Origin of the sequence: Salinibacter pepae, assembly GCF_947077775.1 — a bacterium.
Classification (GTDB): domain Bacteria; phylum Bacteroidota; class Rhodothermia; order Rhodothermales; family Salinibacteraceae; genus Salinibacter; species Salinibacter pepae.
Genome location: NZ_CAMTTE010000001.1, coordinates 2,333,152 through 2,390,822 on the forward strand (window position 1 = coordinate 2,333,152; position 57,671 = coordinate 2,390,822).

At 66.4% G+C, this 57,671-nt stretch carries 39 protein-coding genes (1 of these 39 running past the window's edge); 22 read left to right on the forward strand and 17 right to left on the reverse strand.

All coding sequences use genetic code 11. The features are described 5' to 3' along the window. Window positions 1–30: 30 nt before the first annotated feature. The gene (locus OJA40_RS09760) at window positions 31–2,403 is read right to left on the reverse strand and encodes a heavy metal translocating P-type ATPase (RefSeq protein WP_263810509.1); all 2,373 of its coding nucleotides are present in this window, start codon (window positions 2,401–2,403) and stop codon (window positions 31–33) included. A 204-nt stretch (window positions 2,404–2,607) separates the two neighbouring features. Here OJA40_RS09760 and OJA40_RS09765 point away from each other — a divergent pair, with 204 nt between their 5' ends. From OJA40_RS09765 to OJA40_RS09800, 8 genes are all read left to right on the forward strand, one after another. Beyond that, on the forward strand, window positions 2,608–3,420 hold the full coding sequence (locus tag OJA40_RS09765) for an undecaprenyl-diphosphate phosphatase (RefSeq protein WP_263810510.1): 813 nt from the start codon (window positions 2,608–2,610) through the stop codon (window positions 3,418–3,420). A 79-nt stretch (window positions 3,421–3,499) separates the two neighbouring features. After that, window positions 3,500–4,684 carry an MFS transporter gene (locus OJA40_RS09770; RefSeq protein ID WP_263810512.1) on the forward strand — a complete coding sequence of 395 codons (1,185 nt, stop codon included), beginning with the start codon at window positions 3,500–3,502 and terminating at the stop codon, window positions 4,682–4,684. Between the two features lie 207 nt (window positions 4,685–4,891). Next, complete coding sequence (locus OJA40_RS09775) at window positions 4,892–5,188, forward strand: nucleotidyltransferase family protein (protein WP_263810513.1); 297 nt, start codon at window positions 4,892–4,894, stop codon at window positions 5,186–5,188. Further along, on the forward strand, window positions 5,185–5,529 hold the full coding sequence (locus OJA40_RS09780; protein WP_208427705.1) for a HepT-like ribonuclease domain-containing protein: 345 nt from the start codon (window positions 5,185–5,187) through the stop codon (window positions 5,527–5,529). Before OJA40_RS09775 ends, OJA40_RS09780 begins: the two co-directional genes overlap by 4 nt. 123 nt (window positions 5,530–5,652) lie before the next feature. Next, window positions 5,653–6,492 (forward strand): EcsC family protein, encoded by an 840-nt coding sequence (locus OJA40_RS09785; RefSeq protein WP_263810515.1) that lies wholly within the window; start codon window positions 5,653–5,655, stop codon window positions 6,490–6,492. 68 nt (window positions 6,493–6,560) lie between these two features. Further along, on the forward strand, window positions 6,561–6,932 hold the full coding sequence (locus OJA40_RS09790) for a four helix bundle protein (RefSeq protein WP_208427706.1): 372 nt from the start codon (window positions 6,561–6,563) through the stop codon (window positions 6,930–6,932). A 46-nt stretch (window positions 6,933–6,978) separates the two neighbouring features. Further along, window positions 6,979–8,277 carry a ribosome biogenesis GTPase Der gene (der, locus tag OJA40_RS09795; RefSeq protein ID WP_208426972.1) on the forward strand — a complete coding sequence of 433 codons (1,299 nt, stop codon included), beginning with the start codon at window positions 6,979–6,981 and terminating at the stop codon, window positions 8,275–8,277. A gap of 163 nt (window positions 8,278–8,440) precedes the next feature. Next, the gene (locus tag OJA40_RS09800; protein ID WP_208426960.1) at window positions 8,441–9,211 is read left to right on the forward strand and encodes a CDP-alcohol phosphatidyltransferase family protein; all 771 of its coding nucleotides are present in this window, start codon (window positions 8,441–8,443) and stop codon (window positions 9,209–9,211) included. 60 nt (window positions 9,212–9,271) lie between these two features. Here OJA40_RS09800 and OJA40_RS09805 read toward each other — a convergent pair whose 3' ends face one another. The 9 genes from OJA40_RS09805 to OJA40_RS09845 form a co-directional block, all read right to left on the reverse strand. After that, the gene (locus tag OJA40_RS09805) at window positions 9,272–9,775 is read right to left on the reverse strand and encodes a CoA-binding protein (RefSeq protein WP_263808749.1); all 504 of its coding nucleotides are present in this window, start codon (window positions 9,773–9,775) and stop codon (window positions 9,272–9,274) included. Then, on the reverse strand, window positions 9,772–11,031 hold the full coding sequence (locus tag OJA40_RS09810) for an O-acetylhomoserine aminocarboxypropyltransferase/cysteine synthase family protein (RefSeq protein ID WP_272506765.1): 1,260 nt from the start codon (window positions 11,029–11,031) through the stop codon (window positions 9,772–9,774). Before OJA40_RS09810 ends, OJA40_RS09805 begins: the two co-directional genes overlap by 4 nt. Window positions 11,032–11,236: 205 nt before the next feature. Continuing rightward, window positions 11,237–11,758: a flavin reductase family protein gene (locus tag OJA40_RS09815; RefSeq protein ID WP_208426963.1), complete on the reverse strand. Its 522-nt coding sequence runs from the start codon at window positions 11,756–11,758 to the stop codon at window positions 11,237–11,239. Between the two features lie 315 nt (window positions 11,759–12,073). Then, the gene (locus OJA40_RS09820; protein WP_208426964.1) at window positions 12,074–12,679 is read right to left on the reverse strand and encodes an NADPH-dependent FMN reductase; all 606 of its coding nucleotides are present in this window, start codon (window positions 12,677–12,679) and stop codon (window positions 12,074–12,076) included. Between the two features lie 126 nt (window positions 12,680–12,805). Next, complete coding sequence (gene sfnG, locus OJA40_RS09825; RefSeq protein ID WP_263792764.1) at window positions 12,806–13,891, reverse strand: dimethylsulfone monooxygenase SfnG; 1,086 nt, start codon at window positions 13,889–13,891, stop codon at window positions 12,806–12,808. Between the two features lie 478 nt (window positions 13,892–14,369). Further along, the gene (locus tag OJA40_RS09830) at window positions 14,370–15,074 is read right to left on the reverse strand and encodes a PqiC family protein (RefSeq protein WP_263810518.1); all 705 of its coding nucleotides are present in this window, start codon (window positions 15,072–15,074) and stop codon (window positions 14,370–14,372) included. A 4-nt stretch (window positions 15,075–15,078) separates the two neighbouring features. After that, the gene (locus OJA40_RS09835; protein WP_208426967.1) at window positions 15,079–16,113 is read right to left on the reverse strand and encodes an MlaD family protein; all 1,035 of its coding nucleotides are present in this window, start codon (window positions 16,111–16,113) and stop codon (window positions 15,079–15,081) included. A 32-nt stretch (window positions 16,114–16,145) separates the two neighbouring features. Then, on the reverse strand, window positions 16,146–16,913 hold the full coding sequence (locus OJA40_RS09840; protein ID WP_208426968.1) for an ABC transporter ATP-binding protein: 768 nt from the start codon (window positions 16,911–16,913) through the stop codon (window positions 16,146–16,148). A gap of 272 nt (window positions 16,914–17,185) precedes the next feature. Then, on the reverse strand, window positions 17,186–18,301 hold the full coding sequence (locus OJA40_RS09845) for an ABC transporter permease (RefSeq protein ID WP_263810520.1): 1,116 nt from the start codon (window positions 18,299–18,301) through the stop codon (window positions 17,186–17,188). A gap of 566 nt (window positions 18,302–18,867) precedes the next feature. Here OJA40_RS09845 and OJA40_RS09850 point away from each other — a divergent pair. After that, entirely contained in the window at window positions 18,868–19,194 is a 327-nt protein-coding gene (locus OJA40_RS09850; protein ID WP_263810521.1) for a hypothetical protein, read from the forward strand. 290 nt (window positions 19,195–19,484) lie between these two features. On the opposite strand, the gene OJA40_RS09855 is transcribed toward OJA40_RS09850, so the two are convergent. From OJA40_RS09855 to OJA40_RS09875, 5 genes are all read right to left on the reverse strand, one after another. After that, the gene (locus tag OJA40_RS09855) at window positions 19,485–20,177 is read right to left on the reverse strand and encodes a YiaD family glycine zipper/OmpA-like lipoprotein (RefSeq protein ID WP_263831621.1); all 693 of its coding nucleotides are present in this window, start codon (window positions 20,175–20,177) and stop codon (window positions 19,485–19,487) included. Between the two features lie 547 nt (window positions 20,178–20,724). Then, entirely contained in the window at window positions 20,725–22,113 is a 1,389-nt protein-coding gene (locus tag OJA40_RS09860) for a nicotinate phosphoribosyltransferase (protein WP_208426971.1), read from the reverse strand. 184 nt (window positions 22,114–22,297) lie between these two features. Beyond that, complete coding sequence (locus OJA40_RS09865; RefSeq protein WP_263810525.1) at window positions 22,298–25,108, reverse strand: zinc-dependent metalloprotease; 2,811 nt, start codon at window positions 25,106–25,108, stop codon at window positions 22,298–22,300. Between the two features lie 285 nt (window positions 25,109–25,393). Further along, a complete protein-coding gene (locus OJA40_RS09870) occupies window positions 25,394–25,918 on the reverse strand; it encodes a GbsR/MarR family transcriptional regulator (RefSeq protein ID WP_263810527.1) in 525 nt (174 codons plus the stop codon). Between the two features lie 457 nt (window positions 25,919–26,375). Then, window positions 26,376–28,712 (reverse strand): IGHMBP2 family helicase, encoded by a 2,337-nt coding sequence (locus tag OJA40_RS09875; protein WP_263810529.1) that lies wholly within the window; start codon window positions 28,710–28,712, stop codon window positions 26,376–26,378. Between the two features lie 366 nt (window positions 28,713–29,078). On the opposite strand from OJA40_RS09875, the gene OJA40_RS09880 reads away from it, so the two are divergent. From OJA40_RS09880 to OJA40_RS09890, 3 genes are all read left to right on the forward strand, one after another. Beyond that, window positions 29,079–32,012, forward strand: coding sequence for a TonB-dependent receptor (locus tag OJA40_RS09880; protein ID WP_263810531.1), 2,934 nt, complete (start codon window positions 29,079–29,081; stop codon window positions 32,010–32,012). A 679-nt stretch (window positions 32,013–32,691) separates the two neighbouring features. Beyond that, window positions 32,692–36,120, forward strand: coding sequence for a sensor histidine kinase (locus OJA40_RS09885; protein ID WP_263810533.1), 3,429 nt, complete (start codon window positions 32,692–32,694; stop codon window positions 36,118–36,120). Window positions 36,121–36,505: 385 nt separating this feature from the next. Continuing rightward, window positions 36,506–36,697 (forward strand): hypothetical protein, encoded by a 192-nt coding sequence (locus tag OJA40_RS09890; protein WP_208426431.1) that lies wholly within the window; start codon window positions 36,506–36,508, stop codon window positions 36,695–36,697. Window positions 36,698–36,758: 61 nt separating this feature from the next. On the opposite strand, the gene OJA40_RS09895 is transcribed toward OJA40_RS09890, so the two are convergent. Then, complete coding sequence (locus tag OJA40_RS09895; RefSeq protein WP_263810534.1) at window positions 36,759–38,378, reverse strand: sodium:solute symporter; 1,620 nt, start codon at window positions 38,376–38,378, stop codon at window positions 36,759–36,761. Between the two features lie 434 nt (window positions 38,379–38,812). Between OJA40_RS09895 and OJA40_RS09900 the strand changes: the two genes are divergently transcribed. The 3 genes from OJA40_RS09900 (at window position 38,813) to OJA40_RS09910 (ending at window position 44,746) form a co-directional block, all read left to right on the forward strand. Then, entirely contained in the window at window positions 38,813–39,895 is a 1,083-nt protein-coding gene (locus OJA40_RS09900; RefSeq protein ID WP_263810536.1) for a LacI family DNA-binding transcriptional regulator, read from the forward strand. Between the two features lie 187 nt (window positions 39,896–40,082). Further along, the gene (locus OJA40_RS09905; RefSeq protein WP_263810539.1) at window positions 40,083–43,103 is read left to right on the forward strand and encodes a SusC/RagA family TonB-linked outer membrane protein; all 3,021 of its coding nucleotides are present in this window, start codon (window positions 40,083–40,085) and stop codon (window positions 43,101–43,103) included. Between the two features lie 413 nt (window positions 43,104–43,516). After that, window positions 43,517–44,746 carry a RagB/SusD family nutrient uptake outer membrane protein gene (locus tag OJA40_RS09910; RefSeq protein ID WP_480918972.1) on the forward strand — a complete coding sequence of 410 codons (1,230 nt, stop codon included), beginning with the start codon at window positions 43,517–43,519 and terminating at the stop codon, window positions 44,744–44,746. 385 nt (window positions 44,747–45,131) lie between these two features. Here the strand turns inward: OJA40_RS09910 and OJA40_RS09915 are convergent, their stop codons facing one another. Then, the gene (locus tag OJA40_RS09915) at window positions 45,132–45,587 is read right to left on the reverse strand and encodes a hypothetical protein (protein WP_208426435.1); all 456 of its coding nucleotides are present in this window, start codon (window positions 45,585–45,587) and stop codon (window positions 45,132–45,134) included. A 185-nt stretch (window positions 45,588–45,772) separates the two neighbouring features. Between OJA40_RS09915 and OJA40_RS09920 the strand changes: the two genes are divergently transcribed. The 7 genes from OJA40_RS09920 to OJA40_RS09950 all read left to right on the forward strand — a co-directional run. Continuing rightward, entirely contained in the window at window positions 45,773–46,480 is a 708-nt protein-coding gene (locus OJA40_RS09920; protein WP_208426436.1) for a 5-formyltetrahydrofolate cyclo-ligase, read from the forward strand. 136 nt (window positions 46,481–46,616) lie between these two features. Beyond that, window positions 46,617–47,879, forward strand: a complete 1,263-nt coding sequence (locus OJA40_RS09925; RefSeq protein WP_263810541.1) for an MFS transporter — start codon at window positions 46,617–46,619, stop codon at window positions 47,877–47,879. 295 nt (window positions 47,880–48,174) lie between these two features. Further along, window positions 48,175–51,360, forward strand: coding sequence for a SusC/RagA family TonB-linked outer membrane protein (locus OJA40_RS09930; protein ID WP_263810543.1), 3,186 nt, complete (start codon window positions 48,175–48,177; stop codon window positions 51,358–51,360). A 55-nt stretch (window positions 51,361–51,415) separates the two neighbouring features. Beyond that, the gene (locus tag OJA40_RS09935; RefSeq protein ID WP_263810544.1) at window positions 51,416–53,041 is read left to right on the forward strand and encodes a SusD/RagB family nutrient-binding outer membrane lipoprotein; all 1,626 of its coding nucleotides are present in this window, start codon (window positions 51,416–51,418) and stop codon (window positions 53,039–53,041) included. 100 nt (window positions 53,042–53,141) lie between these two features. Beyond that, window positions 53,142–55,766 (forward strand): family 20 glycosylhydrolase, encoded by a 2,625-nt coding sequence (locus OJA40_RS09940; protein ID WP_263810545.1) that lies wholly within the window; start codon window positions 53,142–53,144, stop codon window positions 55,764–55,766. A 275-nt stretch (window positions 55,767–56,041) separates the two neighbouring features. After that, entirely contained in the window at window positions 56,042–57,067 is a 1,026-nt protein-coding gene (locus OJA40_RS09945; RefSeq protein WP_240328363.1) for a LacI family DNA-binding transcriptional regulator, read from the forward strand. A 223-nt stretch (window positions 57,068–57,290) separates the two neighbouring features. Then, window positions 57,291–57,671: the start of a carbohydrate-binding family 9-like protein gene (locus OJA40_RS09950; RefSeq protein ID WP_259081615.1), read on the forward strand. Its footprint extends 750 nt past the window's final position; the window shows 381 of its 1,131 coding nt (coding positions 1–381); it begins with the start codon at window positions 57,291–57,293; its stop codon lies off the right edge, out of view.

A 57,671-nucleotide genomic window follows, 5' to 3' on the forward strand; every position in this document is an offset into this window, starting at 1 on the left:
CGCCCCCGGCGTCGAGCCGTGGAGGAATTGTCATTTCTCGTTTCCGTCGGTGGGTCGAGAATCCGCAACGGGCAGGGGACGGGCGGAGTTGCCGACGACGCCGAGGCTGCTGGCGGCCATGGCGAGGGCGGCGAAGAGGGGGTTGATGAGGCCGGCCAGGGCGAGCGGGATGGCCACGGCGTTGTAGAGGAAGGCCCACGCCAGGTTTTGCCGGATGCGCCGGCGGGCGGCCCGGGCGAGGGAGAACACCGTGGGGATGTGGGTCAGGTCGCCGCGCAGGATCACCACGTCGGCGGAGTCGGCGGCCAGGGCGGTGGGGCCGAAGGCGATGCCCACGTCGGCCTCGGCGAGGGCGGGGGCGTCGTTGCTGCCGTCCCCGATCATGGCGACGGCCCCGGCGTCGCGCAGGCCGCGGACGAGGTCGGACTTCTCGGCGGGTTGCACCTCGGCGATCACGCGGTCGATGGCGTCGTGCTCGCGGAGCGGGCGGGCCGCCGCGCTGCTGTCGCCGGTGATCACCACGACCTCACGCGCGTCGCCCCGGAGCGCGTCCATCACGGCCAGCCCCTCGTCCCGCAGCGTGTCGCCCACCACGATGAGGCCCTGCACCGCGCCGTTCCACCCCACGGCGACGGGCACCTGCGCGTTCTGCTGGGCGGCCTCGGCCCGCTCGGCCAGGGTGTCGTTGAGGCGCAGGCCCTCCGTGCGGAGCCACTCGGGGTGCCCCACCCGGACGCGGTCGCCGTCGACGCGGCCCTCCACGCCCCGGGGGTGGCTGCGCACGTTGGTGGCCGTGATGGGGGCGCCGTCGCCGGCCGGAACCGCGTCCCTGTTCTCCACGATGGCGTGGGCGACCGGGTGGGCGGCGTGCTGCTCCACCGCGCGGGCCCGCCGCCACGTTGTTGCGTCGGCCATGGCGTCGACCACCTGCATCGCGCCGGTGGTGAGGGTCCCGGTCTTGTCCACCGCCAGCGTGTCGACGTCCGGCGCCGTCTCGAAGAGCGACACGTCGCGGATGACGATGCCGCGCTCCAGGGCCGTGCGCAGCCCCGAGGCCACGGCGAGGGGTGTGGCGAGGCCGAGCGCGCAGGGGCACGAGACGATGAGGACGGACAGCCCCGTGAGCAGGGCCGCCGTGGCGGAGGCCCCACTGATCCACTGCCAGCCGAACGCGACGGCCGCCAGCACCAGCACGAGCGGCACGAACACCGCCGCGATGCGGTCCGCCACGCGCTGGGCCCCGGGCTGGCGCGACTGAATATTCCACATGAGGTGGACGAGGCGGTCGAGCGTGCTCTCGGCGGCCGCGCCCACCTCGACGGTGAGGGCGTTGTTGGTCACCACGGCGCCGCCGATCACGTCGTCGCCCGCCGTGCGGGTGACGGGAAGGGACTCGCCGGTCACCAGCGACTCGTCCACCGCGGCGCGGCCCTCCACCACGGTGCCGTCCACCGGAATGCGCTCCCCGGCGCGCACCAGCACACGGTCGCCGGGGGCCAGGTTGTCGACGGCAACCGTCTCCGTTCCGTCCTCCGTCTTCCGGCGCGCCTCGTCCACCTGCTCGCGGGTGAGGGTGCTCAGCAGGTCGGTGGCGCGGCGCTTCACCTGGTCCTCGTAGTAGTGGCCGAGCGACACCGCCAGGATAATGACGACCGTGACGTCGAAATAGACGTCCGTCTGCCCCATGAGCGCGGCGCCGGCGCTGTAGAGGTAGGCGCTCACGGCGGCCAGGCCCACGAGCAGGTCCATGTTGGGCTGGAGCACGCGCAGGCTCACCGCCGCCCCCCGCAGCGTCGGCCAGCCGGTGACAAGCAGGACGAAGGTGGTAAAGGCCCACACGTTTGCCAGCACGTAGGTGCCGCCCTCCGCCCCGAGGTCGACGAGCCCCTCCCCGCCCAGGTGGACGGGATAGAGAAGAACGATGTACACGGCCATCACCATCATCCCGAAGAAGCCGCCGAAGACGAGGCGGGCGACGGTGTTCTGGTCGGCGGTCTCGTCCGCCGGCGCCGTCAGGTGCGCCTCGTAGCCGGCCTGGCTGAGGAGGGCGGGCAGGTCCGACTCGCGGTGCCGGGACGGGTCGTAGGCCACCTTTGCCATGTCGGAGGCGTAGCTCGCCTCCGCCTCGTGGATGCCGTCCGTCGACGCGGCGACCGTTTCGATGAAGTCCTCGCAGCTGGTGCAGTGCATGCCCCGGACGTGGAGGAAGGTGGTCTCCGTCTCGGCCCCGTGTGCCTCGTGCCCGTGGTCGTGCCCGTGGTCGTGGTGGCAGCAGGACTCGTGCTCTGCCCCGTCGGCGACGCGGTGCGCCTCCAGGCAGCCCGAGCAGCAGAACACGCCGTCCACGTCCTCGGCCGTGACGGGGGCGTCGGTGGGGGCGTCGCAGTACGTGCAGGCGGGCATGGTACGTTGGGGGGCTTTTCCAAAACCAAGTCTGAAACCGCTCCGTTTCTCCTTCGATCCCCGGAGGTGCGCGTGATCGCGTGCGGGAGTGGCCCCCACAACCTCATCCTGGCTTCAAGCCGTGGGCTTGGGCGGGGCCGGTGTGCTTTGTAGGTTGGCGAAGCGTTTGCCCGGTTCTTCTCCGCTCAGCCCCCGTTCTCCACGATGACCTGGTGGGAAGCCTTGCTCCTCGGCCTCATTCAGGGCCTCACCGAGTTTATTCCGGTGTCTTCCTCCGGCCACCTCGTTCTGGGCCAGTACCTGCTGGGGCTCGACAAGGAGACCGCCGACGTCACGTTCGAGGTGTTCGTCCACTTCGGCACCGTGCTCAGCATCCTCACCGTCTACTGGGACGAGGTCGCCGAGCTGCTGGGGGAGGCCTGGGCGGGCCTGCGGGCGCCGGGCGAGGTGCCGGCCCGCTACGCCGACAACGAGACGTTTCGCCTCGGGGTCTTCATCCTCGTCACGCTCGTCCCCACCGGCGTGGCGTACGTGCTCTTTCGAGAATCGCTGGAGCAGGCGTTTCGTAGTCCGCGGCTCACGAGCGCCATGCTCCTGGTGACGGGCCTTCTTCTGCTCCTGACGATGATTCGGCCGCAGCCGGAGGGGGAGCTGAACGGCATCAAGGCCGTCGTCGTGGGGGTAGCGCAGTCGTTTGCGATGATTCCGGGCATCTCGCGGTCGGGCGCCACGATCTGCACGGCCCTCTACCAGAATGTGAAGCCGGAGCGGGCGGCCAACTTCTCGTTTCTGATGCTGCTCCCCGTGGTGATCGGGGCCACGATTCTCAAGGGCCTGGAGCTCGTGGAGCAGGGCCTCGGGACGGCGGGCATGCCGCTCCTGCTGGGCACGGTGGCGGCGTACGGGTCCGGCATCGGGGCCATCTACGTGGTGCTCGACGTGGTGCGGCGGGGGAATCTGCAGTATTTTGCGTACTACTGCTTCCTGATCGGGGGGCTGGGGCTGTGGCTCCTTTAGAGTACGGGGAAGAGGGAAGGGGTGAGAGGGAAGGGGGTGGGCGAGGGCGTTTCGCTGTTGTGTCGGTAGGGTTTGAGGTATGGCGTCTTCGAACGTGTCGTCCGTGCTCGTGGAGCGGAGCCCGGTGTACTACGGGTGGGTGGTGCTCACCGTTGCGACGCTGGGGATGGCGGCGACCCTGCCCGGGCAGACGGCAGGCATCTCACTGTTTATCGACGCGTTCATCGAGGACCTCGGGCTGTCCCGGTCGGTCGTTTCGTGGCTCTACACCGTGGCGACGGTGCTCGGCTCGCTCGGCCTGCCGCTTGCGGGGCGGCTGGTGGACCGCTACGGGCCGCGGCGGGTGGCCGTCGTCCTGATCGCCCTGTTGGCGGCAAGCTGTGCCGGGATGCGTTGGGTCAGCGGCTGGGTTGGCGTCTTCGTGGGCTTCGTGTGCCTGCGCGGCTTCGGGCAGGGGGCGCTCGGTCTCGTCAACAACCACGCGGTGAACCTGTGGTTTGAGCGGCGGCGTGGGCTGGCGGTGGGCGTGCTGGGGCTGGGCATGGCCGGGGCGACGGCGCTCTTCCCGCCCCTCATGGAGAGGGGGCTCCAGGCGTATGGGTGGCAGGCGACCTACCTGATCATGGGCGGCCTCCTGGCGGTAATCATGCTGCCGCTCGGGGCGCTGCTGTACCGCGACGCCCCGGAGCGCTACGGCCTTTCGCCCGATCCGGGGACGGCCCCCAACGGGAACGAGGCGCCATCGACGGGCGAGGGGGCAGAGACGGCGACGATGTCGGGGGTGCGGCCCGAGGCGGCGTACCGGACGTGGACCTTCTGGCTCTTTACGGTGGCCGGGGTGTGTACGGCAGGGTTCGGAACCGGCCTCCTCTTCCACCACTTCTCAATTCTGGAGGAGGTGGGGGTGGCGCGGGGGGTGGCCGCCCAGTTCTTTGTCCCGCTCGGCGTGGGGACGGCGATGTTCAACGTGGGGACAGGCTGGCTCGTGGACCGCTACCCGCCGCGCCTCCTGCTCGCGCTGCAGCTGGGCCTGTTTGGGGCCATGATGGGCGTGCTTCCCGCCGCAAACACGACCGCGGAGGTCTGGGTGTACGGCGGGGTCTTCGGGGGGCACAGGGGATGCAGCAGGCGCTCCTCGGCAGCGCGTACGCCTACTACTTCGGCCGGGCGCACCACGGCACCATCCGCGGCCTGGCGAACACCGTCTTTATCGGCGGGACGGCCCTCGGGCCGGCGGTGCTGGCGCTGGGGCCCGATTTCCTGAGCGGCTTCGCCCCGATCCTGTGGATCTGCACGCCGATTCCGCTCGTGCTGGCGCTCGCGGCGCTCGCGGGGTGGGCGATGGACTGGGACGCAGCCGTGGTGACTGGGAGTGCGGGAGATCGGTGGAATGGGGGAGAGAACTGAACCTGTCTCTCGGGCGTCGAGTTATTCCAAATAAAGCCGGGTCTCTTCCTCTACGCAGAGTGCCATGCCCACGCTTGACGACATTCGGGCGCAGCTCCGTGCGGAGCTTCCCACGCTCCGCGAGTGCTACAATGTGGACCGCCTCGGCATCTGCGGGTCGTACGTGCGGGGCGAGCAGACGGAGGACAGCGATCTCGATCTGCTTGTGACCTTCACTGAGACGCCGGGGCTTATCGAGTTTGTTGAACTCGAACACTACTTGGAAGACACGTTGGGACTGTCTGTCGATCTGGGAATGCCGGACGGGTTGAAGGATGGGCCAGCAGCGGAGAATATTCGCCGAGAGGTAGAGTATTTATGAGTCGAAATCAGCAGCAGCACCTCCAGGACATTTTGGACGCGATGGACGCTGCCGAGTCGTTCGTCGAGGAGATGTCTTTCGAAGAGTTGGAGGGGGACAGACGGACCCAGTTTGCCCTCCAGCGGGCCTTTGAGATCATCGGGGAAGCGACGAAACAGCTTGATGATGGTCTTCGAGATCGATACCCAGGTGTGCCATGGCGAGACATTGCGGGCATGCGCAACAAGCTCATCCACGAGTATTTTTCGGTGAACCTGGAGATTGTCTGGAAGACAGTGCACAAGGACTTTCCGAGGGTCAAACCAAAGATCCAGCAGATCCTGGTAGAGTTGTCCGAATAGGGGAGTGAGGAATCCGAGCGGCAGTAACAATCCTCTCATTGTCTCCGTCTCCCGCAGAGCGACGGGCCGAGCAGCCGCCTGCATCTTTCCCCCGCGCCCCGCGTTGGACCCGCAGATACGTCCGTGTCCCGTGCTTCCCCCAACACCATGCGACTGACCGACGACGAAAAAGCCGTTCGCCGCGAGATTGAGGAGTGGCAGCACGCCGACGCCTCCGTGGCGTCGCAGGCCATGGACTGGGCCATGCGGCCCGTCGACTGGGCCGTGGAGCAGGTCGTGTCGCCCGACCAGATGGACCAGGTGACCGACCGCATCGAACAGTTCCTCTCCACCCTCAGCGACGCCTCGGAGTGGACGCACGCGTCCGACGACATCCTGGCCGCCGCCGAGGACCGTGGCCTCCCCGCCGAATCGGTCCAAGACCTCCGCAACCGCCCGATCGTCGATCTCGACGAGCTGGCCCGCAGCCGCTTTCGGCAGAACACGATCCTCGCGGCGCTGGGCGGGGGCGGGACCGGGCTCGCCGGCACGGCCTTCGTCGCCGCCGACATCCCGCTCCTCTTCACCATCAACCTGCGCCTGATCCAGCAGATCGCCGCTAGCTACGGCTTTTCGCTGGAGGGGCCGATGTTTCGGCCGCTCGTGCTGTCGGTCTTCAACGTCGCCGCGTCGGGCGGGCGCGAGGCGCGCAACGAGGCGCTGCGTGAGGTGAGCGTGGCCGCCGCGGCCTTCGCCGACGACCTCGACTACGCGGGGCGGGTGTCCGGCACCTTCCGCGACCAGAACCGCCACCTGCCGCGCGAGATCGCGAAGACGCTCCTGGAGCGCAAGCTGGGGCAGACCGTGCCGCTGGCCGGGGCCGCCGTGGGGGCGGGCGTCAACTACTGGTTTACGACCCAGACCGCCGAGTCGGCGTTCATGTGCGCCCGGGCGCTGTACCTGGACTGGAAGGAACGACGATAGTTTTTGGGAAGAGGTTGGGGAAGGGGGAAGAGGGGACTGGCTGCACGTCCCAATGGAGAGAGCCAATCATGTCTGACCAGAGCTCCGTTGAAAGCTATCGGGATCTGGAGGTGTGGCAGCGGGGGATTGTGCTCGTGGAGCGGGTGTACGAAGCGACGGATGGATTTCCAGATCGGGAGCAGTACGAGTTGACCTCACAGCTGCGTCGGGCGGTGGTGGCAATTCCATCGAATATTGCCGAGGGCTGGGGATACAGTTCGCGCGACCAGTACGTGTACTACCTGGAGCAGGGCCGGAGTTCGCTGCTGGAGGTGGAAACGCAACTCATCATTGCGGAGCGCTTGTCGTATATCACGGAGGACACGCGGGATGATCTGCTCCGTGGGACAACAGTAGAAAGCAAAATGCTCCTCTCCCTCATGCGCTCCCTTCAGTCGTGAGCCTGCCCCCATCCCCCTTCCCTCTTTCCCATCCCCCTTCCCCGCCGTGCTCGTAGCCATCGTCGGCCGGCCGAATGTCGGCAAGTCCACCCTTTTTAACCGCCTCACCGGCGCGCGCCAGGCCATCGTCGAGGACACGCCCGGTGTCACGCGCGACCGCGTCTACGGTGAGGCCGCGTGGAAGGGGCACACCGTCCCCCTCGTCGACACCGGCGGCTACGTCCCGCGCTCGGACGACCCCTACGAGCGGGCGATCCGCGCGCAAGCCGAGATTGCCCTAGAGGACGCCGACGTCATCCTCTTCGTGGTGGACGTGACGACCGGCATCACGGAGATGGACAAGGAGATTGCGACCGTGCTCCGGCCCACCGAGACGCCCGTGATGGTCGTCGCCAACAAGGCCGACAACGAGGAGCGCGAGTGGGCGGCGAGCGAGTTTTATCAGCTGGGCCTGGGGGAGGTCTATCCCGTGAGCAGCACCAACAAGCGGGGCGTGGACGACATGATGGCGGCGCTCGTGGAGGAGCTTCCCGGCACGGAAGACGAGGCGGACCAAGACCGCGTGCAGGTCTCGCTGGTGGGGAAGCCGAACGCGGGCAAGTCGTCGCTCGTCAACGCCACCCTGGGGTTCGACCGCGCCATCGTGACCGAGAGGCCCGGCACCACCCGCGACACGGTCCAGTCCGTCGTGCAGTACGAGGGGCGAGAGCTCATGCTCGTGGACACGGCCGGCATGCAGAAGCGCTCCAAGGCCGACGGGGTCGAGTTTTACGCCACCGTCCGCAGCGAGCGGGCGATCCGGGCGGGGGACGTGTGCGTGCTCGTCCTCGACGCCACCGAGGAGCTGCACAAGCAGGACCTGAGTGTGCTCTCGGAGGTCAACGAGCACAAGAAGGGCATGGTGGTGGCCGTCAACAAGTGGGACCTCGTGCCCAAGGACGACGGCACGATGGACCAGTACACGAAGTATCTGCGGCAGTACCTCGGCACGCTCGACCACGTGCCCCTCGTGTACGTCTCGGCCGTCACCAAACGGCGGGTGTACGAGCTGCTCGACACGGCCCTAGAGGTGGCGGAGGCGCGGGCGACGCGCGTGCAGACGAGCGCCCTGAACGATGTGGTCCAGGCGGCCCTCGACGAAAAACATCCCCCCACCACCAGCAGCGGGGCGTTCGTCAACATCACCTACGCCACGCAGGTGCGCACGGCCCCGCCCGTATTCGTGTTCTTCGCCAACCACCCGGAGGGCATCCGCACCGACTACAAGCGGTACCTGGAGGGGAAGCTGCGGGACGCGCTCGGGTTTGAAGGCGTCCCGCTGACGCTGGTGTTCAAGGAAAAGTAGGGGGACGCCTGGGGCCCCGCCCCGTGGCACGGACAGAGAACCCGTTTATGTTGCTGTTTCGTCATGGACACCTACGGGGCTTGATCTGTAGGTAATAGGCATCCGCCGCCACTTCCGCCCACGTGCGGCCGCCGACACCGGTGCCGCAGAGGCCACGATCCGCATGGGATCCACCGACTTAAGCGATCTGAAGGACCGGTCCGAACGGATCCGGTTGGGCCGCAAGGTGCGCGCCTACTTCGTCCACCTGTTCACGGCGTCGGGGGTGGCGTTCGCGTTTCTGGCCATGCGGGAGGTTGTGCGGGTCGACCTGGATCCGCGATGGGTGTTCGGGTGGCTGACCCTGGCCGTCCTCATCGACGCGGCGGACGGGCCCCTGGCCCGCCTCTGGGACGTGAAGCTCTACGCCTCCCGCATCCTGGGGAAGACCATCGACCTGATCGTCGACTACCTGACGTTTACGTTCATTCCCCTCACCCTCGTGTGGCGGATGGACTGGCTGCCGGGGTGGGACGGCCTATGGGTCACGCTCGCGATGGTGGCCAGCCTCCTGGGGTTCGCTAACACCGCGGCGAAGCAGAGCCAGGAGGGCTTCTTCCTCGGCTTTCCCTCGTACTGGAACGTGGTGGCGTACTACGTGGGCCTGCTCGCCGTCGAGTACGGGGCGGTCGGCGCCTACATGTCGCTGGGATCGGTCCTGACGCTCACGGTCCTGACGCTGGTGCCGGTCCGGTTTGTCTACCCGAATGCCGCCCCGCCGCCGTGGCGCGCCATCGTGACGGTGGGGGGCGTCGCGTGGCTCGGGCTGTTGCTGGCGCTGCTGCCCACCTTCCCCGAGCTGCCGGCGTGGGGCGGCGACTGGGTCCTCGGGGTGTCGTTCGTGTACCCCGCGTTTTACTTCGGCCTGTCCGGCTGGCTGGACTGGAACAGTTGACCGTCGTGGGGCCGCCCTGATCGGCGCCGAAGAGAAGCCCGGTCCGCCGGGGCCCGCGGTCTATACCTGCCGTCGTCCCCGTTGGGCAGTGATGACGCCGGTGTTCATGCCCATCCAGTGCATGCCCCCCTGGTAGCGGCCGTGCTCCATCTTCATGCAGCGGTCCATTACCACGTCGAGCCCGTGCTCGTCGGCAATCGCGGCCGCCTCGGGGCTCACGATGCCGAGCTGCAGCCACAGGGCATCGGCCCCAATCGCGGCGGCCTGCTCCGCGTACGTGGGGCACTCGTGCGGGGGTCGGAAGACGTTGACCACGTCGACCGGCCCGGGGACACTCTCCACGTCCGGGTAGGCGGTCTCGCCGAGAATCGAGTCCGCCTTTGGGTGGACGGGGACGATGTGGTACCCCTGGTGCTGCAGGTACGTCGCCACGAACTGGCTCGCCTTCTGCGGGCTGGAGGAGAGGCCCACCATGGCGATGGTGTCCGTCGCCCGAAGGAGGCGCCGAATCGTGTCGGGGTGCTGATACTGCTCCTGCTGCTCCGGCGAGAGCGAGGAGTTCACTGCGAGATCGCATGCAGGGCCTGATCCAGATCCCATAGCAGGTCGTTGGTGTCTTCGAGTCCAATGGAAAGGCGAATCATCCCCGGCGAGAGGCCGCTCGCCCGCATCTCCTCATCGGAGAGCTGCTGATGCGTCGTGGAGGCCGGGTGGAGCACCAGGCTCCGCGCGTCGCCCACGTTCGCGAGGTGCGAGAAGAGCTGCAGGTTCTCGATGAAGGTCTTGCCCGCGGCGCGCGGGGCCTGGCCGTCGGGGCTCAGCTCGAAGGTGAAGATGGCGCCGGGGCCCTTGGGGAGGTACTTCTGGGCGAGGGCGTGGTACGGGTTGCCGGGAAGGCCCGGATAGGCCACGCGCTCGACCCTCGGGTGTTCGTGGAGGTGCTCCGCCACGGCCTGCGCGTTGTCCACGTGGCGCTCCACGCGGACGGAGAGCGTTTCCAGGCCTTGAATGAGCTGGAACGCATTGAACGGGGACAGGCTGGCCCCGGTGTCGCGGAGCGTCTCGGCCCGGGTTTTCATGAGGTAGCCCTGGTGGCCGAACGTGTCCGGGAATTTGAGGCCGTGGTAGGAGTCCGAGGGCTCGGCCACGGCGTCGATGGTGGTGAAGTCGAACGAGCCCCCGTCCAGGACGACGCCCCCGATGGAGGTCCCGTGGCCGCCGATGAACTTGGTCGCGGACTGGACGACGAGGGGCACGTCCCAGTCGAGGGGGCGGCAGAGGTAGGGCGTCGCGAAGGTGTTGTCGATGATGAGCGGGAGGCCGTGGGCGTCGGCCAGCTCCACGAGCGGCTCAATGTCCAGGACACTTCCCTGCGGATTGCCGATCGTCTCGCCGTAGAGCACCTTCGTGTCGTCGGTGATGGCCGCGTCCCACGCGTCCAGGTCGTTTGGCTCCACAAACGAGGCCTCGACGCTCAGCTTCTGAAACGTGTTCGTGAAGAGGGTTCGCGTGCCGCCGTAGAGGTGCGCGGAGGCCACGATCTCGTCGCCGGGCTCCAGCAGTGTCATCAGGGCCACGAGCTCGGCCGCCATCCCGCTGGCGGTGGCCACCGCGCCCACCGCGTTCGCGAGGGACGCGATCCGTTCCTCGAAGGCCGCCGTGGTCGGGTTGTTGATCCGGGTGTAGATGTTGCCGTACGCCTTCAACTCGAAGAGCTGGGCGGCGTAGTTGGTGTCGTCGAAGACGTACGAGGTCGTCTGGTGGATGGGCACGGCCCGCGAGCCCGTCTCGGCGTCGGGGATGTGGCCGGCGTGCAGCATTCGGGTCTCGAAGCCGAAGTCGCGCCCGGCCCCGACAGCAGACGGGGTCCCGTTGGAAGGAGGGGACGAGGAAGCGGGGGATGTGTCGGAATCGGGGGACATTCGAGGGGGGAGGGTGGTTACAGAGAGTTCGACGGTGGGTGTCGGGAGGCGCCCCAGCGTTTTGCAAACGGATGTCAACATGCGGCCCATTCCCCGTCGGGCTTCAACCGGTGGAGCCGGAGTCGGCAGGGGCACTCACGCTCCGATAGTCCTGGTCGTAGTACAGGAGCGGGCGGGCCTCGTCGCGCTCCTTCAGCTGAGTTACGCGGCCCACGACGATGTCGTGGTCCCCGGCCGCGAAGGCTTCGTGCCAGTGACACTGGAGGACAGCCGGAGCTGATTTGAGGATGGGGGTTCCGTGGGGGTCGGTGTGATACCTCACCGCTGCGAGCTGGTCGGGGCCGGACCGGTCCGGAGCGGCGAAGTGCTGGCAGAGCTCGGACTGCCGGTCGGCCAGCAGGTGGACGGCAAAGTGGGAGGCCGCCACCAGCACTGGGTGCATCTGGCTGTCCTTCTCGACGTTGAACGAAACGAGCGGGGGATCCAATGAGACGCTGGTGAGGGAGCCAATCGTGGCGCCGCGGGCCTCCGAGCGCCCCGCAGCGGTAACGACCGTTACGGGGGACGGGACGCGCTGCATCACGCTGCGGAAGTCCTCACCGGCAATGGAAGGTTCTGTGGGCACGTGGGAGTAGGGGGGTTGGAGGAGGGAAAACGAATCTGTGGGGGGCCGGGCTTGTCGTGTGGAGACGGGCATTATGTAAACACGCAGAAATACGTTTATTCGAGAGCCATTCTGAGCGACCGACGACCGGAGGGAAAAGCGAGTCGACGAATCTTACTGGGTCCAGCGCGAACGCTGATTTGGGTATATACCGGCCCGAAGGTCGCTTCTGCTGATCTTCGAAGAGATTGATTTCATCAGTCGCTTCGCTCGTGTCTCGACTTCGCTTCGCTGCGCTCGGAATGACTTGTTGTTAAGGGTCTTTTGCGTGTCTACTTAAAACTGTGGGCCCAGCTTCGATAGGGCATCGCTATCCTCGATGGCCCGGTGCAGGTCGACCGTCGCCACGCCGAGGGTGCGCAGGCGCTCGCGTACCGTGTCGTCCGTCAGGGTGCGGTCGTCGCCGTAGTCGTCGCCGTAGTGGTCGCCGTGGACGTACGTGCCGCTGCCGGCCAGGTGAGCGCCGAAGAAGGAAAGCACGGGGGCAAGCTCTTTCTCGACCACGAGGTAGTGGTGGAGCGACGCGCCGGTCGCCACGAGGCCCACGGCGCTGTTGGCGAAGGGGGCCACGTCGGCCTGCCACATGCCACGGGGGATCATGTCGAACAGGTTTTTCAGAGTGCCCGCGTAGGAGGCCCGGTACACCGGGGTTCCCACGACGTACGCCGAGCTCTCGATAATTCGATCTAGGGCCTCGGCCGTATCACCGGTGTAGTGTTCCAGCGACCGTCCGTCGGCAGGATCGAGGTCATACTCGGCTAGGTGAAGAACCTCCGTGTCTACCCCACGCTCCGCCGCGGCGGCGTCCAGGGCCACCTCGACGGCAGCACGGGTGTTGGAGGGGGCGGAGAGGCTTCCGACAATACCTAGGATGTCACTCATGAGATCGGGATGGGTCCGGAGAGGTAGAACGTTGTACGGAGCCGGCGCCGCGGTCCGTGACGCGTGACGGGGAAGGGGGACCCGCAGACTCAGGTCCCCCTCACGCATCACCCCTCACGCGCTGGCCTATGCCGGCACCGCCTCCTCCGGGCGATCCAGCGGCTCGGCCTCCCGCACGGCCGGGATGATCTCCTCGCCGAAGTGGGGAAGCTCGTCCTCGTAGTGCAGAAAGCCGGTCAGCACGAGGTCCACCCCGATCGCGTCGAGCCGGCGAATGCGCTCCACGACTTGCTCCTTCGTCCCGATGAGGCCGGTGCGAAAGCCGTCGTTGTACTGGACGAGGTCTTCGAAGTCGGAGTCGTCCCACATGCCCTCGCCTTCGGGGGAGGCCTGCCCGGCCTGTTTGACCTGCTCCTTGAAGCCTTCCACCGCCTCCTCGGTGGCGTGCTCAATGATGTTTTCGAGCACCTGCTTGGCCTCGGCTTCCGTGTCGCGCACGATGACGAACGAGTTGACGCCGATTTTGGGCGGCTCGACGCCGAACTCGCGGGCGTACCCGTTCACGTCGTCGATAATGCCCTTCAGGTCTTCGAGGCTTCCGCCGTTGATGAAGAACCAGTCAGAGGCGCGGGCGGCCATGCGCCGGGCACGCTTCGAGTTGCCGCCCTGAAAGATGTCAGGGGGCGTCTCGGGCGTGGGCTCGCAGGGGGCCTCGTCGATCTGGTAGAAGCGCCCGTCGTAACTGAAGAGGTCTTCGGTCCAGAGGCCCTTCAGGACCTCAATAAACTCCTCGCTGCGCTCGTAGCGTTCGTCGTGGGCGAGCCAGGGCTCGCCGAAGCGCGTATATTCGCCCTTGAACCAGCCGCTGACTACGTTGAGGTGGAAGCGGCCGTTACTGATGTGGTCCGCCGTCGAGACAAAGTTGGCGATGGGCCCAGGCTTCCACTGGCCCGGGTGCACGGCCCCGATGAGGCGCAGTTTCTCGGTGTGCGAGGCCAGTGCATTGGCGACCGAAAGGGCCTCAAGCTGCTTCTCGGCGTTGTAGCTGCCAAAAAAGCGGGCCTGGGCGAGGGCGTATTCGAAGCCAATCTCTTCGGCCGTCTGCGCGATCTCTTTGTTGAAGGGCCATTTCCAGTCGGTCTTCATCGGCCAGTCGGTAATGACGAGTCCGCCGCTAACGTTGGGGACCCAGTACGCAAATGTGGTATCTATGGTGTGAATGCTCCTTCGGGTGAGGGAATGCGGATGGAAAGCGCCGCGCACCTGCCGAAGGAGTCACAAAAAAAGCCTGTACTCCGGTGGCAGGAGCACAGGCACAGGCGTAGTAGAATGGGACGACGGTTACCTCTCACTCCACAGCGCGCACGGGCTCCTCCGGGGGACACATACATGTGTCACCACAACACAGACACAGCATGCCGTGGCGGCGGCTGCGCTGGATGGACGGAGAGGGCGTCTGCACGAACAAGAGGATTGAGGCGAGAGGACTTCGATAACTGCTCTTCTAAATATCACGAGGCCGGAAGATGTTGCGGCGTCGTGCCAGGGGTTGCCATACTTATTTCCTTCTTAACACATGGGGCCGGACGCACGCGCGCCGGATGGTACTGGGGGTCGACGGCATGCTCGACGCGGCATCCATGGCATTGCGAGGCGAGGACAGGGTTGCGAGGGCGCCCCTGCACCGGAGTTAGGGGCGGCGGAGCGTCTGAAGGTGCGTGCCCACATCGTTTGCGAGCACGTGGAGGCCGCGGCTAAGGCGGGCAACGAGCCCCTCGTAGTCGGTTACACGCCAGTCTTCCGTTCGGTGATGGGTGGTTTCCTGCACCAACACGGTGTCCGCCCCTGGCCGGCGAAGGGTCCACTGCACAGTCATCTGAGCGTGGCCGTCCGGTGGGGGGGCATCGTCGTCGGCGTCTGGCCCTGGGGGGCGCGGCCCGACGCCCTCGAAGCTGAGGACGTGCAGCCGCAGGAGGTAGTCGAAGGTCGCCCCGCGCGGCCACGGCACCCCCTCTACAGACCGGATCCCCGAACGGGCCTCCAGCGTGCGGGCCACGGTGCGACCGATGCCCCGGTCCAGGGTTTCGCCCCACCGGTGAAATTCGGAAAACGCGACCGCGTTGGGGCCGTGGCGCGTCACGAGGCGCGTCTCGTCGAGGTAGGGGGCCAGGCGCGGGCTTTGCAGGCCGATCCGCAGGCCGGGCGGGTCCGTGGACGGGGGCGGCGTCGCCGCGGTATCGGGGGGCGACGCGCCGTCGAGCAGGTAATAGGTGGCGTCGCTCGTGCGCGGCTCCAACAGGCGCACACACCCGGCCGTTGAGAGCGCGACCAGGCCGGCGGCCACGGCGCACCATCCGAGCCGACGGAGAAGAACGGAGGGGACGGGCACAGTCATGGAACTACTGCTGGTTCGAGGGAGGGGGCTCTTCGCGGCCGCGGAGGAACATGCTGGGGTTGCGCTCCAGGGACTGCACGAGCACCCGCAGGGCCTCCGTGGCCTCCGAGAGGTTCGAGAGGGCCTCGTTCATCTGGTAGCCGATGCCGGAATTGGGGGAGAGGGTCTGATCCACCTCGTCCATCGTGCGGCGCATCCGTTTTAGGGTTGCGCGGAGCTGCCGGCTCGTCGTTTCGAGCTCGTCGGCCGTCGGCTCCACGCCCCGATCGAGCCGCTGGATCAGGGCCTGTGCGTCCTTGATGGTGGCCCGCAGCCGCTCGGTGGCCTTTGGCATGTCCTGCAACGCGGTGCGCACCTCCTCCGACTCCACCACCTCCCGCACCGACTCGATGGTCGACAGGGCCGAGCGGTTGATCGCCTCGGCGTCGAGCGCCTCCAGCTTGTCGTTGGCGTTGACGAGGAACGTGACGAGGTTCTCGTTGATCTGCGTCACGTCGAACTGGCGCAGGTTCGTCACGAGGCCGGACGCGCCCTCGCCGAGCTTGGCCAGGGGGGAGAGCTCGGTCGGAATGGACAGGCGGGACGGCGGCCCCTGGGCGTAGACGGCCGAGTCCGGGTCGGAGACGTACGTGAGCTCGACGTACAGCTTGCCGGTGACGATGCTTTCGAGCTGCAACTGCGCCCGCAGCCCATCCTCGATCTGGGCGCGGAGCAGGGCCGGATCGTCGAGGTTGAGGCGCGCCCCGGTGGTGTCCGTCACCGGATCGAGGTTGATGGCGTACTGCACCGGCACCTGAAACGTCTCGTTTTCGAGGTCGACGCGCAGGTTGATGTCCGTCACCTCGCCGATGGGCACGCCCTTGAACTTGACCGGGGCGCCCACGTCGAGCCCATTGACCGACTCGTCGAAGTAGCTGATGAACGTCGTTCGCTGCTCGAAAAACTGCCCGGAGCCGAAGGCCCCCACCCCCACGACGCCCAGCGCCAGGGCGCCGACGACGAAGAGGCCGATAAGGGTCGGGCTGACACGTTGGCTCATAGATCGGGGGGGCGAGCGGGTGGGGCCCGGCGCTATTCGTTGTCGAGAGACCGAGTCAGGAACTGGTACACGCGCTCGTTGGGTGGGTTGCTTCGCAGGGCCTCAGGGGGGCCGAGGGCCGTCATCGTCTTGGTGTCGATGTCGAGGTAGAGCGCGCGGTCGGCGATGGTAAAGATGCTTTCCAGGTCGTGACTCACCACCACGACGGTCGTGTCGAGGCTGTCGCGCAGTTGTAGGATGAGGTCGTCGAGGCGCCGGGCGCTGATCGGGTCGAGGCCGGAGGTCGGCTCGTCGAAGAACAGCAGGTCGGGATCGAGGGCGACGGCCCGGGCGAGGGCGGCCCGCTTCCGCATGCCCCCACTGATTTCGTGGGGACGGAAGTCCTCGAAGCCCCGCAGGCCGACGAGGGCGAGCTTGAGCGATACAATCCGGGCAATGTCCGAGGCCGCAAGGGCCGTGTGTTCTTCGAGGGGCAGGGCCACGTTCTCGGCGAGCGTCATGGTGCTCCAGAGCGCGTCCGCCTGGTAGAGGATGCCCACCTCGCGGAGCATCGCGGCGCGTTCGTCCGCGCTCATCGCCCACAGGTCGCGCCCGCCAATCCGAATTGTGCCCGCGGACGGGTGCATCTGGCCGAACAGGTGCTTGAGCAGGGTGCTCTTGCCCGACCCGCTCCCGCCCATGATCGCAAAAATCTCGCCCGACTCCACGTCAAACGTAAGGTCCTCCATCACCACGAAGGACCCAAAGGCGAGCACGAGATCCTCGGCCGAAATGGCGGGGGCGGCGTCGGGGGAGGACATGGGCGATATACTGGGATGCCGAGCGGTACGGGAGGACGATCCGGAATGATGCGTGGCTCACGGTGCGGGGCGCATGAGACGTGATGCGTGAGACGTGATGCGTGAGACGTGATGCGTGAGACGTGATGCGTGAGACGGGACACGTGATAGGGAACGCGTGATGGGTGGCAATTCAGGATCGGGGGGCTCACGCATCACGATTCACGGATCCCCCTCACGATCCACGCCGAACGACCGAGAGCATGGCGTTCGATGGATTCTGCAAGCCGCCGTCACACCTGAAGCACGGCCGCGGCCCAGTCGATGACGGCGTTGGCGAAGACAATGAGGAGGATGCCGGTGACGACGGCGGACGTCGTGGCCTGGCCCACCGCGGAGGCGTCGTCCCCGGTCTGGAGGCCGCGCATGCACCCGGCGAGGCCGATGATGCCGCCGTACACGACGGCCTTGAAGATTCCCACGAGGGCGTCGGACAGCACGACCGGCTCCAGGAGGCCCGTGAGGAACTGCGTGGTCGTGAGGTCCAGCATGGTCACGGCCACCCCCATGCCGCCGAGGATGCCCAGCGCATTCGCGTAGAGCGTGAGCATCGGCAGGGCCAGCACGACCGCCAGGATGCGGGGCGTCACCAGAAAGTCGATCGGCGAGATGCCGAACGTCTCCAGCGCGTCGATCTCCTCGTTCACCTGCATGCTCCCGAGCTCGGCGGCGAACGCGGCCCCGGTGCGGCCCGTCATGATGATGGCGGTCATGAGGGCCCCCAGCTCCCGCAGCATGCCGTAGCTGACGAGGTAGGAGACGAAGTAGTCCGCCCCGAACCGCTGGAGCACCACGGCCCCCAGGAACGCGACGATAAGGCCCACGAGGAGGCTGATGACCGTGACGATGGGCAGGGCCGAGGCGGTGCTTTCCTGCAGGGCCACCCCGAACGTGCGCCAGCGCATTCGGCCGCGCCCCATGAGGATGGCGCCCACGCTGCGGACGGCCTGCCCGAGGAAAGTGACCAGTGCGTGCGCCTCGTCGTACGCCGCCAGGCCCCAGCGGCCGAGGCGGGCGAGCAGAGCCGTGTCCTCCGCCTCCGGCGTCGTGTTCGCCTCCGGCACGGCCTGCGAGAGCGCAACGAGCCGCTCGAGGGCCGTGGGGAGCGTGTCGGTGCGCACGTCCAGGTCGTGGGCCCGGCCGTACTCGGCGGCCTCAAAGAGAAAGGTGACGAGGCTGCTGTCCCAGTCGCCCAGCCCGGAGGTGTCGAAGGCGACCGCCGCCACGGGGCTCGACGGGGCGGCGTTTACCATCACGGCCCGTGCGTCGGGCAGCGGCCGGTCAAGGGTCCAGTCGCCCACGGGCGCAAGGACCAGCGTGTCGTCGGTATGATGGGTCTCGACCTGCATCGCGGCAGATCTGGGTCACGAGGGGGGAACGAACACTGGGCATTTCCAAAATGTCGGTCGCGGGGCATGAAGGCAACCCGCCTGCATTCGGGGGGGCGCTCCGAGACGCTACCAGCACAAGGCACGTCGCGCCCCCTAGACCACGGAGACCGCACGCGACGCGGTCTGCGCCCCGCCGTGTCGCGTTCGGCTTCCTGGGGCCCCAGTGCCTCCGCCAGCCCCCTGGGCGTCCCCCCACAAAGGAGAAGCGGGGCCATTTCCACGGATCATTGGCGTGGCCCTCGCTTTATATCGAGTGCACACTTGTGACGAGAATGTATTCCGCAGGGCCTTCTGGGCGTGCGCCCCTCGTTTCACTGGAAGCAGTCGTTTGACTGGAAGCAGGCCCCGTAGGTTGCACGTGATGCATCGGAGGGCCAGGGCCTAAACGGGTGCCTGGCCCCCCGACTCCGCCTTTGTGCCACGAGACCCGCCGCGCCATGCCCGATGCCCACTCGCGTTCTGCGGACAAAGGCGCACCCGCGACTCAGGTTGCCGATGTCACCTGCCGCAGCCTTGCGTCGGCCTTGTCCCAGCAGTGCACCGACCTGCACGGCATGGACGTGGAGGTCGCCCGGACCGATTCGGGCCCGCCGGTGAAGATCCAGGTGCGGTGTGGGGGCCGGTTCGAGGTGGGGCTTCGGGTCGCGGTGGAGCACGTCGGCGGGAACGTGTACGACGTGTTCTGCATGATCGAAGAGGGAGCATCGTGCCGGCTGACCTACAGCCGCCCGGAGGGCACAGACGCCCCCCTTCCGCTGTGCCCGCGTCTGGGACGGCGGTTCTCGGCGTTCGTCTTGGAGGAATTGGAGCGGCGACTCGGGCGCTGGTACCTCCGTGGAGAAGGGGACTAGTGGGCGACGGTGGGCTCTCGTGGAGGGGACGTGGAGACCGGTGCAGGGGGCGGAGGGGGACGTGATCGCGTTCGACGCCCGGTTGCGCAGCACGACCTGGATGCCGCCCTGTCGGTCTGCCCCGGGTGCTCGCGTCTGTGTCGGGACGGATGGTCCCCTCTTTGGCCTAGGGAGGATGAGAAGCCACGCCCGCAACCCGGTCGGCCCGGTTGCGGGCGTCCGGCCGAAGGGGCCCCACGCCGGTCTCCACCGTTGATCGGCTCAGGACCGCCTCGAAGGCGGAATTGCCGCTACCGGCCGCCGCTGCCCTCCGTCTGCGCCTGCACGCGCTCCCGGTACTCCTCGTTGGCGTAGATGGCGACCTCCACGCGCCGATTCTGCTGACGGCCCTCCTCCGTCTCGTTGGAGGCGACGGGCTCGGTCTCGCCCCGCCCCACAGACGTCAGGCGGCTCGGATCGACGCCGCGGTCCACGAGGTGCCGTGTGGCCGACTCCGCACGTCGGTCCGAGAGCGTCTGGTTGTATTCCTCGGAGCCCTGGGCGTCCGTGTGGCCCACGACGAGAATCTTGGTGTCCTCGAACCCCTCCATGCTTTCTGCGAACTCGGTCAGGTTCTGGCGGGCCTCGGCGCGGAGGGTGGCGGAGTCGAAGTCAAACAGAATGCCGCTGTCGAAGGTCACCTTGATGCCCTCCCCGACCCGCTCCACATCGGCGTTCTCGAGTTCCTCGTCGAGCTCTTCGGCCTTGGTGTCCATGCGGCTGCCGATAAGGGCCCCGGCCGCGCCGCCCACGGCCGCGCCGATGATGGCGCCCTCCGCGGTGCCGCCGGCCGCCTTCCCGACGGCCGCCCCGGCCGCGCCCCCGGCGCCGGTGCCGATGATGGCGCCCTTCTCGGTGTTGCTCAGTGACGAGCACCCGCCCAGCAGGAGGGCCGTGACGAGGAGAACCAGGGGCCTGGAATGACGAACAGACGACATGGACATGTGGAACGAGAAGGGAAAGCGAGAGAGAAGATGTAGAGGGGAATTTGGTCGGTGCTCCTTTCCCAACGGCGGTTCGGACGCGAAGTTGCCGCCGGGCTCCGCCGGCGGTTGTGGGACCGCGGCCGGGCCTGTGCCCGAGAGCCCATGACGGTTGGCCCGGCGTTGGGAAGGCGTCGTAGGTCCTCGGCGACGAGGCGGGCGATGTGGCCGGTGCCCAGGATGCCCCAGCGTACGGCTGCGTTGTTGGCTGAAGGTGGTGAAGATTGGACGGTGGGGAATTGGAGGTCGCGTGGGCGTCTCCGAGCCGGGAGGTGCGCCGCAGGCGCCAGTGCCCGCGCCGCCCTCTTCCAGTCTCTCGTTCTCCTACGCTCCCCCACGTTCGTCGTGGACGCCGGACCGTGAACGTCGTGTTGACCGTTTTCGCCGTTCACCGCGAGGGGCCCGTCCGCAATCTCGGGGAGGCGCCCCGCGGTGGGACATCCGAGTCCGCTGCTCGTCCGTCGACTTCCGCTCCGGGAGAAGGGAGACAGAAACCACGACCCCGCCGCTACGCGGCTTCGGCGGCCATCGTGTTTGCCAGGGCGTCGCGGGTGTCCGCGACCCGGTTCTCCAGGGCGTCGCTGAGAACGACGTCGTAGTCCTCCGGGTTGGCAGTGGGAGTGCGGAGACGAGACGGCAACTCGTCCAGCCGCGCCGCTGCGTGCTCCCGGATTGCCGACAAGGGGCGCGGGGCCCCAGCCTCGGTCCGCTTCCCGTCGGCCATGACGCGTTCCAGCAGCGGCGCCCCGTGTGTCTGCTCGTCCTCGGTCGCAATGACGTCCCGGACGGCCGTGCCGTCCTCGTACTGGCGGACGACCTGCTTTCGGCCCGGCAGGTTCGACTTCTCGGGGGCGAGCTTCATGCGGGGCGTCCCGGCGTACCCGGACAGCTTGTAGGCGCTGTCGAGGGCGGGCTGGTCGGCGGACGTGCCCATCCGGGTGCCGACCCCGACGCCGTCGATGGGGGCGCCGCGGTCGAGGAGGTCCGCGATCGCGTGCTCGTCGAGCCCCCCGCTGGCGAAGATCATGACGTCGGCAAGGCCGGCCTCGTCGAGCAGGGTGCGGGAGGAGCGGGCCAGCTCCGCAAGGTCGCCCGAGTCGAGCCGGATGCCGCGCACCTGCACCTCCTCGTCTGTCTCATCCATCAGGTCGATCACCTTGCGCACGCCGTCGAGCGTGTCGTAGGTGTCGACCAGCAGAATCGTCTCCGGGTAGAGCGCCGAGAAGGCGCGGAAGGCCTCCACTTCCGAGTCGTGCGCCTCGACGTAGCTGTGGGCCATGGTGCCGGTGACCGGCAGGTCGTAGGCCTGGCCGGCGGCCACGTTGGAGGTGGCGTCGACCCCCGCGATGTAGGCCGCGCGGGCGCCCTTCATCGCCGCGTCGGTGCCGTGCGTGCGGCGCATGCCAAAGTCGGCCACGAGCCGGTCCTCGCCATCGATCTGGGCGGCCTCGACGATCCGGCTCGCCTTCGAGGCAATCGTCGTCTGAAACGTCATCTGATTCAGGAGAAACGTCTCCGCGAGCTGGGCCTCCCCGATGGGGGCCACAACCTCCACCAGCGGCTCGTCGGGGAAGACCGGCGTGCCCTCGGGCACGGCGTACACGTCGCCGGTAAACTCGAAGTCGGCCAGCCAGTCGAGGAACGCGGGCTCGAACGGGTCCTGCGTGGCGAGGTAGTCGAGGGCCGCCTCCGAAAACGAAAGCGTCTCCAAGAATTCCAGTGCCTGCTCGAGCCCACAGGCCACCAGGTAGTGTCGGTCTTTCAGGCGGCGCACGAAGAGGTCGAACACCGCCGGCTCGTCCATGTCTTCCCGCCAGTAGGCCTGCAGCATGGTGAGCTGATAGAGGTCCGTGTACAGCGCGGACGTGTCCGGGCGGAGCTGGTCGTCGAACGGCATGGGGGGAACGAAGGGGGATTGGGCGAGAGAGGGAAGGCGTTGGGGGTTGAGCGTTGGGGGTTGAGCGTTTAGGGTTAAGCGTTGGGGGTTGAGGGTTTGGGGTTAAGGGGTGGGGCATCTGGCTCCACGGAATCCTCGATTGTCCCCACAGAACCCTCAACGCAAAACCCCACCCCTCAACATCCTACGGGCTCAGGTCCAGCGATGCGTTCAGGGCCCGGTCGATGCGGGCCTGCGTCTCGGACAGGTGGGCCCGTGTCTCCCGCTTCAGACCGGGAGTGTTCAGGGCGGTCTCGATCTGGTCGGACAGCTCGGTCAGCTCCAGCCGTGCCACCGAGCGGACATCCTCGGGGGCGTCGATCTGGTCGATGCCGGCCGTGGTGATGGTGATCCAGCTGGTGGTGCCCATCATGAGTTCGATCAGCATGTCGGCGTAGGTGCGCTGCAGCGGCCGCCGGAACGAATTGATGGGGGCGGGTTGAGGGCCGGCCGTGTCGAGCTCGCTCCAGACGGCGTCGGTCATCGTCCGGAAGAGGGCGCCCGGTGCGTACCCGGCGCCGTCCGGGGTGCGGGCCTGGGCGTCGATCATGCGCTGCAGGCGGGCCGGGTGGAGCAGCTCGCGGAGCAGGTTGCGCTGTATGGTGTGGACGCGGCGGTGCACGGGGTAGTCGAGGGGAAGGCTCGGGGACGTGCCCCAGTGCGAGCGTCGGTTTGGGGCCAGCTTGTTGAGCCGTTCCGGGTCAAACTCGAAGGCGTCGGGGGCAAAGGCCTCGTCTACGAGCAGGCGGACGGCCTCGCGCTGCTCCTCCGCCGGTACGGGCCGAAGCGGGGGACGGGCGTCGGGCGTGCCCTTGTGGTCGCGGGCCACGTAGCTGCCGCCCACGGTCTTCGTAACGGGACGAAGCGACCGGTACCGCTCCATGAGGAGGGCCGTTGTGGCCCGGCGGAGGGGGTAGTAGCGCTCGCCTTCCGAGACGAGCCGGTCTTCGAGCTTCGGCATCACCGCCTGCACGAGTTCCGCGCGGGTCTCGGCGAAGGCCATCGGGTCGCTGCCCAGCTCCCAGGCGTTTGTCAGCGGGTCGACGGCGTAGCCGCCCAGCCAGGTGTCCTCGTCGGTGCCGTAGCGGTGCGTCGGGTCGCCCGACGTGGCGGCAATCTTGTGGAGGCCCGCCGTCGCGGCGGTTGCCGTGTCGGCGAGGGGCCCGTTTCGGGTGAGGGCGCCGTCGTCGGATTGCTCGGCGATGGGCATGTACCCGTACTTGATGGCCCACTCGTCGTAGGGTCCCACGGTTGGGTTCCAGTAGTGGCCCTGCTCCTCCTCGTTGAGGGCGACGTTGACGGGGGCGTAGTCCATCACCGACAGGCTCACCCCGTGCTCTTCGGTGTAGCTCTCGTCGTGGAGCTCGTCGTTGGGGATGCCGGAGGAGGCCTTGAAGTTGTGCCGCAGGCCGAGCGTATGACCGACCTCGTGCATGACCAGGTCCTTGATGGCCGCGCCGAGGTACCTCTCGGGCATGGACTCGCCGGGGGCGATGGCGCCCCGGGCGAGGAGGAGGGTCCGCTGCAGGCCGATCTGCTGTGCCATGCCGCGCTCCGCCCAGCAGGCCCGCCGGGCCAGCTCCGGCGAGAGCATCTTGCGGAGGGCCTTGGGGGTGCGGGGCGACACCGGCCCCTGGGCGGGGGCGCCCGTGTCCGCGTCCGGGCCGGGGGTGATCTGGCTATAGGTGTCCTGCCAGCCGCGGACGAACGAGGAGGAGATGAGGACGTCGGCGTTCAGAATCTCGCCGGTCCGCGGGTCCGTCTGCGAGGGGCCGATGGCGTAGCCCATCTGGTGGGCCGCCGTCCACCGCACCGTGGAGTAGCGAATGTCCTCGGCGCTCCACGTGGAATCGTCCGGCGCCACCTTGGCCACCACCGCGTTCTTGTAGCCGGCGGCGCGGTAGGCCTCGTTCCAGGCCTCAATGCCCTGCTTCACGTACTCGCGGTACCGGGTAGGCACCGTGCGGCCCACGTAGTACACGATCGGCTCGGCCGGCTCCACGAGCTCGCCGCGTTTGTAGGCCGCGGTGTCGCTGGGCGCCAGGCGCCAGCGCTGCACGTAGCGCACGTAGGGGGTGGACGCCCGGCCCCGAGAAAAGTCCTTCACCGCGTCGACGAAGTAGCCCACCCGGTCGTCGGCGCGGCGTCGCTGCATTTTGGACTCCGGAAGCGCAAACAGGGAGTACCGCACGCCCACGGGCACGGCCCGGTAGTCGGGGACGGCCTCGCCCCCAATGAGCGGGGCGGACGAGCCCTGATAGGTCAGCGATACGTCGATCTCCGTGTTGTCCGGGAAGCCCCGGGCCCGCTTCACGTAGCTCTTTCCACCCTGAAGGGAGGCCGGGGCCCCGCCAAAGTACAGGCTGAGCCGGTCGCCGATCTCGGGGTAGTCCGACGTCAGGAAGTCGGACACCTCGATCAGCAGGTGTCCGGTCGAGTCGTTGCGGCTGACGATGTCGAAGGCCTCGACCACGGAGTCCCCGGTGTTGTCGTCCAGGGACGTGCGCATCGGGCCCGCATCCGCCCGGAAGCGAACGTTGCGGTGGACGAGGTGCACGGAGCGGTTCACACGGCGGAACTCCATCAGGCGCGTGTCGCTGAGGGGCAGCCCGTCGTGTAGGTTGAAGACCCCTACGCCCTGGCTGACGTGGAGGGTGAGCCCGAACGGGTCGCCCATCCGTTCCGACGGAATCTCGGCGTAGAGCGTCCCGTCGTCTTTCTCGTGGAGGGGCAGAAACCCGTCGACTCTTCGGGTGCCCTCGAGCGTCTTGCCCCAGGGCTCGAATGGGTCGTCCTCGCCATCGTCCGCCTTCGCCGTCTCATCATCGGCGGTGGACGAGGGGGCTTCGGTCGAGGGCCCGCCCGGCTCGTCGGCCGCGTCGTCCGGGCGGACGTTCACCGTCGTGCACGCGGCGAGAAGGAGGGAGGCGAGAACGAGGAAGAGGGGTCTGTGCATGAACGTCAAAGCCTGAGAGCGGGAGAGACCGCATCCACTAGACGACGGCGTCCTCTCGTCCAGGCCGGTGGGGGAGGCCGGCGCGCCGCCTGTAGGGGGCGGCCCGCACGCACTCGTAGACCGGTCCCTTGGTGGCGGGCGGTCGAGAACTGAAGGGGATCGTCCTCGGGCCACGTGGCCGATCGCCCGGTCGTCACGGGCCGAGGTGAAGCGTCCGTCTTTCCTCTCGCGACGCCCCCGGAGCCCCGAATGGCGGAGACGAGAGCGTGCGGGAGCGGGGCGGCACTACCGGGGCGTTACGACCTCCTGGTTGGATTCCTCCGCCAGCTGCTCCTGTTTGACTTCCCACCAGCGCTCGGCGAAGTCTTCGAAGAACGACTCCATGAGGTCATAAAAGGCCTCCATGTGCTCGAGGCTTCTTTTGGTCTTTTCGGTCTCGTCGCCCTCGGTGTCGATCCGGGTTAGGAAACGCTCGGCGATCGAGCGGTTTTCCCGAACCGTCTGCATGTTGAACTTGAAGTTGTTGAAGAAAATGTTGGGGTGGGATTCGTAGTAGTTCCGCCGGTTGTTTGGGCCCTCCACCTTGCGGACGTAGTCCATGTCGTCGAGCCGCCGCACGGAAATGGAGATGGGCCCCTTCGAGCGGTCAAGAATCTCGACCATGTCGTCGAGGGACACCGGCTCACTCTTCGTAAGCAGGAGCCCGACGATCAGCCCTTGCAGGCGCCGAAGGCCGTAGGACTCGTAGATGTTGCCGAACTTTTCGATCAGTTCTTTTTCGACTGGAGAAGGGGCTTTCGATTCGCTCATGTCTCAAATGGGAACGGTGATGAAGAAGGCCAGCCCTCGGGCTGGCGGTCGGTGGGGCCTTATTTAGATGTTAAAGTCGTCGAATGGTTTGCAAGTTGACAATTTTTTCGGAGCCCAACGTTTTTTCGGAGCCACGAGCCGACGTTGAGAGAGGCGTGTGGCGTGGATGGAGGACGGGAAACGCGGCGCGTCCGACCCGCCCGCCAGTGCCGAGCGTCGTCCCAGTCTGTTCGGGCAGGGCGTAGTGCGAAGCTCGTCATTTTTTTGCGGGCAAAAACTGTGCCTCCCCGGAGGCCGGGGGGCGCGGGATTTTGTCCGGCGGGACCGGGACGGGTTGTCCCGAAATGTGCCGCCCCGAGAGCTGCTCATTCGGGCCGTGCCGCCGGGCTGCCTCGGGCGGGGATGCGGGCGGGGGATGCTGGACGGCGGCCCTGCGCCCTGCGAGGAAGGTGAGGGGTTAGAGCGGGACCGCACGGCCGGTCGTCTCGGCGTAGCGAACGAACGCGCCGAGCACGTCTGCCGCCGCCACGGTGCTGGCGTCGCCCACCACCACGGCCTTGCGCCGGGCGCGGGTGACGGCCACGTTGAAGCGGCGCGGCTCGTCGAGAAAGCCAATCGCCCCGCGGTCGTTGCTGCGGACGAGCGAGAGCAGGACGATCTCCTTTTCCCGCCCCTGGAAGCCGTCGACCGTGTCCGTCTCGGGCCCGTCCGGGGCGAGGGCACGGTCAATGCGGTCGACCTGGTCGCCGTACGGGGAGATCACCGCGATGGCGGACGGGGCCACGCCCGCCTCCAACAGGGCGGTCGTCAGTTGGACGATGAGGTTGGCCTCGCGGGGGTTCTCGCGGGAGTGGGAGCCGGAGCGCTGGTGCTCGGGGGCGTCGATCCCACTCGTGTCCACGAACACGAGGGGCGCCTCCGGGTCGAGAATGGCGTGGCGCTCGTCGGCGGGGAGGGCATGGTCGGACACGCCGAGGTCGGCGAGCGTCCGGTGGCGTGCCGTGTCGTCCGCCTTCAGCCGCCCGTCGTAGAAGGTGCGGTTGGGGAAGCCCATGATCGTCTCGTGCATGCGGTATTGCCGGCGCAGCAGGCTCCGGATCGAGCCGGGCGCCTCAGGGGCCGTTTCGTGGTGGTGGGCGAGGCGCTCGAAGAGGGTGCGTCGGAGCCCACGTCGGGCGGCCTCCTGGTTCTGGATGGTGGGCGGGAGCTGCTTGTGGTCGCCCACCAGGACGACGCGGCGGGCGTGCGTCATTGGGATCCAGCAGGAGGGCGCCGTGGCCTGGGTCGCCTCGTCGATGACCAGGGTGTCGAACGTGTGGCCGTCCAGCAGGTCGCTCCCGGCGGTCGAATTGGTGCTGCACACCACGTCGGCCGCCTCCAGGACCTCGTCGATGGCGTCCTGCTCCAGCGCCTCGGCCTCGTCAAAGAGGGCATCGGCACGCTCCTGCAGCGCCAGCCAGCCCGCCATTTCCTCGATCCGGTCCGGCGGTACGCCGCGGGAGCCGCGCCCCTGTTCGGCCCGTTCCTTGATCTTGCGGTCGGACATGCCCCGGCGCCAGCGGCCGGCGGGCGCGGTGAGGTCCTCCTGCCGGTCGAGCACGGCAAAGGCCTTCTCCCGTTTCTGCTGAGACCGCCGATGGGCGTCGTTGTCCTCAATTTGGGCGTCGAGCGTGTGCGTCCGGAGGCGGTCGTTCACGCGGGCGGGGTGCCCCAGCCGCACGACATCCGTCCCCTGCTCGGCCAGAAACGCGACCACGGTGTCGACGGCGGTGTTGGAGGCGGCGGTGGCGAGCACCGACGCGCCGCGGTCCACGCACTGCTGCAGGACCTCGGCGGCGGTGGTCGTCTTGCCGGTGCCGGGCGGGCCGTGGATCAGATGCACGTCGTTGGTGGCCAGGGCCTCGCGGACGGCCTGTCGCTGGGCGTCGTTGAGGTTCGAATTGTGCCAGTCGTCGATCGGGGCGGGGTCGGTGGAGGCCGGTGTAGCGACGCCCGTGCTCACGTCGCGGAGCCGCTTGAGGGCCCCACCGGCGGCGGGGAGCTGCGCCAGCGCGTCCTGCATGCGCCGGTACGGGATGTCGTTCACGTAGAGGTCCACGCGCAGTCCGGAGACTACTTCCTCCCTGCGGTTGGGGCGCAGTCCGGAGACTACTTCCTCCCTACGGTCGGGGCGCAGTCCGTCGCCGAAGACCCATCCGTCGGGTTTTGGGTCGAAGGACGCGGTGATGGAGTAGTTGGTGACCTGCGTGACCGTGCCGGTCGGGTTGTCGTTGCGGAGCGGGTCCTGCTTCGAAATCATGACGAGGTCCCCCACGCGGAGTTCGTGGTCGGGGAGGGGCTGTCCCTTCTGTTCGCGCATGAGCTTGACGTGGTGCCCGCCGAGGCCCTCGCCCTCGTCGCGGCCCCGCATGTGAAGCAGCGCGCGTCCTCGATCCTCGCGCTCCCGGCCCGAGAGGGTCTCAATTTCCCGCTCGTGGCGGCGCATCTCTTCCTCCCGCTCCAGTTCTACGAGGTCGGTCAGCCGGGTGGCGTACGCCCGGGCCGACTCGGTCTTCGCGTCGAGCCGAGCGATGGAGACCGCCGAGGTGCCGATGCGGCCGCCGTCGAGCGCCTGCACGATGCGGTCGGCCACGTCGGGGCGTACGTTCACCGTCGCTGTGCCGTCGTCGATGCCGATGGCCCCGATGGCGTCGGGCGCCACGTCCGCCTCGTTCGTGAAGGCACCGACGATGTCGCCGGGGCCTTCGTCCGACGGTGATTGGAAGTGCACGAGCAGTGTCGTCTCGTCGCTCATGGGGAAGGCTGTATTTGGGGCAAAGCCCGCGCGGGGACGCCGTACGCGCTTCCCAAAACGAGAGTTGCGGCGCGGGACGACCGGGACGGCCCGGGAAAGGGACGAACCGGGACAACTGCCCGCCCTTTCCTCCGCTTCACTGGGGATCACACTTTGGAAATGGAACCGTCAAGGTATCGAAATACGACCGTTCCACGGGCTTAATCTGGCGTTGGTATTTATGTGGTGCGGATGCGGGCGGTGCCGCGTCCGGTGTGGCGGTGCGTTCGCCGCGACACGCTCGTCCTACATTCATCTTCACTAGCGCAAACACTACGCATGTTTCACAGGCATCGATACGTCCTCGTCGTACTCGTTCTCATTGGGATGGCCACGCTCGCGTTTTCGGATGCCGCGGCCCAGTCGACCGGGATTATTGAGGGCCAGGTCGTCGACGCGGGCGACGGCTCCCCGCTGCCCGGCGCCAACGTGGTCGTGGAGGGCACGTCGATCGGGACGTCCACCGACCCCGACGGGCGGTTCCGGCTCACGAGCGTTCCGACCGGCCCACAGACCCTGACGGCATCCTTTGTCAGCTACACGTCCAGCAGCACGGCCGTCGACGTGGAGGCGGGCCGGGCCCAGACGGTCAATGTTGAGCTCGCCAGCGAGGTGCTGGAGGGAGAGGAGGTCGTCGTTCGTGGCATTCGGCGGAGCCAGTTTCGGTCGATCAACCAGAAGCGACAGTCGCTGAATATCGTCGACGCCCTGGCGGCCGACCGCATCGGAAACCTGCCCGAGAAGAACATTGCTGAGGCCGTGCAGCGGCTGCCGGGCATCGTGCTCCGCAACGACCGCACGGAGGGCCGCTTCGTGTCCATTCGTGGCGGCGCGGCGAATCTCAACAACGTGACGCTCAACGGCAACACGCTCGCCTCCACCGCCGGCTCGCGGGCAACGGCCCTCGACCTGCTGCCGGCCGAGATGGTGTCGAACGTGGAGGTCACGAAGGCCGTCACGCCGGACATGCCCGGCAACGCCATCGGCGGCTCGATTGACATCAGCACGCTTTCGGCCTTCGACCGGGAGGGGGCCTTCGCCTTCGGCTCCGTCCGGGCGCTCTCACACGACCAGCAGGTGCCCGATCTTGGGGAGACGGCGTTTCCGTTCCGCGCGAACGTGACCGCCGGAACAAAGGTCGGCCCGGACGACGCCTTTGGCCTGCTGGTCTCGGCCAGCGGCTCGCGCCGCGACTTTACGACCTCGGGGCTGAAGGGGGAGGGCTGGGGGGAGTTCTCCGGCGAGGGCAGCATCGACCTCCGCCCCGACTTTGAGGGCGCCGTCGTTCCGGAGGCGCAGGAGCAGATCGTAGAGCGCAACCGCCGTCGCCGCTTTGCGGTGAACGCCAGCCTTGATTGGCGCCCAAACAAGACTGTCGAGGTCTATGTCCGGCCCTACTACACGTTCACCGACGAGAAAAAGCTGGACAACGAGCTGGAGTACAACATGGTGTACGACCCGGAGGACCATCCGGGGGACCCGCGGCCGTTCATGACCGAGTCCGGGGCCCGGTTCGCCCGCGGGTTCGGCTCGGTCGATCTCAGCGACACCGACGAGGAGGAGTCGCTCTGGGGCGGGAATCTCGGGGTCGAGCATCAGTTCGACGGGGCCGTCACCCTCTCGGCAAGCGGCTCCTACTCCCGCGGCGTGCTCGACCGTCGTCAGGAGGACGCCGAGTTCGAGACGCCGGAAACCACGCGGGCGTCGGGGGTTGCCGACATGGGGAACTTCCTGTTCGACTATTACCCGGAGAACCCCGACTACGTCGGCAATGGCGCCAACTACACCGCCAACGAGGTGGACCTCGAGTACAACGAAAACGTCGAGAACACCTACGCGGCGCAGGCCGACCTCCGCGTTCCGTTCTCGACCGCTGGCGTGTCCGGCTACGTCGAGACCGGGGGCCAGTTTCAGGCCCGCGACAAATCGATCGACGCGGCCGACACCGGGTACGACTACGTCGGGGGCGGCAGCCTCACGCTGGCCGACTTCGAGGCGCCCCGTGTGCAGACGGTGCAGGTGGGAAATGGCCTGATGCCGTTTGCCAACACCCAGGCGATGGTGGCCGACTTTCTCGGGGATCTCTGCAACCCGTCGACCGAGCAGCGCTTCTCCGGCGAGCGGCGCTGCCGGGCCTCCAACGCCGTCTACGAGCGCGTGGGGGCCGAGGACCTGGCCATCGCCGACATCGAGGACGACTCCGAGAACGCGGAGTCGATCTACGCCGGCTACGCGATGGCCTCGGTCGAGGTGGGGGCCCTGACCGCCCTCGGCGGCCTTCGCGTCGAGCATACCTCCACCGAGACCGACCGCTTTCAGCTCCGGGAGGACGAGGCGTTCGACCCCGAGGAGGACGTGGTTCGGCAGACCTTCGACAACGCCTACACGAACGTTCTCCCGTCCCTGCACCTGACGCTGCAGGCAGCGGAGGCCCTGCAGCTGCGGGCCGCCTGGTCCAACACGATTGGACGGCCGGAATACGACGACCTTGGCGCCTTCAGCGAGGTCGACATCGTAGAGGAGGGCGGCAATCTCTTGGCGAGCGTGAACGAAGGAAATCCGAACCTCGACCCGTTCACGGCTATGAATTTTGACCTCGCCGCCGAGTACTACTTTTCGAACGGCGGGCTGGCGTCGGTCGGCGGCTTTCACAAACGGATTGACAACGCCATCTACACGTTCTCCTCCGAGCAGCGGAACGTACAGGATCCCTTCGGCCGGGGCCGGACGTTCGACCGCATCTCTCGATCGCAACTGCGGAACGCGGACCTGGGGACGGTGACCGGTGTGGAGATCGCCTACCAGCAGCCGTTTACCTTCCTGCCGGAGCCGTTCAACGCGCTCGGCCTCAACGCCAACACGACCATAACAACCTCGGACGTGGACGTCCCGGAGTACGAGGACAATCCCGCCCGCCCCGACTATTCCTTCTTCCAGCAGTCGGACCTGGTCTACAACATCATCCCCTACGTCCAGACCGGAGGCTTCGAGGCGCGTGTGGCGATCAACTACCAGGGCGGGTACCTGGAGGGCATCGACGGCAGCTCGCCGCTTGAGGACGAATACGTCGGCGACCGCACGACCGTGGACATCAACGCCGCGTACCAGTTCCAGTCGGTGCTGGGCGAGCCGGAGCTGTTGCTGCAGGTGCAGAACATTACCAACGAGCCGGAGGTCTTCCAGACGGGGCGGGCCAAGACCCTCGGGTTCCACTACCGGAGCGGCCGCACCGTGACGGTGGGCCTCTCGACGGAATTTTAGGTCGACACGGCGCCCCACACGTGTCGTTCCTCACACGTCCCCTCCCCCGCCGCCGGGGGAGGGGATTCGTGTTTCGGCCCTCCCTCCAGGGCGCAACGCCAATCCGCCGTGCCCGCCTCCCATCCCGCTCCCAACGGGCCGTCGACGAGCCCCTGAGTCGTGCTGAGCGGCCACGCTTCTCCGCCGTGAGGCCGCGTCGGGTCACCGGCGTGGCCGGCGCACTCTTCCTGGACGGGTCCTCGCCCGAGGCATTTTAGCGCGTCGGAAAAATGTCCTTCTGGCCCAAGCCCGAAGGGGGAGCTGCGGACAGGCCATATGCACCGCTGTGCATGGCGTGGGGTAGAGCTTCACGCGAACTGAATCGTGGAACAGGACTTGCTCTACGGTACGCAATCCCGGTCAAGCCGGCCCCCATTCTGGCTTTCATAACGCTGGCAGTCATGTGCGTGCAAAATCACGAATGGAGACGCTGAACTTTGGAGGAGGAGCTGGCTCCGTGTGATGGTTCCGCATGCTTTCTTTGACACCCGTCCGTCTGATCGAGAGCGGTACACGGTTTTTGGGCCTGCACAGAAGGGACTTCGATCTCGGTTTTTGAATGCCGGGTGAGTTGAACCTTCTATGAAGGAAGGTGTTGAGAGAAAAACAAAGCTGGTTCCCCGGTCCGAGTAGGTACGCCATGAGCAACGCCTCGTCCTCAGGGTCAGAGCAAGGCGCGGAGGCCCCCATCTTCAGGATGAATGAGATGGAGCAGCAGCTGGATGTTCTCCGCCGTCACGACGTGTTCGAGGGCCGGTTGGAGGGGGCCTTCGACCGGATGACCCGGATCGCCGCCGATCTCTTCGACGCGGAGGCAGCGTTTGTGGTCTTCCTGAACAGCAGCCAGCAGTGGCTTAGGGACCGTGTGGGCCTTGGGCGGTCGGCGTGCCGCGCCGTGGCGTCCTGGTGCACCCGGGTGGTCGAGGAGGGCAATCTCCTCGTGGTGGACCGCACCCGAACGGATACGGCCTCGGACGCGCAAACCCAGGAGGGGGAGCCGGGCTTTTACGCCGGGGTTCCGGTGCGCGTCGCGGCCGGGACGTGCATCGGGGTGTGTGCGATCGTCGATTCCACCCCGCGGTCGTTTGCCGACTCCCAGAAACGTCGGCTCGGCGACGTGGGCCAGATGATCAGCGAGAAGCTGGAGCGTCGTCGCCAGGCCTCTTCGAAGAGGCGTCTTGCCCGGGAGCGGAAGGAAATGTCCCACCGGTTTCAGGCCATTCTCGAGGATCCCAATATGATGGTGGGGGCCCTCGACGTTGACGGAACGCTTGTGGATGCCAACGAGACGGCCCTTCGCTACATTGAGGAGGATCGGGAGTCGGTTGTCGGGAGGCCGATCTGGGAGACTCCCTGGTGGGAAGAGGAGGATCGAGACGCCGTCCGCCAGTGGGTTCAGCGCGCCGCCGAGGGGGAATATATGACGTACGAGGCCACGTCAACCGACGCGCACGGCCGATTCTACCAGGTAGAGGGAACGATTCGACCTGTGACGGGGAGAGAGGATAGAGGCGACGAGCGGGTGGAAGCGCTTGTCGTCTCGGCCCGCGACGTCACCGAGCGAGAACGAAGCCGGGAGACACTCGAGCTGTATCGGGAATATACCGATCGCCTTCTCGACGACATCGACGATGTCTTCTTTGTTCTCGATGAGAAGGCCCGGCCCCAGCGGTGGAATCAGCGTGCATCCGAGGTAACCGGCTACTCGGACGCGGACATTGCGGCAATGAGCGCCCTCGATTTTGTGCCGACAAGCGAGCAGGACCGACTGGCGGGCAAGATTAGCAAGGCCCTTTCGGCCGACAGCCTGCAGATTGAGATTCCGCTTCTGCGTAAGGACGGAACGACAGTGCTCTACGAGTTTGTGGGCGGTTCTCTCGAGCATCCGGAGGGGGGACGACGGATTGCGGCCATTGGTCGAGACATCAGTGAGCGAAAAAAGCGAGAGCGTCGGCTCCGACAGACCGAAACGCTGTTTCAGAACGCGCAGGAGCCTCTCTTTCTTCTCGATGTGCAAGAGAAGGGGGAAAGGCTTCGCCTCAGTCGCGTTAATCCGGCCTACGAGGAAAAATTTGGACGCATGGCGGAGAGCGTCCGTGGGCGGTCCCCCGAAGACATCTACGGGGCAAAGTTTGGGGGCTTTATGGAAGAGAAGTGTGCGGAGTGCGTCCGTCGGGGCGAGGCACTGCAGTACGAAGAAAAAATTCCCCTCGACGGGGCGATCACGTACTGGAAGACGCGCATCGCGCCGGTGACGGTGGGGGGCGACGTGCAGCAGATCGTGGGGCACGCGACCAACATAACCGATCAAAAGCGGCGTGAACGGGCCCTCCGCGAGCGACAAGAGAAGATCGAGGCCCTGTACAAGACGGCCGATCGTCTCATCCGGGCCCCCAGCAGGGAGGCGGTCGGCAGGGTGCTCGTCCGGCTCATTCGGACGGCCCTCGGCTACCAGGCCGTGGCGGTGCGCTTTGTTCAGGATGAACAACTGGTGGTGACCGAGGTGTCCGAGACAAACTTCGAGTTCATGCCCGAGCGCCCAGACTTCCGTGTGGACGGGGACAGCCCCATTGCCGAGGTGTATCGATCCGGCCAGACACTTGTGATCGGGGATGTGGAGGAAGACATCGACGACGAAGAGGATTGGGGTTCTCCCCCAGACTACTACGGCACCCCCGGGTCCGGGGTCGTGGTGCCGGTGGGGAGGCACGGCACCCTCGCGGTGGCCTCTCAGAAGCCGCAGGCAATCGGGCCGTTCGACCGGCACCTGATCGAGGTGCTCGGGAGCTACGCGGCGGTGGTGCTCGATCAACTTGGACACGAGCAGAGCCTCCAGGAGCGACAGGAAAAGATCGAGGCCCTCTACGAGGCCACCCAGCGCCTGCTTACCGCCGAGGAATTCGAATCGGTGTCCACCCGCATCCACGAGTTGCTCGAAGACATCTTCGACTACCCCCTCCAGAACACGGGGTTCGTAGACGGCGACAGCATTGTCCCGGACCAGACCGCGGCCGAACATGCAGTGGGCGTGCCCTCCCCGGAGCGCCGGTCGACGGACGGAGACAGTCTCTCCGCCCAGGCCTTGCGGGCCGGCGATACGGTCGTGATCGACGATGCGGGCTCCCTGGACAACGATGTGGAGTACGGGGCGCTCCGCACCGCCGCGGCGGTGCCCATCGGGGACTGGGGCGTTGTCGTCATCGGCAAAACAGAAGTGGAGGCCTTCAGTCCATTCAATCTCCGCCTGATCGAGGTGCTGTCGGGCTACGCCGCCCTTGTGCTCAACCGGCTGGACCGGGAGGCAACCCTCCGCGACGCGAAGGAGGAGGCCGAAGAGGCAAGCCGGATGAAGTCGGCCCTGCTCGCAAACATGAGCCATGAGATCCGAACGCCCCTCACCTCCATCATCGGGTTTGCCGAGGTGGCCGGCACCGAGGCCAGCACACTCGACCTGCCGACGGACAGCCCGCTGCCCGACTGTGCCGACCGGATTGAACGAGGGGGGAAGCGACTTCTCGATACCCTTGAAGGGGTGCTCAACCTCTCGAAGTTGGAGGCGGGGCAGATGGAGCTGAACGCCGAACCGGTGCCCTTGATCTCGGAGGTCCAGCGGGTCGCCGAAGAGCTTCAGCCAAAGGCCCGGGAGAAGAAAATCGACCTTCGGTTGGAGACGGAAAGCGCGTGGGCGAAGGCCGATGAGGGAGGCGTGCAAATTATCGCGCGAAACCTGCTTTCCAACGCGATCAAGTACACCGAGGCCGATGGAACCGTCTGGGTTCGGAGCTACAGGGCGGACGGCCGTGCGGTGCTGGAAGTGGAAGACACCGGCATCGGGATGGCGCCGGAAGCGGTCGACAATCTTTTTGAGCCGTTCCGACAGGCGTCCGAAGGGTTTGGCCGCGAGTATGAGGGGACGGGCGTGGGACTGGCGGTCACGAAGAGGGCGGCCGAAGAGATGGACGGGAGTGTCGACGTCGACACCGAGGAGGGAGAAGGCAGCCGATTCACGGTGCGGCTTCCGACGGCCGGAGAGAACGAACCGAGTGAGAATGGAGAGCAGACGCACTGACCGTCAGGGCCCCGTCGTGTGTCCGCGTCGGCCGATGGGGCCGAGAAATCCGGCTTGTCCTTCCGCGACGGGTGGGACCCTCGACTGACAGGTCCCTTGACTCGCGAGGCGTCTCCTGCATGAGAGGGGCCTCGCCACTTCGCCCGGCCCGTCGCCGGAGGGCCCCTTTTGCCCCGGCCACTTTGTCCCGGCACCCAGAACCGCCCGGACGGACCGCCCCATGCTCCTTCTGAAAATTAATGTTGTGTAATCGAAAGCGCTTGCGGCAGAACGACGGCGGGCACTTGGGGGGGTTGGACCCGGCACTGACTGGCAGGGACGAGCCGCCACGGCGGGGCGGTCGTCCCCCCGAAAGAATGCTTCTCACCATCAGAGGGCACGCCCCATGACACTTCTCCGGCGCCTGCGCGACGCGTGGCTCCGACACGCCGTGGCCGCTCACGTCACCGAGCACGACGGAGACTGTCCGCACTGCCGCACGCGGACGATGTGGACGGTCCGCGTCCTCGACGGCTACGTCCGTTGCCAGGCGTGCGGACACAGCCCACTTCACCGAAACGGCTCCGTGCCGACGTGAGGGGCGACCGTATCTTGTGGCCTGCGGCCCGCCTCAGACGCGGACAGGACGGCGGCGGGCGTTACCAGAAAACGACCAGCATCACCGCCGTGAGGGCGAGCACCGTGGCCGCGTGGGCCCGGTAGTTCTTGTACCAGGCCACTGCGGGGCCGGTCTCCAGCACCCGATTCGCCCAGGTCAGGTCGTCGATCTCCTCCTCGGCCGGGGGGGACCCCAGTGTCAGCGAGAAGGCGACGAGCATTCCGAGGCAGAGCGCCGTGAGGATGCCGGCGATGATCGTAAAGTGGAGGTCGATCGGCGCGTCGGCAAACAGGAGGCCGTCCTGGGCGCACAGGAAGACGCCAATCGAAAGGGCATGCCCCCCCAGCAGCGTCGCGAAGGCCCCGCTTCCGTTCGTGCGCGGCCAAAAGATCCCGAGCAGAAAGACAGCCACCACCGGTGGCACCAGGTACGAGAGGACGGACTGAATGTAGCTCCACAGGCCCGGAAACTCGCGAATCTGCGGGGCCCACACCGCCGCGAAGAGCATCAGGATGATCGTCGTAACGCGGCCAACCGTGCCGACCTGTTGAGGCGTAAGGTCCGGCCACCGGGGCTTGACGAAATCGATGGTGATGAGCGTGGAGGCCGAGTTGAGCGTCGAGTCGATGGTGGACATGATGGCGGCGATGAGGCCGGCCATGACGAGCCCCACGATGCCCACCGGCAGCAGGTCCGTCACGAGCGTGGGAAAGACCTGATCGGGGTTGCCAAGGTTCGGGTACAGCTGCAGGGCGAAGGCCCCGGGCAGCACCATGATGAAGAGGGGGAGCAACTTCAGGAGGCCGCCGAGCATGGCCCCCCATCGGGCGTTGTCCAGGTCACGCGCCCCCAGGATGCGCTGCACGATGTACTGGTTGAGGCCCCAGTAGTAGAAGCCGAGGATGGGCACGCCCACGAGCGTGCCGAGCCAGGGCAGCCCCTCGCTCCCCATCGGCCGCATGAGCGACAGGTGCCCGTCCGGCAACTGCGCCGTCGCCTGCGCCCAGGAGAAGTCGAACTCGGCAAACGTGATGCCGGCGATAAAGACAGACCCCACCAGCAGGATGACGGCCTGCAGGATGTCGGTATAGACGACAGCCGCGAGCCCGCCGGCGGCGGTGTACACGCCGGCAATGAGCGCGAGGAGGAAGCACGTCACGTAGAAGTCCATCTCCGGCCCCAGGCCCGGCAGGAGGTCGGGGAAGAACGTTTTGATGACCAGCGTGCCCGCGTAGATCCCGCCCGCCGTGTCGATGATGACGCTCGTGAAGACCGTGAGCCCCGAAAAGTACTTTCGGGAGCGCACATCGAAGCGCTTTTCCAGGTACTCCGGAATGGTCGTGAGGCCCGACCGGATAAAGAAGGGGACGAAGAAGACGGCGATGAACACGAGCACAATCCCGGCCATCCACTCGTAGTTCGACACCGCGATGCCGGTGCGGTAGGCGTCGCCGGCGAGCCCGATCAGGGTGGTGCTCGAAATGTTCGACGCGAAGAGCGAAAACCCGATGGTGCCCCACGCGAGCGTGCGCCCGGCAAGAAAGAGGTCCTCCCCACTCTCGATGCGCTGGGCCACGACGTACCCGATGATCCCGACGACGACGAAGTACCCGACAATGATGGCCAGGTCGAGGGGGGCGAGGGGAAAGTCCGGAGACATGGGGCGGAATGGGATTGGGGAGACGCCGGAGCGCTTGCAGGAAGCCGGAATGGTTTCGCGGCCGTTAATGTAAGCGGTTACGAAAAAGTAGCAAGGGCGAGGAAGGGACGCAAGATGGAGCCTCGTATGGAGGATCCGGCCGTGGGCCCAATTTTGCTTCGGGGCAGCGGGCAAGACGGGGGCAAGACCCCTCCCGCCGTGCGCGTGTTTGACTGCGTGTGTTTGACTGCGTGTGTCTGAGACGTGCCGGCACGGGGGATCCAGGTCCGGGACAAAATCCTCCCGGGCCCCCTTTGCAGGACGGCCTGAAAATGCACGCGACCTGTGTGACGCTTGCGGCATCGCAGAAGCCCATCACTTGACATTGTATTTCCTCAGTATTAGCGTGTAAGCGCTTACGCGAACAGTTTATTACATTCGCGCCCCTTCCATTCGTGTCGACGACCATTTACGACATAGCGGAACGGGCAGACGTGTCGACGGCGACAGTGTCCCGGGTCTTCAACGACGAATCCGGAGTGAGTGAAGACACGCGGCAACACGTGCTCGACGCGGCGGCGGCCCTGAACTACCGTCCCCATGCCTCGGCCCAGAACCTAGCGCGGCAGCACACGAACCAGATTGCCGTCGTGGCGCCGGTCGTGGCAAATTACTTCTACATGCACGTGATGCGGGGCATTCAACACGCCCTTGCGGACCGGGACATGGATCTCATGGTGCACGCCCCGGCGAACCCGCAGGACCGCATTCACGAGCAGCCCGATCCGGAGTCCCTCAATACCTACATGGCCCGGGCGCTCCAGCCGGGGCGAAACGACGGCATTCTTCTGCTCTCGATGCCGTTGACGGAGGAGTGGGCCAACCGACTGGCGGAGACCAGCCGGGCGGTCGTCCTGGTGGACGGCGAGCACCCCCGATTTGAGTCGTTCGCGGTGGACAGTCGGGAGGGGGGGTACAAGGCGACGCAGCACCTGATCGATAGGGGGTACGAGCGCATTGGGCACATTACCGTCGAGTACGACCCGCCCCCGGCCCGCTACCGTCGAGAAGGCTACGAGCAGGCGCTCCGGGACGACAACCGGGCGGTGCGGGACACACTGATCGCGGCGAGCGACGAGCGGCCGTTTGCGTTCTCCGAAAAAGGCGGGTACCGAGCCATGAAGGCCCTTCTTGGACGGGAGCCCCAACCGGACGCAGTGTTCGCGGCGTCGGACATGCAGGCGATGGGGGCCATGCAGGCGGTCCACGAGAACGGCCTCCGTGTGCCGGAGGATCTTGCGATCGTCGGGTTCGACGATCTCGAACTGAGCCGGTGTGCCGGCCTCACGACGCTTCGCCAACCGGCCCGTACCATGGGCGCCCGGGCAACCCGAACCCTGCTTCGACGCATCGAGGCGGACGGCGCCCCCCCGGTGTCGAGCACCGTATTCTCCCCGGAGCTCGTCGTCCGTCGGACGTGCGGGGGGCGGCCCGAGTCCGAAGCCGCGTCGCCCGGGTTCGTGCTGAGAGACCAGTGAAGGGGAGCTTCGGCATTTATAGTGAAGGGGGGGCTTCGGCATTTATTTCGAATGTAAGCGCTTTCTCAATAGAGCATTAGGGGGCATCGTGGGATGGTGGGCGACGGCCCCGGTGATGCGTGCCGGGCGGCGTTCGGCGAAGCGGCTCCCGATCCGATTCCAAATCATCGATACAGCAACCCAACCCATGCAACACCGACACTCGATCCTGACGCTCGCGCTTTTGGGGATGGCCCTCTGCGTGGGAGCGGTTCAGGCACAAGACCGGCAGACAATCAGCGGCACGGTCACCAGTGCCGACGACGCCGCGCCGCTCCCGGGGGCGAATGTGTCCGTTCCGGGGACCGCCGCCGGGACGGCCACCAACGCGCAGGGCCAGTACTCGCTGCAGGTGCCCGCCGACGCGGACTCGCTGCGCTTCTCCTTCGTCGGCTTTCGGGCGCAGACCGTGCCCGTCGCCGGGCGCACCACGATCGACGTGGCGCTCGCCCCGGCCGCCCAGCAGATCGACGAGTTGGTGGTTGTCGGGTACGGGGAGCAGGAGCAGGGCAACGTCACGGGCGTCGTGAATAAGGTCAGTAGCGAAGACTTCAACAAGGCACCCACGGTCAGTGCGGATCGGCTTCTTCAGGGAAAGGTCGCCGGGTTGAACATCAAGTCCAATTCGGGGCGACCGGGGGGCCAAACGTTTATCCGGATCCGAGGCGGAACGTCGATCAATGCTAGTAACCGTCCTCTCTTCGTGGTCGACGGAGTGCCTTTGAATGACACTCCACACAGTCCGGGCGGCCTTTCTGAGGGACGAAACCCCCTCAACTTTCTCAACCCCAATGAAATCAAGGACATTACGGTTTTGAAGGACGCCTCCGCCGCGGCCATATACGGGGCGCGTGGGGCAAATGGGGTCGTGCTGATCACCACCAAACAGGGAAGTGGTGGGCAGACACGGATCTCCTACAGCGGATCGGTGTCGTCCACCAACGCAACGGGAACCCGAGACGTCCTGGGAGCCCCCCAATACCGCGACGTGGTGGGCGAGCAGTTTCCGGACCTGACCGGTGATCTCGGCGATGCGAATACGGACTGGCAAGACGAGGTCTTCGAGCGGGCGCTCGGTCAACAGCACTCCCTAAGCTTCTCGGGGGGCTCCGAACAGGGAGACCGGTACCGAATCTCGCTTGGATATCAGAACGAAGAGGGCGTGTTGAGAACGTCCGAGACCCAGCGGGTCAATGCCTCCGTGAAGTACAACCGCCCATTTTTTGATGATCGGCTTGACCTCGACATCAACCTTCGGGGGTCGAGGACGGACGATCAGTATGCGCCGAGCGTCATTGAGACAGCCGCCACGTTCGCCCCCACACAGCCCGTCTCCGACGAGAGCAACGAGCGGACGGGATACTTTGAGTGGAGGGAATTTTCGAACGAGGCGGAGAACAACCCGGTCGCGGCAATCGATCTGTACGACGAAACGGGAGACACATACCGGAGCGTCGGAAACTTCAAGTTCACCTACGAGCCGGCTTTCGTGGACGGGATCAGCGCCGATGTGAACCTAGGGTACGACGTATCCACGGGAGAGCGGCAACGGTTCATTCCGACCAACGAACGAGGACAGGTTGAAGCCGCAAACCCTGGCCAGGTGGACCGGGCGAACTTCACTCGATTCAGTCGACTGCTGGACGCCACGCTCAACTATCAGGACGAGTTTGAGGAGCTCAGCAGTCAGATCGACGTCACGGCGGGATATTCCTATCAGGACGACCTGAACAAATTCCCGGAGATCTCGGCGTCCGGCCTATCGTCGGATCTGCTCGGGGCGAACAGCACGCTTCCGGCCTCCGAGGTCAACACTTTTGTCAGCGAAACGCCTAGTCGATTGATCTCCGGCTTCGGTCGTGTCAACTACACCCTGGCCAGCAAGTACGTGTTCACGGCCACGGTTCGGCGGGACGGGTCATCCCGGTTTAATCCGGAAAACCGATGGGGAACGTTTCCCTCTGCGGCCGTCGCCTGGCGCGTTCACAATGAGGACTTCATGGAGCCGCTCTCCGAAACGCTCACGAGACTCAAACTTCGAGGGTCGTGGGGCATCACGGGAAATCAGGAGATCGGGGACTTCCAGTACTCCCGTCTCTTCGAATTGAGCAACCAGCGGGGACGCGTCCAGTTTGGCGACGAATTTATCACGACCATCCGCCCGAGCGCCGTGGACAAGAACCTGAAGTGGGAGGAAACAACCTCCTACAACATCGGGGCGGACTACGGGCTCTTCGGGGGGCGCATCTCGGGGTCGATTGAATACTACAGGAAGGAGACCAACGACCTGCTGTTCTCAAGCATCGTTCCGGCCGGCGCGAACCTGTCGGATCAGGTGCTGACGAATGTGGGATCCGTCCGGAATACGGGGGTTGAGTTGAGTGTGGACGCCGCCGTCTACGAGACCGACGACTTCTCCTACAACGCGCGGTTCAATGCCTCGACCAATGACAACGAGCTCACGAAGCTTACAAACTTCAGCTCCGGGGTCCGAACTGGAGGAATCAGTGGGGGGGTTGGGAATCAGGTTCAAATCCTGCAGGAAGGAGAGCCCGTCAACTCCTTCTACGTGTACCGTCATAAAACGGACGAAAATGGCGATCCCCTGACCGATGACGTGGACCACAACGGGGATGGCGAGGTCAACTTGGCGGACATGTACAAAGATACGAACGGGGACGGCGAGGTCACGTCCGAAGATCGCACGGCCTACAAAAGCCCTCGGCCCGATTGGACGTTCGGGCACACGTCTCAGGTGCGGTACGACGGCTTCGATCTGAGCTTCTCCCTGCGGGCTCAACTCGGAAACCACGTGTACAACAACGTCGCGTCCAACCTGGGGACCTACAATCGCGTGGACGAATTTGCCCCCTCAAATCTCCACGAGTCGGTACTGGAGACGAACTTCAACCAGCCGCAGTACTTCTCCGACTACTACGTGGAAGACGCTTCCTTCCTGAAAATGGACAACATCACGCTCGGGTATACCTTCGACCGGATTCCCGGGGTTGATCGGCTCCGTCTGTACGGAAGTGTGAGCAATGTTTTTGTGCTGAGCGGCTACAGCGGGCCGGAGCCCGAAATTGGGGAGACCAGCGGAGTTGGGATTGATAACGATGTCTTTCCGCGAACGAGGACCTTCACGGGAGGCCTAAATGTCCAGCTCTAGGGCTCCCTCAACGCTGAACTCCTCCGTACGAAATGCCAAAAATCTACCACCCTATGTTTATTAAGCGATCGCTTCGAGCCGTTCTTTTCATCACCTTGGCCGTTGGGCTGTTGGGGTGCGATGCCGGAGTACAGCCGCGAAGTTCTGCCTCCCCAGAAACGGCGTTTCAGGATGCGTCCTCCTATCGGGCCTTTCTTGGCAAGCTGTACGGGGGGTTGGTCCTAACAGGACAAGACGGCCCCGCAGGGAATCCGGATCTGCAACTCATCGACGAGGGGTTTTCCCAGTACATCCGTGCGTATTGGCAGCTCCAAGAGCTTCCGACAGACGAGGCGGTTCTTGCTTGGGGGGATGAGGGCATCCAGCCCCTTAACAAACAGCAATGGACGCCGGCCAACCCCTTCGTTGAGGCGATGTACAACCGCATCTTCTTCCAGGCCTCGATGGTGAACGAGTTTCTCCGACAGACGACGGAGGCAAAGCTGGACGAACGGGGAGTGTCGGAGGACCTGCGTCAGCGCATCCAGCAATTCCGGGCCGAAGCACGGTTCCTGCGTGCGCTCAGCTACCGGCATGGCGTGGACCTGTTCGGCGGCATGCCCATCGTGACGGAGGAGGACGAGATTGGGCTTCAGTCGCCGACCCCGAACACGAGAGAGGAGGTCTTCAATTTCGTCGAGCAGGAGCTTCTGGCCATCGAGGATCAAATGCCGGCACCGGGTGCTGCGGAATACGGCCGCGCCGACCAGGCGGCGGTATGGATGGTCCTCTCTAAGCTGTACCTCAATGCGGAGGTGTACGTCGGCGAGCCTCACTACGAGGAGGTGATCACCTATACCGACAAGATCATTGGTTCCGAGGCCTACGAGCTCGCGGACGCGTACATGCACAACTTCAAGGCCGACAACCACACGTCGCCGGAGGTCATCTTTGCTGTTCCCCAGGACGGAGAGCAGACGCGCACGTACGGCGGCACGACGTTTCTTGGCCACGCCGCGATCGGTGGAGGAACGATGAACGCCAACGACTATGGCTTTGGCGGTGGATGGTGGGGGCTTCGTACAACCTCAAACGTCGTGAATCGATACCCGTCGGACTCCACGGACGTCGATTCGCGGGCGATTTTCTTCACGCAGGGCCAATCCAAGGAGGTTGGTAGCCTCACGAGCTTCACTGAAGGCTATGCCCTTCCGAAATATCAGAACGTCACGACCGGCGGAGAGAAGGGAGAGAACAGCACGTTCCCGGACACGGACTATCCACTGTTTCGGCTCGCGGACGCGTACTTGATGTACGCGGAGGCCGTAGCACGTGAGGCCGGCGGAAGCATGAGCAAGGCGGTTGGTCTCGTGAATGATCTGCGCGAGCGGGCCTACGGTGACCCGAGTGGGAACATTACTGCCGGTGAGCTCACCCCCGAGTTTGTTCTGGACGAGCGAGGACGAGAGCTGGTATGGGAGGGGCACCGCCGCTCCGATCTGATTCGATTCAACCAGTTCTCAGAGAATGGAACGTGGTCCGGCAAGGGGGGGAGCATCGAAGGGACCACGACGCAGGGCTTCCGCGATCTGTACCCCGTTCCGGAGTCGCAGCTTCAGGTCAACGAAAACCTGGAGCAGAATCCGGGCTACGGCGGAAGCTAATATAGCTTATTGCCGTGAACGAACGGTTCACTGTAGACGGACTCCACAAAACACAAAACAATGGGGACGGGCCGGCTTCGTGCTGGCTCGTCCCCTTTTCGTGTTGTCGCCGTGAGCAAGGCTGCCCTCCAACGGAAGCCATCTGCCCCACACCGCCCGGGCCCTACGGCAAAATCCATCGCGGAAGCGGGCGAGGCGGTTACAGTTCGACTTCCCAAAGCCCCTTCGTGGATCTCGCGATATTGCGCTCGTCCCCGACGCTCCTCTAGACTGTTGTGCTGAGGGGCTCGCGGTCGAACGGGCGGCCCCGGGCTGTCGGTCGGAACCCGAGCCCGTGCCGACCCGGCTCGGGCGCACGCCACCCCGGGCCGAGCGCGTTACAGGGCTACAGAACGGTGTCGAAGATCTGCTGCATGTCGGCGCGCATCGGGGCGGGGAAGGACAGGGATGCGTCGCCCACGTGCAGACGGGCCCCGTCCCGTTCGGCCACCGTGAGGAACGTCTTCTGCGACACGTAGACCCGGGTGGGGCCCACCTCGTCCTCGCCGGGACGACTGATGTCCTCGATGGGAAGGGCCTCGCCCCCCAAGGAGAGCCTGACGGCGTCGGCCCGGCGGATGCCGATGAGGGTGAGGGCCCAGCGGGTCCCGGTCGGGCTCTCGATGCCGACGGCCCGGGCCGACACGTCGTCGTTCAGAACGTGGGGCGTAACCGTGAGGGTCATCTTCTCCCCGGGGCTCGAGCCTTCAATCGTCTCGATGTTCGAAGACTGCGCAGCGGCCGTGGGGGCGAGAAGGGCGGCCGCCCCGGCAACCAGAAGAGCAAGCAGGCGGCGTGGCATAACGGGGCACTGGGTTGGTGGCGGAAACTCGGAACAGCTGGCGCACAACTGAGCTAAACGGGACTCTCTTATGGTGTCTTGGTTGGTTGGATCCAATTGGGTGGGGCCGTGAACGCCGCGTGGCCCGGGGCGTACGACCCGAAACAGAGCGCCCGTCTCTTCTCGCACTGAGCCTGGATGCCCCGATGGACGCGCGGTTCGACACCAAATCAGCGGCCCGGGAGGCCGTGTGGGATGCGTTGGAGGACGAGGGGATCGCGCGCTTTCCGTTTCCCCCGCACGGCCGCATCCCGAATTTTAAGGGGGCGCCCGCCGCGGCCGAGCGACTGTTCGAAGAGCCGCCCTTCACAGAGGCCCGCCGCCTCAAGGTCAACCCCGACGCGCCCCAGCGCCACGTGCGGATCGAGGCGTTGCGGCGAGGGTGTGTCGTGTTCGTGCCCACGCCGCGCCTGCGGGGCGGGTTCAAGCGGCTCGACCCTGCGTCGATTCCCGACGACGAGACCAAGCCGGCCGCAAGCCTCTCGAAGATGGACCGCTGGGCGGAGCCCGTGGCCCTCAGCGACCTCCCGCCGCTCGACGCGATCGTGACCGGCTCGGTGGCCGTGACGCCCGGCGGGCATCGCTGCGGGAAGGGCGAGGGGTACAGCGACCTCGAGTACGCGATTTTGCGGGAGCTCGGGCACGATCCGGTCCCAGTGGCGACGACGGTGCACCCCCTCCAGCGCGTCGCGTCGGTGCCGACCGACCCGTACGACCTGCCCCTCGCCCGAATCGTGACGCCGGAGGCGACGATCGATGTTGCGGATCCGCCCGCGCCGCCGACCGGCATCGACTGGACGGCCCTCTCGGCGGCGGACCTGGAGGAGATGCCGGTGCTTCGGGAGTTGAAATAGTGTGTGTTGCGTAGTGCGTATTACGTAAAAGACCCCTGCGATACGCAATACGAAATACGCAATATGAGCCCGGAAACGAGCGCCCTCGTAGGAGGTCGACTGAGCCATTCGATGACTCTACGCCCCACCGAGATCGATGAATCCCAACGACCGTTCCATTATCGCGCTCGTGACGACGGGCCACGGGCTGGTCCACACCTACGAGTTGTCGGTCCCGATCTTCATGACCGTCTGGCTCGCGGAGCTGGGGGTTGCGGAGGCGACCCTCGGGGCCGTGGTAGGGGGCGGGTATTTTTTGTTCGGGGCCGGGGCACTGCCGAGCGGCATCCTCGTGGACCGGTTTGGGTCGCGGCGGCTCATTGCGTGTGGGCTTGCGGGGATGGGGGCCGCGTTCGTGCTTTTGGGGCTCCTTCCGGGGCTGTGGGGCCTGGGGACGGCGCTGCTGGCGTGGGGGGCGGCGGCCAGCGTGTACCACCCCGCCGGGCTCGCCCTCATCAGTACGGGGGTGCGGCAGCGGGGGCGGGCCCTGGCCTACCACGGCATCGCGGGCAACGTGGGCATTGCGGGCGGCCCGCTCCTCACGGCCCTCCTCCTGCTCGCGTTCGACTGGGCGACGGTGGCGGTCCTGCTCGGCCTGCCCGGCCTCATCGCGGCGGCCGGGGCCTGGCGGGCGTCCGTCGACGAGACCGCGGCCGTGGGGCGCCACGACGCAACCGACGACGGCCCGTCGGCAACGGCCTCGGCGGAGAACGGGCGTCTCACGGCGTTGTGGCGGCAAACGCGGCACCTCTTCGCGTCGGGGTTTGCGGGGGTCTTTGTGCTCGTGGCCCTGTCGGGGCTCTACTACCGCGGGGTGCTCACCTTCCTGCCGGACCTGCTCACGCCCCTCGTGACGGTCGACCTGCCGATCGACGTGTCGGCGGGCCGGTACGTCTACGCCGGCCTCCTGGCGGTGGGCATCGCGGGGCAGTACGTGGGCGGGCGCCTGTCGGACCGGGAGGGGACGGAGTGGGTCCTCGCCGGCGCACTGGGGCTTCTGTCCCTGGTGGCCGTCGTCTTTTTGCCGGTGGCGGGAGGGGGGACCGGCGCGCTGCTCGTCGCAAGTGCGGGCCTGGGCTTCGTGCTGTTTCTGGTGCAGCCGCTTTACCAGGCCACGGTCGCCGAGTACACCCCGCCCGACACGCGTGGGCTTTCCTACGGCTACACGTATCTCGCCGTCTTTGGCATCGGGGCGGCGGGGGCCGCCCTGTCCGGGGGACTGCTGCAGCTTGCCGGCCCCCCGCTTCTCTTCGGAATCCTGGCGGGCGTCGCCCTGCTCGGGGCGGCCCTGAGCGCGTGGCTCGCCGTGCGGCGGGCCCGATGGGCCGGCCCGGAGGCGGCAACAGATCTGTCGCCGTGATGAGACCGTCCGGTGCTAAGGGGACGCCATACAACACCCCCCGCGGCGTCAGCGCCACGAAGGGCAGATCGCGGGTCGATTGCCCGGCTTGGGACCGCTTCCAAAAGAAGGTGGAAGCGGTCCCAAAAGGTAACAGTTCCTTGATCTGACAGACCCCGTCGGGGTATCATGGAAGCGCATCCATCGGACAGGCCGTCGATGCGAAGCAGTAGGTCAACCAAAATCGGACGGTCTGGAACGTCCACGACGCCGTCTCTAGTGCGCTCCCCCCTCACGGACTGCAGGTCACGCCGCCATGCCTCCCTTCGTTTCTTCGTGTTCGTCTTTTAAGATCGTGTTGACGGCCGTCTTCGGGGCACTGCTTGCCTGCGGGCTGCCGGGGGGAGTGCAGGCCGTGCACGCACAGGACTTTGAGGTGACCGGCACCGTCGTGTCCGCCGACAATCAGTCTCCGCTTCCGGGGGTGAACATTCGGGAGGCGGGCACCAGCCGAGGGACCGTTACGGGCCCGGACGGAGGGTTCCGCCTTGCGGTGGACAGTCCCCAGGACACCCTCACGTTTTCGTTCATCGGGTACCAGACGAAAACGGTTCCGGTCGACGGGCGCTCGGAGATTCGCGTCGTGCTCGAGACGGAATCGCAGGAGCTTGAGGGGGTTGTCGTGACGGCGCTTGGCATCGAGCGGCAGCAGCGCTCCGTAGGCTACGCGACGAGCAGTATTGAGGCCCAGGACCTCGTGGACGTTACGGAATCCAATCCGGCAAACTTGCTACAGGGAAACGTACCGGGACTGGTTCTCAGCTCCAATGCGTCGGGTCCGAACTCATCCTCGAGCATCAACATTCGGGGCGTCTCGTCGATTGCGGGAAATAACGACCCGCTCTTCATCGTGGACGGGGTTCCCATCGACAACACGGTCATTGGAGGGGCCGGCAAGTTTGGCGGCCGGGATGGAGGAAGTGCGCTGTCGGTAGTGAGCCCGGAGAACATCTCGGACATCTCCGTGCTGAAGGGGGCCGGGGCCGCCGCGCTGTACGGCACCCGGGCCCGAGACGGGGTGGTACTGATCACGACGAAGACGGGCCGCACGTCGGCCCCGGGGGAGGTGAACGTGCAGTACAGCTCCACGGTCACGGCCAAGGATGTGATCAGTGGCTTCTCCGACTTCCAAAGCCAGTACGGACAAGGCACGCAGGGCCGGGCGCCGTCGAATCAGGACGCGGCGCTCAGCGCCGGTCTTTCGAGTTGGGGGGCCCCGCTTGGTGAGGTGGACGAGGCCCCTCAATTTGACGGGACGGCGCGGCCGTACGACGATGTGGCCGACCGGCAGGGGTTTTACCGAACCGGACTCTCGCAGCGGCACTCGCTGTCGATCAATGCAGGCTTCGAGAACACTTCGCTCCGCTTGTCGGCGTCGCACCAGAACACCGAAGGCGTCGTCCCGAATTCGGGGTACGAGCAGACCAACATCAACCTTCGGGGGCAGACCCGACTCGGGGGCCTCACGGCCGACGCGAGCGTTACGTACCAGAATGAGCTCACGGACAACCGGACGTTTCTGAACGATGCGGCCCGGAATCCGAACTACCTGATCTCGTTCCTGCCGAACAACATTCCCAAAAGCGCCCTGCAGCCGGGTGCGACCGAGGAGGGCGTTGAGAAGCAGTTTACGTCCGACGGGCTTCCGACCAACCCCTACTGGGCCGTCAATGAACTGGAGGCCGACGACGACAAGGACCGTATTCTCGGAAACGTCAACCTGAACTACTCGATCAACGACTGGCTTTCCCTACAGGGACAAACGGGGCTCGACTGGTACTCGCTCCGACGCACGAACGTCGATGCGTTCGGGTCTGCGTTCGAGCCGGGCGGAGCCATGACCGAGGACACCTACCGGGTGTGGGAGAGCAACTCGAAGCTTTTGGCGACCGCGACGCCCTCCCTCACCGATGAGCTTTCGCTCCGGCTCGACGTGGGGGGCAGTCTGCGACACCGCCAGTTTGAACTGGTGGGCGTCTTTGGGCGAAACTTCAGCATTCCCGACCTGGAGACGATCTCCAACACGGCCAACCCCACTCGCAACTACGACTTCTCGGAGCAGCAAATCCGCTCCTTCTTCGGGTCGGCGTCCTTCACCTACCGGGACTACCTGTTCCTCACGCTGACGACACGAGGGGACTGGTCTTCGACGATTCCGGAGGACAACAATCCATTCGTATACCCGTCGGTGAGCGGAAGCTTCGTCTTCACCGACGCCTTCGACCTGCCGGACGCACTGAGCTACGGAAAGGTCCGGGCGTCCTGGGCGGAGATCGGGGGCGATACGGACCCGTACCGGACCAGTCTGACCTATGGCATCATCGGGCAGCACCAAGGGCAGGCCCTCGAAACGATCACCCAGCTGAGCGTACCCCTGCTCGACCTGAAGCCGACGTCCACGCGGGAGATTGAGCTCGGATTCGAGACGCAGTTCTTCAACGACCGGTTCGGCGTGGACTTTACCTGGTATCGGCGTAGCACGGTCGACCAGATTCTGGACGTCACCGTCTCGTCGGCGTCGGGCTACACGGCGCGGACGGCAAACAGCGGTGAGATCCGAAACACGGGCGTGGAGTTGCTCCTCACGTCGATCCCGTTCTCGACAGAAGATTGGACCTGGGATTCGCGGGTCAATTTCGGGGCGAACCGGAGCGAGGTCGAGTCCCTCGCGCCGGGCCTCGATGTGCGGGTAGGGCCGGAAAACCGGCTGGCCACGGCCAACATTGCCCAGGTTGTTGGGCAGCCGGCCAATGCGATTTATGGGAACACGTACGTCCGCGACGATCAGGGCCGCATCGTCCACGGGGAGGACGGGCTTCCGCTGTCGGGCGAGAAAGAAGTGCTGGGCACCGGCGCCCCCGACTGGACGCTCGGCTTCTCGAACACAATTTCCTACCAGAATGTCAGCCTGGACTTTCTGGTCGATGCGAAGTGGGGCGGCAAGGTCTTCTCCGGAACCAACGCCAACGCCTACGGCAACGGCCTCCACAAGGCGACGCTCGACGCCCGGGCGGCCTGTGACGAGCAGGCTGGCTCAAACGGCCGGTACCCGGAGGACTGCTTTGTCGGAGAAGGCGTGATCGGCAGCGTGAACGGCGAGGGGGAGGTCACCGTCGACCGCGAGAACGATGTCGGCGTTCGGCCCTCCGAGTACTACGGACGGATCTCCGGGGAGATTGCCGAGGAGTTCGTCTACGACGCCAACTTCATCAAGCTCCGCCAGCTCCGGTTGAGCTACGACCTCCCGAGCAGCGTGATGAGCCGTGTGCCGGTGCGTAGTGCGAGCGTTTCGGTGGTGGGCCGAAACCTGTTTTACCTGTACGACTCGGTGCCGAATATCAGTCCCGAGTCGAGCTACAACAGCGAAGCCACGCCGGGCTTCGAGCAGGCGGGCGTTCCGCAGTCGCGCAGCATTGGTGCATCGGTCAATCTCCGGTTCTGACTGCGGGCCCACCCCGATCTCCTCTGCTTTCCCCCTTACTCCACATACTTCCGCCATGTCGTTTCTGACTCGCTCGCGAATTGCTCGTGTTGCTTCCCTCCTCTCCGTCGGAGTGCTGGCACTCGTCCTCCTGTCCTGCGATGGAGTGGGGGACTTCGGGGACACGAACGAGGACCCCACGACCGCCAATGATCCGAACCCGGACCTGGAGTTCACAACGCTCCAGCTCGGGGTCTCTGGGAGCCGGTTTGATATGTGGCGCACGAATCTGATCTACACGATGCCGATCGTGCAGCACATCGCAAACCCGGGCTTCTACGCGGGCAATTTCAACCAGTACGTGGGGGCCTGGTCGGCGTCCCTCTTCGACACGCGGTACGGAGGCGGGCCCAATGGGTCGAATTTTCTCCGCACCGTGACCAACGCGGAGAATCTCATCAACGAGCTGGAGGGAAAACCCGAGCAGGTCAACCGGCTGGCGGCCACCCGCATCATGCGCGTGCTCACGTTTCAGCGCCTCACCGATGTCTACGGGGACATTCCCTACTTCGAGGCGGGGCAGGGCGCGCTGGAGGGCGAATTCACGCCCCACTACACACGCCAGGACAGCATTTACATGGACCTGCACGATGAGCTCCGGGCGGCGGTTGACCAGTTCGAGGCGTCGCAGCCCACGTTCGGGAGCGCAGATCTGTTCTTCGGGGGCGACATCGAGCAGTGGAAACGATTCGCCAACTCGCTGCAGTTGCGCCTGGCCCTCCGTGTCGTGAAGGTGCGGCCGGACCTGGCACAGAGCTGGGCCGAGGAGGCGGTCAACGCCGACGGGGGGGTCATGCAGAGTGTCGACGATGATGCCTACGTGCCTCACCAATCGGGGCCGTCGGGCGGTCCGGCAGGCTTCAACACGAACGCCCACAGTGAGGTCATGCAGAGCTTCCCGGGACAGTGGCTCAGCGAGACGTTCGTGGATTGGATGAAGGAGAACGGCGACCCCCGTCTCACCGAGTATGGAGCGCTCGCTCCGGGGGGGCTCGACAGTGCGCTGGTCGAGGATCCGGCCCAGCAGCGCGGTATGCCCAACGGGTTTGATAACAACGAACTCGCGGCGAGCAACGAGTACACCGACGCCCTCGATCAGTACACGCGCATCCACCCGAACCTTCGGGACCGAAACGACCCGATGTTCTTCCAGACCTATGCGGAGGTCGAGCTGATGCTTGCCGAGGCGGCGGTGCGGGGCTGGAACGTGCCCGGATCGGCGGAGGCCCACTACGAAGCAGGGGTGCGGGCGGCCATGAACTATATCACCCGGTACGGAGAGAACACGAGCGTGAGCGATTCGGAGATCACCCAGTATCTCTCCGACAATTCTCTCCCGAGTGGACGAGAAGCGCGCCTGCGGGCGATCAACAACCAGTACTGGGCGGCGACCTTCTTCAACGGGATCGAATCCTGGTCGAACTGGCGTCGGTCGGGCTACCCGGAGCTGACTCCTGCTCCGGAGGAAGGGGACACCGGCGGCCAGTTCATTCGGCGTCTGGACTATCCACAGGACGAGAGGGACCTCAACGGCGACAACTACCAGGAGGCCCGCGAGCGGCAGAACATCACGCAGTCGAACCGCCTCACGGCGCGGGTGTGGTGGGACTGTGGGGCGTACGCCGACCAGTGCGCCGAATGAGCTCGGGGGCCTGCCGTTTCCGCCGAGAAAACCACAGGGGAGGGCCTCCACGGCCCTCCTTTTTTCTTTGCTTGTTTTCCGCCTGCGCTCCGCCCGCTCCATGCGTTACACTTTGCTTTCCGTCTTCCTTCTGCTTTTTGGCGGGCCCTTGGCCGCGCACGCCCAGCCCGACGCCGCGCATCCGTCCGCCGACGCGCTTTCCATCCGCTGGGGCGTGGAGACGAATCGGGTGGACGACGGAAACCGATTTCGGTCGTCGTTCACGATTGCGAACCACGGGGACGTGGCGCTGGGGGCGACCCAGTGGACGCTCTACTTCAACTTCTCGCGCCAGATCGACCCGGCGAGCGTGACGGCGCCGGTGCGCATCACGCGGATCAACGGCGACTTCTATCGGCTGGAGCCGGACGCCGACTTCACCCCGATCGAGCCCGGCGACCAGCTGCAATTCACGGTCGAGGCCACCGGGTCGGTCATCAAGCGCATCGATGCCCCGGCCGGCTTCTACGTCGTGTTCAGGGACGCGGAGGGCCGACCCGGGCCGCCCGCCGCCGTGTCGGACGTGACGGTCGAGCCCTTCACCCGTCCCGCCCAGACGTCCCGGGGCCCGAACGACGCATGGCCCGTCCCGACCCCCGCGACCCGGTACGCGGACCACCGCTCCCTCACGGCCCGCCCGCCCGACGCGGAGGGCCGCATTGTGCCGACGCCGGACTCCATCCACCGGCGCCCCGGGGCGTTTGCGCTCCGGGCGGACGCGACCATCCGCTACGAGGCGGGGCTGGCCGCCGAGGCCCGCCAGCTCGCGGACGGACTGGCCGACGTGCTGGGACGACGGCCCCGAACGACACGGACGGATTCGGCCGCCGCCATCACACTCCGCCGCGCGGAGGGGACGCCGCCCGCCGTCGATACGGCGTCGGCCGAGGCCTACCGGCTCACGGTCGATCCGGACACGGGCATCGTCATCACGGGCGCGACCGACGCGGGCGTGTTCTACGGGGGGCAAAGCCTGGAGGCCTGGCTCCCGGTGGCGGCCTACCGGGCGCCGTCGTCGCCGGTGGACGTGCCTGCCGTCCAGGTTCTGGACGCGCCCCGATTCGGCTATCGGGGGCTCCACCTCGACGTGGCGCGCAACATGCAGTCGGTGGCGGCGGTGAAGCGGCTGCTCGACGTGATGGCGTTCTACAAGCTGAACACCTTTCACTTCCACCTCACCGACGACGAGGGGTGGCGCCTCGCCGTCGAGGGCCTGCCCGAGCTGACCCGCGTCGGGGGGCGCCGCGGCCATACGCTTACTGAGCAGGATCACCTGATGCCGTCCTACGGGTCGGGGCCCAACCCCAGTCCCACCGCCTCTGCCGGGAGCGGGTGGTACAGCCAGGCGGACTATCTCGAGATTCTCCGGTACGCCGCGGCGCGACACATCACCGTGCTCCCCGAGATCGACGTGCCCGGACACGCCCGGGCCGCCATCCAGGCCATGGAGGCCCGGACGGGCCGACTCCGGGCGGACGGCGACACGGCGGCGGCGCGGCGCTACCGGCTGCATGACCCAGACGATGCGTCGACCTACGAGTCGGTGCAGGGCTGGGACGACAACGTGATGAACGTCTGCCAGCCGTCGACCTACCGCTTCCTCACGGCCGTCGTGGACGAACTTCGGGGGTTGCACGACACGGCGGGGGCGCCGCTCCCGGCCGTCCACGTGGGCGGGGACGAGGTGCCGGCGGGCGCGTGGGCGGGGTCTCCCATCTGCGACGATTACATCACGCGCACCGAGGGGGTCGATGGGGCCGACGATCTCTTCGGGCACTTCCTGGGCCGGTTTCAGGACACACTCGCCACGCGGGGGATCGCCATGGCGGGGTGGGAAGAGGTGGGGCTGGAAGAGGCCGATCACCGGTCCGCAGCCACGACCCCGAACGAGGCCCTGGTCGACGAGGGCGTCCGGCCCTACGTCTGGAGCAACATCTGGGGCGGCGGGACGGAGGACCGCGCCTACCGGCTGGCCAATGCGGGCTACGACGTGGTGATGTCACAGGCCACCAACTTTTATTTCGACATGGCCTACAACAAGCACCCCCGCGAGGACGGCTACTACTGGGCCGGCTTCGTCGATACGAAGGCCCCGTTTGCCTTCGTGCCGTTCGACCTCTACAAGAGCGCCGACCGCACGAGGATGGGGCACCCCATCGACCCCGATACGGCCTTCGCCGACCACGCGCGCCTGGCCGACACCGCGCGGAACAACATTCGGGGCCTGCAGGGACAGCTCTGGGGGGAGACCCTGCGCGACACCGACCGGATGGAGTACATGGCCGTCCCGCGGCTTCTGAGCCTCGCCGAACGGGCGTGGGCCCCGCGGCCCGGCTGGGCCACGCTCGACGACAGCGGAGCCCTCCGGGCCCGGCGGGCCGAGGCATGGACGGCGTTTGCAAATCGGCTCGGGCACCGTGAGCTGCCCCGCCTGAGCATTCGCCATCCGGACTGGTCGTACCGGCTTCCCCCGCCCGGGGCCACGGTGGAGGCGGGCACGCTGAGGGCGAACGTGGCCCTGCCCGGGCTGGCGGTCCGCTACACCACCGACGGCACCCGCCCGACCGCCACGTCGCCCCGATACACCGGCCCGGTCTCGGTCCCTGAGGGGGCCCCCGTCCGACTGCGGACGTTCGACACGCTGGGGCGGGGCGGCCGGACCGTCACGGTCCCCACGTCCCCGTAGGACTTGCGACGGGGGCTGTCCCGCCGCGAAGCGGATGGAGCGTGGGGGAGGCGCGTCCGGTCCCGGGGGCAGAATGAGGCCGGCCGCGCGGGGGGCGAGAAAAGGCGGTCCGGGGGGCGTACGCCGTCGAGGCACTCCACGGGTTGTCTCCTTCGTTCCGACGTCCTATCTTATAAATACGGCAAAGTCCCTGTCTCCGGAGGCCCAGTGCCGCCCCCTCGGTTCTGTGTGCGCGATGGGTTCGTCGACTTTTTAACACTCGCCCCAATCTCGCCATGGAGGACGACATGACCATTGATCAGGTGGCCGAGCTGGCGTACGTCTCCCGGTCGGTGGTGTCCCGCGTGCTGAACGACCACCCCAACGTCAGCGAGGAGGCCCGAGAGCGGGTGATGCGGGTGATCGAAGAGCACGACTACCGCCCCAGCTCGGTGGCCCGGAGCCTCGCCACCGACCGCTCCTTCGAGATTAGTGTGCTGACCCCCCGGCGGGGAGACGAGTCGCTGGCCAACGGCTACTGGCCGCTGCTGTACTCGGGGCTCTTCGAGCGGTGCCTGGAGCGTGGGTATTTCGTATCGCTGTCGATGGTCTCCGACCGGATGGAAGACGAGATTGAGGACCGGGCCCGGGATTCCCGGTTCGACGGGTACGTCCTGGTGACGACGGAGGTTACGGACCTCGTGGCGTCGACGCTCGAGGCGGACGGGGCGCCGACGGTGCTCATCGGACAGGACACGAGCTGGGACGCGTTCAGCTCCGTCGACATCGACAACGAGCAAGGGGGGTACGAGGCGGGCCGTCACCTCTGCGACCTCGGGTACGAAGAGATCGGGTTGATTCTGGGAAGTCGGGCCCTGGAGGAGTCCGCACACCGGCGACAGGGCGTCGAGCGGGCCCTGTCGGAGGCCGGGATTGCAGTGTCGGACCGGCACGTCGCCGAGGGGGACTACTCCCAAGAGAGCGGGCACTCCATCGTCCGGGCGTGGGCGGAACAGGGGCGGATGCCCCGGGCCCTGTTCTGTGCCAGCGACACGATGGCGATGGGCGCCCTGCTCGCGCTCAACGAGGCCGGCTACGCGGTCCCCGACGAGGTCGCACTCGTCGGGTTCGACGACCTGCCCGCTGCCCAGTACACCATTCCCCCGCTTACGACCGTCCGCCAGCCGGTGTACGAGAAGGGACAGGCGGCGATCGACCTGCTCATCGACCACATCGAAAACGCCGAGCCCGATCCCGAGCACACGGAGCTTGAGCCGGAGCTCGTGGTACGGCAGAGCTGCGGGGCCCGGCAGAACCCGTAGCTTGGGGGCCCCACGGCGGAACGTCCCGCGGCCGAAACAGACGACGGACATCCCACCACGAAGACCGCAGGCGGGGGCTCGGTCGAACGATGCGTCGCCTCGTGACGCCCCTCATTTTGCCACCGAGGGTTTGGAAGCGGTTCCGATTTTCCGTCCCCATTGCGGACCGATCCTGTGCCTTCTATTCTGTGGGGCGCTGCTTTTCCCGTCGGCCCGCGGTTCCATGCGACGCTTTCTCTTGACGACGATCGTCGGCGTTTTCGTTCTCGTCCTCGCAGGGGGCGAGTCGGTCTCCGCCCTGGTGGGGCGGCCCTCGGGGGACGCCGCGAACAACAATCCCGAGAGCGAGGCGCCCCCGCGCACCTACGCCATCTACCGCGCGTCCGGACCGATTGCGGTGGACGGGCGGCTCGACGAACGCGACTGGGCCGCGGCGCCGTGGACCGCCGACTTCGTCGACATTCGTGGGCGCGACGCCCCGACGCCGCGGTTCCGCACCCGGGCCAAGATGCTGTGGGACGACGAGGCCCTTTACGTGGCGGCCTCCCTCGAGGAGCCGGACGTGTGGGGCACCCTCACCCAGCGGGACACGGTGGTGTACTAC

Excerpts from the sequence above, each read along its gene's own strand:
- OJA40_RS09760 (WP_263810509.1), bottom strand. The coding sequence starts at position 2,403 with ATGCCCGCCTGCACGTACTGCGACGCCCCCACCGACGCCCCCGTCACG.
- OJA40_RS09765 (WP_263810510.1), top strand. The coding sequence starts at position 2,608 with ATGACCTGGTGGGAAGCCTTGCTCCTCGGCCTCATTCAGGGCCTCACC.
- OJA40_RS09770 (WP_263810512.1), top strand. The coding sequence starts at position 3,500 with ATGGCGTCTTCGAACGTGTCGTCCGTGCTCGTGGAGCGGAGCCCGGTG.
- OJA40_RS09775 (WP_263810513.1), top strand. The coding sequence starts at position 4,892 with ATGCCCACGCTTGACGACATTCGGGCGCAGCTCCGTGCGGAGCTTCCC.
- OJA40_RS09780 (WP_208427705.1), top strand. The coding sequence starts at position 5,185 with ATGAGTCGAAATCAGCAGCAGCACCTCCAGGACATTTTGGACGCGATG.
- OJA40_RS09790 (WP_208427706.1), top strand. The coding sequence starts at position 6,561 with ATGTCTGACCAGAGCTCCGTTGAAAGCTATCGGGATCTGGAGGTGTGG.
- OJA40_RS09800 (WP_208426960.1), top strand. The coding sequence starts at position 8,441 with ATGGGATCCACCGACTTAAGCGATCTGAAGGACCGGTCCGAACGGATC.
- OJA40_RS09810 (WP_272506765.1), bottom strand. The coding sequence starts at position 11,031 with ATGCTGCACGCCGGCCACATCCCCGACGCCGAGACGGGCTCGCGGGCC.
- OJA40_RS09820 (WP_208426964.1), bottom strand. The coding sequence starts at position 12,679 with ATGAGTGACATCCTAGGTATTGTCGGAAGCCTCTCCGCCCCCTCCAAC.
- OJA40_RS09830 (WP_263810518.1), bottom strand. The coding sequence starts at position 15,074 with ATGACTGTGCCCGTCCCCTCCGTTCTTCTCCGTCGGCTCGGATGGTGC.
- OJA40_RS09835 (WP_208426967.1), bottom strand. The coding sequence starts at position 16,113 with ATGAGCCAACGTGTCAGCCCGACCCTTATCGGCCTCTTCGTCGTCGGC.
- OJA40_RS09840 (WP_208426968.1), bottom strand. The coding sequence starts at position 16,913 with ATGTCCTCCCCCGACGCCGCCCCCGCCATTTCGGCCGAGGATCTCGTG.
- OJA40_RS09845 (WP_263810520.1), bottom strand. The coding sequence starts at position 18,301 with ATGCAGGTCGAGACCCATCATACCGACGACACGCTGGTCCTTGCGCCC.
- OJA40_RS09855 (WP_263831621.1), bottom strand. The coding sequence starts at position 20,177 with ATGTCCATGTCGTCTGTTCGTCATTCCAGGCCCCTGGTTCTCCTCGTC.
- OJA40_RS09860 (WP_208426971.1), bottom strand. The coding sequence starts at position 22,113 with ATGCCGTTCGACGACCAGCTCCGCCCGGACACGTCCGCGCTGTACACG.
- OJA40_RS09865 (WP_263810525.1), bottom strand. The coding sequence starts at position 25,108 with ATGCACAGACCCCTCTTCCTCGTTCTCGCCTCCCTCCTTCTCGCCGCG.
- OJA40_RS09870 (WP_263810527.1), bottom strand. The coding sequence starts at position 25,918 with ATGAGCGAATCGAAAGCCCCTTCTCCAGTCGAAAAAGAACTGATCGAA.
- OJA40_RS09875 (WP_263810529.1), bottom strand. The coding sequence starts at position 28,712 with ATGAGCGACGAGACGACACTGCTCGTGCACTTCCAATCACCGTCGGAC.
- OJA40_RS09880 (WP_263810531.1), top strand. The coding sequence starts at position 29,079 with ATGGCCACGCTCGCGTTTTCGGATGCCGCGGCCCAGTCGACCGGGATT.
- OJA40_RS09885 (WP_263810533.1), top strand. The coding sequence starts at position 32,692 with ATGAGCAACGCCTCGTCCTCAGGGTCAGAGCAAGGCGCGGAGGCCCCC.
- OJA40_RS09890 (WP_208426431.1), top strand. The coding sequence starts at position 36,506 with ATGACACTTCTCCGGCGCCTGCGCGACGCGTGGCTCCGACACGCCGTG.
- OJA40_RS09895 (WP_263810534.1), bottom strand. The coding sequence starts at position 38,378 with ATGTCTCCGGACTTTCCCCTCGCCCCCCTCGACCTGGCCATCATTGTC.
- OJA40_RS09905 (WP_263810539.1), top strand. The coding sequence starts at position 40,083 with ATGCAACACCGACACTCGATCCTGACGCTCGCGCTTTTGGGGATGGCC.
- OJA40_RS09910 (WP_480918972.1), top strand. The coding sequence starts at position 43,517 with ATGTACAACCGCATCTTCTTCCAGGCCTCGATGGTGAACGAGTTTCTC.
- OJA40_RS09915 (WP_208426435.1), bottom strand. The coding sequence starts at position 45,587 with ATGCCACGCCGCCTGCTTGCTCTTCTGGTTGCCGGGGCGGCCGCCCTT.
- OJA40_RS09920 (WP_208426436.1), top strand. The coding sequence starts at position 45,773 with ATGGACGCGCGGTTCGACACCAAATCAGCGGCCCGGGAGGCCGTGTGG.
- OJA40_RS09925 (WP_263810541.1), top strand. The coding sequence starts at position 46,617 with ATGAATCCCAACGACCGTTCCATTATCGCGCTCGTGACGACGGGCCAC.
- OJA40_RS09930 (WP_263810543.1), top strand. The coding sequence starts at position 48,175 with ATGCCTCCCTTCGTTTCTTCGTGTTCGTCTTTTAAGATCGTGTTGACG.
- OJA40_RS09935 (WP_263810544.1), top strand. The coding sequence starts at position 51,416 with ATGTCGTTTCTGACTCGCTCGCGAATTGCTCGTGTTGCTTCCCTCCTC.
- OJA40_RS09940 (WP_263810545.1), top strand. The coding sequence starts at position 53,142 with ATGCGTTACACTTTGCTTTCCGTCTTCCTTCTGCTTTTTGGCGGGCCC.
- OJA40_RS09945 (WP_240328363.1), top strand. The coding sequence starts at position 56,042 with ATGGAGGACGACATGACCATTGATCAGGTGGCCGAGCTGGCGTACGTC.